The organism is Kitasatospora sp. NPDC101108, from assembly GCF_055584725.1.
Genome location: NZ_JBVJLM010000009.1, coordinates 282,182 through 326,312, shown reverse-complemented (window position 1 = coordinate 326,312; position 44,131 = coordinate 282,182). Strand labels below are relative to the sequence as shown.

At 72.7% G+C, this 44,131-nt stretch carries 29 protein-coding genes and 1 rRNA gene (1 of these 30 only partly in view); 13 read left to right on the top strand and 17 right to left on the bottom strand.

The window, feature by feature from the left end:
* A 16S ribosomal RNA gene (locus ACZ6Z8_RS21750) occupies positions 1-85 on the bottom strand; the annotation flags it as partial.
* A 783-nt stretch (positions 86-868) separates the two neighbouring features.
* Between ACZ6Z8_RS21750 and ACZ6Z8_RS21745 the strand changes: the two genes are divergently transcribed.
* From ACZ6Z8_RS21745 to ACZ6Z8_RS21710, 8 genes are all read left to right on the top strand, one after another.
* Positions 869-1,612, top strand: coding sequence for a G1 family glutamic endopeptidase (locus ACZ6Z8_RS21745; protein ID WP_465611683.1), 744 nt, complete (start codon positions 869-871; stop codon positions 1,610-1,612).
* A gap of 217 nt (positions 1,613-1,829) precedes the next feature.
* Entirely contained in the window at positions 1,830-2,801 is a 972-nt protein-coding gene (locus ACZ6Z8_RS21740; protein WP_465611682.1) for a carbohydrate kinase family protein, read from the top strand.
* A gap of 40 nt (positions 2,802-2,841) precedes the next feature.
* Positions 2,842-5,088, top strand: a complete 2,247-nt coding sequence (locus ACZ6Z8_RS21735) for an HAD-IIB family hydrolase (RefSeq protein ID WP_465611681.1) — start codon at positions 2,842-2,844, stop codon at positions 5,086-5,088.
* 122 nt (positions 5,089-5,210) lie between these two features.
* Complete coding sequence (locus ACZ6Z8_RS21730; protein ID WP_465611680.1) at positions 5,211-6,452, top strand: MFS transporter; 1,242 nt, start codon at positions 5,211-5,213, stop codon at positions 6,450-6,452.
* Entirely contained in the window at positions 6,449-7,591 is a 1,143-nt protein-coding gene (locus tag ACZ6Z8_RS21725) for an aminotransferase class V-fold PLP-dependent enzyme (protein WP_465611679.1), read from the top strand. The genes ACZ6Z8_RS21730 and ACZ6Z8_RS21725 overlap by 4 nt, the downstream gene beginning before the upstream one ends.
* Before the next feature lie 302 nt (positions 7,592-7,893).
* A complete protein-coding gene (locus ACZ6Z8_RS21720) occupies positions 7,894-10,425 on the top strand; it encodes a tetratricopeptide repeat protein (RefSeq protein ID WP_465611678.1) in 2,532 nt (843 codons plus the stop codon).
* The gene (locus ACZ6Z8_RS21715) at positions 10,422-11,870 is read left to right on the top strand and encodes a leucyl aminopeptidase (RefSeq protein ID WP_465611677.1); all 1,449 of its coding nucleotides are present in this window, start codon (positions 10,422-10,424) and stop codon (positions 11,868-11,870) included. The genes ACZ6Z8_RS21720 and ACZ6Z8_RS21715 overlap by 4 nt, the downstream gene beginning before the upstream one ends.
* Before the next feature lie 148 nt (positions 11,871-12,018).
* Positions 12,019-13,146 carry an NADH:flavin oxidoreductase gene (locus ACZ6Z8_RS21710; protein WP_465611676.1) on the top strand — a complete coding sequence of 376 codons (1,128 nt, stop codon included), beginning with the start codon at positions 12,019-12,021 and terminating at the stop codon, positions 13,144-13,146.
* A 75-nt stretch (positions 13,147-13,221) separates the two neighbouring features.
* On the opposite strand, the gene ACZ6Z8_RS21705 is transcribed toward ACZ6Z8_RS21710, so the two are convergent.
* From ACZ6Z8_RS21705 to ACZ6Z8_RS21660, 10 genes are all read right to left on the bottom strand, one after another.
* Complete coding sequence (locus ACZ6Z8_RS21705) at positions 13,222-15,816, bottom strand: SpoIIE family protein phosphatase (RefSeq protein WP_465611697.1); 2,595 nt, start codon at positions 15,814-15,816, stop codon at positions 13,222-13,224.
* A gap of 238 nt (positions 15,817-16,054) precedes the next feature.
* Positions 16,055-17,281 (bottom strand): TIGR02679 family protein, encoded by a 1,227-nt coding sequence (locus ACZ6Z8_RS21700; RefSeq protein ID WP_465611675.1) that lies wholly within the window; start codon positions 17,279-17,281, stop codon positions 16,055-16,057.
* Positions 17,278-21,381 carry a TIGR02680 family protein gene (locus tag ACZ6Z8_RS21695; RefSeq protein ID WP_465611674.1) on the bottom strand — a complete coding sequence of 1,368 codons (4,104 nt, stop codon included), beginning with the start codon at positions 21,379-21,381 and terminating at the stop codon, positions 17,278-17,280. Before ACZ6Z8_RS21695 ends, ACZ6Z8_RS21700 begins: the two co-directional genes overlap by 4 nt.
* Positions 21,382-21,418: 37 nt before the next feature.
* Complete coding sequence (locus tag ACZ6Z8_RS21690) at positions 21,419-22,636, bottom strand: TIGR02678 family protein (protein ID WP_465611673.1); 1,218 nt, start codon at positions 22,634-22,636, stop codon at positions 21,419-21,421.
* Positions 22,633-24,147: a TIGR02677 family protein gene (locus ACZ6Z8_RS21685; RefSeq protein ID WP_465611696.1), complete on the bottom strand. Its 1,515-nt coding sequence runs from the start codon at positions 24,145-24,147 to the stop codon at positions 22,633-22,635. Before ACZ6Z8_RS21685 ends, ACZ6Z8_RS21690 begins: the two co-directional genes overlap by 4 nt.
* A gap of 262 nt (positions 24,148-24,409) precedes the next feature.
* Complete coding sequence (locus tag ACZ6Z8_RS21680; RefSeq protein ID WP_465611672.1) at positions 24,410-25,642, bottom strand: ROK family protein; 1,233 nt, start codon at positions 25,640-25,642, stop codon at positions 24,410-24,412.
* 29 nt (positions 25,643-25,671) lie between these two features.
* Positions 25,672-26,949, bottom strand: coding sequence for a sugar ABC transporter permease (locus ACZ6Z8_RS21675; RefSeq protein WP_465611671.1), 1,278 nt, complete (start codon positions 26,947-26,949; stop codon positions 25,672-25,674).
* Positions 26,946-27,725 (bottom strand): ATP-binding cassette domain-containing protein, encoded by a 780-nt coding sequence (locus ACZ6Z8_RS21670; protein ID WP_465611670.1) that lies wholly within the window; start codon positions 27,723-27,725, stop codon positions 26,946-26,948. Before ACZ6Z8_RS21670 ends, ACZ6Z8_RS21675 begins: the two co-directional genes overlap by 4 nt.
* Positions 27,726-27,822: 97 nt before the next feature.
* The gene (locus tag ACZ6Z8_RS21665) at positions 27,823-28,917 is read right to left on the bottom strand and encodes a sugar ABC transporter substrate-binding protein (protein ID WP_465611669.1); all 1,095 of its coding nucleotides are present in this window, start codon (positions 28,915-28,917) and stop codon (positions 27,823-27,825) included.
* 320 nt (positions 28,918-29,237) lie between these two features.
* A complete protein-coding gene (locus ACZ6Z8_RS21660) occupies positions 29,238-30,878 on the bottom strand; it encodes a glycoside hydrolase family 27 protein (protein WP_465611668.1) in 1,641 nt (546 codons plus the stop codon).
* Positions 30,879-31,528: 650 nt separating this feature from the next.
* Between ACZ6Z8_RS21660 and ACZ6Z8_RS21655 the strand changes: the two genes are divergently transcribed.
* From ACZ6Z8_RS21655 to ACZ6Z8_RS21635, 5 genes are all read left to right on the top strand, one after another.
* The gene (locus tag ACZ6Z8_RS21655) at positions 31,529-32,296 is read left to right on the top strand and encodes a glycoside hydrolase family 12 protein (protein WP_465611667.1); all 768 of its coding nucleotides are present in this window, start codon (positions 31,529-31,531) and stop codon (positions 32,294-32,296) included.
* A gap of 380 nt (positions 32,297-32,676) precedes the next feature.
* Positions 32,677-33,312: a hypothetical protein gene (locus ACZ6Z8_RS21650; protein ID WP_465611666.1), complete on the top strand. Its 636-nt coding sequence runs from the start codon at positions 32,677-32,679 to the stop codon at positions 33,310-33,312.
* 72 nt (positions 33,313-33,384) lie between these two features.
* Positions 33,385-34,395: a DUF1996 domain-containing protein gene (locus ACZ6Z8_RS21645; RefSeq protein WP_465611665.1), complete on the top strand. Its 1,011-nt coding sequence runs from the start codon at positions 33,385-33,387 to the stop codon at positions 34,393-34,395.
* 57 nt (positions 34,396-34,452) lie between these two features.
* Positions 34,453-35,013: a sigma-70 family RNA polymerase sigma factor gene (locus ACZ6Z8_RS21640; protein ID WP_465611664.1), complete on the top strand. Its 561-nt coding sequence runs from the start codon at positions 34,453-34,455 to the stop codon at positions 35,011-35,013.
* 41 nt (positions 35,014-35,054) lie between these two features.
* Positions 35,055-35,831 (top strand): anti-sigma factor family protein, encoded by a 777-nt coding sequence (locus ACZ6Z8_RS21635; protein WP_465611663.1) that lies wholly within the window; start codon positions 35,055-35,057, stop codon positions 35,829-35,831.
* 114 nt (positions 35,832-35,945) lie between these two features.
* On the opposite strand, the gene ACZ6Z8_RS21630 is transcribed toward ACZ6Z8_RS21635, so the two are convergent.
* From ACZ6Z8_RS21630 to ACZ6Z8_RS21605, 6 genes are all read right to left on the bottom strand, one after another.
* Positions 35,946-37,289 (bottom strand): GH1 family beta-glucosidase, encoded by a 1,344-nt coding sequence (locus tag ACZ6Z8_RS21630; protein ID WP_465611662.1) that lies wholly within the window; start codon positions 37,287-37,289, stop codon positions 35,946-35,948.
* A gap of 86 nt (positions 37,290-37,375) precedes the next feature.
* Positions 37,376-39,556, bottom strand: coding sequence for a 3-hydroxyacyl-CoA dehydrogenase NAD-binding domain-containing protein (locus ACZ6Z8_RS21625; protein WP_465611661.1), 2,181 nt, complete (start codon positions 39,554-39,556; stop codon positions 37,376-37,378).
* A gap of 89 nt (positions 39,557-39,645) precedes the next feature.
* Positions 39,646-40,851, bottom strand: coding sequence for an acyl-CoA dehydrogenase family protein (locus ACZ6Z8_RS21620; RefSeq protein ID WP_465611660.1), 1,206 nt, complete (start codon positions 40,849-40,851; stop codon positions 39,646-39,648).
* A 50-nt stretch (positions 40,852-40,901) separates the two neighbouring features.
* Positions 40,902-42,116, bottom strand: coding sequence for a cytochrome P450 (locus ACZ6Z8_RS21615; RefSeq protein WP_465611659.1), 1,215 nt, complete (start codon positions 42,114-42,116; stop codon positions 40,902-40,904).
* An 88-nt stretch (positions 42,117-42,204) separates the two neighbouring features.
* The gene (locus tag ACZ6Z8_RS21610) at positions 42,205-43,680 is read right to left on the bottom strand and encodes an MFS transporter (protein WP_465611658.1); all 1,476 of its coding nucleotides are present in this window, start codon (positions 43,678-43,680) and stop codon (positions 42,205-42,207) included.
* A gap of 21 nt (positions 43,681-43,701) precedes the next feature.
* Positions 43,702-44,131 carry the 3' portion of a thioesterase family protein gene (locus ACZ6Z8_RS21605; protein ID WP_465611657.1) on the bottom strand. It continues 422 nt past the right edge of the window, so only the last 430 of its 852 coding nucleotides appear in the window; its start codon lies beyond the right edge, outside the window — the gene reads right to left on this strand; it ends in the stop codon at positions 43,702-43,704.

Sequence of the window (44,131 nt, the reverse complement as noted above, 5' to 3'; positions counted from 1 at the left end):
ACCCCGAAGGGCTTCACCGTTCGACTTGCATGTGTTAAGCACGCCGCCAGCGTTCGTCCTGAGCCAGGATCAAACTCTCCGTGAATGTTTACCCGTTGATCGGGTCGACACCCGCGTTGAGCGGCACGGCAACCACCGGAATAGGGCGGCCCCGCGCACTGCGTCCTCGCTAGTGTTATTTCAAAAGGAATCTCCAACCCCAGAAAACATCTGAGGCCGGGGATGTCAACATATCTGGCGTTGACTTTTGGCACGCTGTTGAGTTCTCAAGGAACGGACGCTTCCTTCGGACCGCCTTCCAGCGGGCCCTCCGGGCGCTTCGTTCTTTCGTGTTCCCAGCTTATCAGATGTTCTCGCTCCGTCTTCCGGGGCTTCCTCATCCAACTTACTGATGTCTTCCGGTGCTTGACGCCCCGTCCGACGTTCCAAACTCTAGCCGACCCCCGCTCCGAAAAGCGAATCCAGCCGAATCCAGTCGCAATCCCGATAAACAGGCACGCCAAAGCGACGCCTGGTGTTTCTGGTGGATTGGCCGCCCCGGGACCGTCCGCGCAGATCCTGCGTGTCCGGTGCTCCCTGCCGAGCGACTGGGAGACAGTACCCCTCCCCGACGCCCGAAACAAATCGCTGGAGCAGTCACTCCGGAAACACGGGTGATCCGTCCTCATCCAGGTACAGGCGCACAGGAGGCGCCACTCCCAGCGCTTCACGACCCCGGCCGTCGCCCGCTCCCGGTCGCCGCCCGCTCGCGCTGGGCCGACCAGGGGAATCCCGTCTCCGACGCCGCCATTTTGGCCCGTCAACCCGCGCCGCCGACGCTAGCTTTGTCGACGTTTGGTCAACTCTGCCCTCTCCCAAGGGACTAGCCATGCCCAAGATCCGTCGGCACGCCTTCGTCGCCGCCACCGCCCTGCTGGCACTTCTCGGCAGCGCCTCACCTGCCCTCCCCGCCGCCACCCCCGTCCTGGCCCCGATCGCCGCACACCACCACGGCGAGGGCGTGCTGCACGGCACCAGCTCCAACTGGGCCGGCTACGTGGCCACCGGTGGCAAGTTCACCAGCGTCAGCGCCGACTGGGTCCAGCCGGCCGTCACCTGCACCGACACCGACACCTGGTCCGCCTTCTGGGTCGGCCTCGACGGCGACGGCAGCAAGACCGTCGAGCAGATCGGCACCGAGGCGGACTGCTCCGGCGGTTCCCCCGTGTACTCGGCCTGGTACGAGATGTTCCCCTCCTACCCCGTCGACCTGCGCGACCCCGTGGAGCCGGGCGACCACCTGGCCGCGAGCGTCACCACCGACGGCTCCGGGGTGTTCACGCTCTCCCTCACCGACCTCACCCGGGGCTGGTCCCGCAGCGTCCGCAAGACGCTGAAGAGCGCCACCCTGGCGTCCGCCGAGGTGATCGCCGAAGCCCCGTCCAGCCTCTTCGGTGTCCTCCCGCTGGCCGACTTCCACACCGTCGGGTTCACCGACGCCACCGTCAACGGGCAGAGCCTCGCCGCCGCCAAGGCGTCGAGCATCGACATGGCCGAGGGCGGCGTCACCAAGGCCACCACCGGCGCGCTCGTCAATGACACCGACTTCTCGGTGAACTGGCAGCACAGCTGACGACCTCCCGTCGAGGCCTGGCGGTCTCCGTCAGGCCTCGACGGCCAGTCGGCGGCCCGGTTCCGGGAAATCCACGAGGCCGCCGACCCCCGCCGAGTTCGCGCGTCGTCCGGGCCGCCCCGAACGACGCGTTCCGGCGTCCGTGGAGGCATCGTCTCCCAGAGGACGAACCCGCGCACGGTCTTCCGCCGCCGCCCACGGGCCGTATGCTCACCGGATGGAGACCAACCCAGCGGTGCGGTCGTGCGAAGTCCTCGTCTCCGGGGCGTACTTCGCCGATCTGGTGTTCCACGGTCTGGCCCGGCCGGTGCGGCCCGGGACCGAGGTCTTCGCCGACGGCTTCGGCCTGGTGCCCGGCGGCGCGTACACCCTGGCGATGGCGCTGCACCGGCTGGGGCGACGGGTCCTGTGGAGCGCGGACTTCGGCACCGACCTGTTCAGCGCCCACGTGCTGGCCTGCGCCAGGCAGGAGGGGCTGGCCGAGGACGCCTACCGCCACCACCCCTTCCCGGTCCGGAGCCTGACCGTCGCCCTCGCCTCCGCCGACGACCGGGCGATGGTCAGCTTCCAGGACCCGGTCGGCGGCCAGCCGCTCGCACCCCTGCTCGACCGGCTGCACCCGCGCGTGCTGCTGCTGCCGCAACTCCGGTGGGACAAGACCACGGTGGCGGGTCTACGGGCGGCGCGGCGGCTCGGCACGATGGTCGTCATGGACTGCCACGACACCCCGGCGACGCTCGACGACCCGGCCGTGCGCGAGGCCCTCGCCCTGGTCGACCTCTTCACCCCCAACGACGCGGAGGCCCTCCGCCTGACCGGTGCCGGCGACCTGGACGACGCGATCGCCGCGCTCGCCGCCCTGGTGCCCACCGTCGTGGTCACCCGCGGCGCCCAGGGCGCGCTCGCGGTCCGGGACGGCGAGCGGTTCGACGCCCCACCGGTCCCCGAGGCCGCCGGCATCGACCCGACGGCGGCGGGCGACTGCTTCAACGCCGGTCTGGTGCACGGGCTGCTCGAAGGCTGGAGCCTGCCCGACTGCCTCGCCGCGGCGACGCTCTGCGGAGCCGCGGCGACCACCGGCCCGGGCTCCAGCGCCGCCCTGCACGCCGCCGATCTCACCCGCCACCTCACCCGCCACCCCGACCACCACCCCGACCGGCCGTCCCGGGCAACTACCAACGTGGGGTGAACACTTCACCACCGGACGTGATCGTGTTAGCGTCCCTCGGATGTCGAGGATTCTGGTCACCGATCTGGACGGCACACTGCTCGGCGGCGCCCAGGACGACCGGATCCGATTACGGGACGCCCTGGCCCGTCACCCCGAGGTGACGACGGTCTTCGCCACCGGCCGGGGACCGTCGTCGATCCGCGAGGTCCTCCGCGATCCGCTCGTCCCACGGCCCCGGTGGATCATCGCCGACGTCGGCGCGACCGTCATCGACGGCACCGACCTCACCCCCGTCGACCCGGTCCAGGAGCAGCTGCGGGCTGGCTGGCCGGGCCACGACCGGGTCCGCGCCGCACTGCGCCGCTTCCCCGCGCTCGCGTACCAGCACGGCGTCGTCCAGAACGGCCGTTGCTCCTACCACCTCGCCCCGGACGGGCTGACCGACGAGCTCATCGCGGCCGTCGAAGCGCTCGGCTGCACCTGGGTGTACTCGGCGGACCGCTACTTCGACGTCCTGCCGCCGAGCGCCTCCAAGGGCAACGCCCTCCGCGCCCTGGCCGCGAAGCTGGGCTGGCAGCCCGAGCACATCCTGGTCGCCGGGGACTCCCTCAACGACCTCTCGCTGTTCCGGCTGGGCACCCACGCGGTGGCCGTCGCCGGAGCGGAACCCGCCCTGCTCGCCGCCCTGGCCGAGGACCCCCTGGTCCACCGCGCCGACCGGGCCGGGGCGGGCGGCATCCACGCGGCGCTCCGCGAACTCGGCTGGCTCCCCTCCGATCCCGCCCCCGGCACCCGGAACCGCGACCCCGGCAGCCGGCGCCCCGGCCCCGAGCACGCCGCGGGCCCGCACTCCCTCGTGGTCGCCTACCACCGCCCCCCGCTCCACTGGAACGGCGAGCGCTGGCAGCCGCCCCGCAGCCCCAACGGCATCCTGCCCACCCTGAGCAGTGCCTTCGCCGACGGCCTGCCGGGCGTCTGGGTCACCGCGCTGACCGGCCGCGACCGGCTCGCCCCACACCCGCAGCCCACCACCCTGCCGCTGTCCCCCGTACCGCTGGACACCGCCACCTGGGACGGCTACTTCCACCGCGCGTGCAAGGAGACGCTCTGGCCGGTGCTGATGTCCGAACCGGACCGGTCCGTCCACGACGAACGGGCCTGGGCCGACTACCGCACGGTCAACGCCCGCTTCGCCGAGCACATCAGCGGCCAGGCCGCGCCCGGCGCCACCGTCTGGCTCCACGACTACAACCTGTGGCTGGTCCCCGGTCTGCTGCGCCGCCTGCGCCCCGACCTCAGGACCGGGCTCTTCCACCACACCCCCTTCCCCGCCCCCGAGGTCTTCGCCACCCTCCCGGTGGCCGACGAGCTGCGCCGCTCGCTGGGCTGCCTCGACTGGGCGGGCTTCCACACCGAGGACTTCGCCGAGCACTTCCGCCGGACCCTGGCCGACTGGCCCGACCCGCCGCACACCGCCGTCCACCCGCTCGGGATCGACCGGCCGGCCGTCGAGGAGCTCGCCCGCCGCCGTGCATCCCGCCTGCGTACGCCCCACCCACGCACACCCCACCCCCGCACACCCCACCACCGCCCGGCCACCGGCCGGCGGCTCGTGCTGTCGGTGGAACGCCTCGACTACGCCAAGGCCCCGATCCAGAAGGTCGACGCCATCGACCACCTGCTCGCCCTGCGCCCCGACCTGCGCGGCCGGCTCACCTTCCGGCTGGTCTGCCCGCCTCCGGAACCCGGCATCACCGCCTACGACACCACCCGCCACCACCTCGAACAGCGCGTCGCCGCCGTCAACGCCGCCTGGCGACAGGGTGATTGGCAGCCGGTCGACTACCTCTCCCGCAGTCTGTCCGCCGCCGAGGTGGTCGACCAGTACCTGGCCGCCGACGTCCTCTGGGTGACCTCCCTCCAGGACGGGATGAACCTCACCGCCAAGGAGTTCACCGCCGCCCAGGCCGCCCTGCCCCGCCCCCGCACCGGCCGGGGCCCGGGCGTCCTGGTGCTCTCCCGCCACGCCGGCGCCGCCACCGAACTCGGCGCGGCCGCCCTGCTCACCGATCCCCGCTCCCCCGAGGACCTCAGCACCGTCCTCGCCCGCGCCCTCGACCTCGGCCCCGCCGAACGGCGCGCCCGGATGGACCGGCTCTCCCGGCTCCTCGGCCACGAACGCCCCGCCGACTGGGCCGCCCGCATCGTCCACGGCATCCGCACCTGCACCCCCGCCCCCGAACCTGCCCCCGGCCCCGCGCTCGACGCCGCTGACGCCGACACCGCCACCGCACCGACGGCCTGACTCCGCCGACCCGTGGGCGGCTCACGACCTGATCCGAGCGTTCTCATGAACTACCTCTTGCCCGTGGAGGGTTGGTGAGGGAATCATGACAGCCCTCACACAACCGGGGAGTTGAGAGGTTCATGGGCGCCGTGACGGCCGGCACCGAAGTGGCACGGCAGGCGGCCTCGGCGAGTCGCCGTCAACTGGCGGTCCTGCTGACCGCCAAGACGATATCGGACGTCGGCTACGCGCTCGACTTCATCTGCCTGTCCGTCTTCGTCTGGGAACACAGCCGGTCGACCCTGGAGACCGGGCTGGTCAGCGTGGCGCTGTACGCCGGTGCGATCGGGGGCGGCCGGCTCGGGCACCGCTACGGGGACCGTTGGGACCGCCGCCGGGTGATGATCGGCGCCGACCTCGCCCGGGCGCTGATGCTGGCCCTGCTGGCGCTCCTGCCGACGGGCGCGCAGAACTGGTGGCTGTTCCCGGCGGTGACGGTGATCGGCACCGGGCGCTCGGTGTTCGAGGCCACGCTGTCCGCCGCCACGCCCGTGCTGGCCGGGCCGCGCACCCCGTCCGTGAACAGCGCGCTGGCCGGCCTCAAGGGAGTGGCCTTCATGGTCGGCATGGGCCTCGCCGCCGTCCTGGTCCCCCTGGCCGGGTACCGCTGGGTGTTCGGGCTGGACGCGTCCAGCTACGCGCTCTCCGCGGTGGTGCTGCTCGCACTGCGCCTGCGGATGCGGGAGCCGGACGGCGCGGCGGCCGCGGCCAGGGACCGCTCCGGCGCCTGGCCGCTGCTGGTGGCCGCCGGACTCGCCGGCCTGGTCGTGCTGCGCGGGCTGGACGCGTTCGGCAGTGCCTCCCAGCACGTCGGACTGCCGCTGCTGGGCACCGAGCTGCGCCCGACCGAGCCCGCCGTGGTCTCCGGTGCGGTGTGGGGCAGTTGGGCGGCCGGCCTGCTGCTGGCGAGCTTCGTGCTGCGTCCGCTGGCCAAGCGCCTCGTCGACCGCGCACCGGCTCCGGTGTACTGCGTCGCCACCATGGTGATGTCGCTGGGCTTCATCGGCGTGTTCTGGCTCGACGGCTGGTGGCCGAGGCTGCTGGCGGCCGCCGGGGCCGGTCTGGGCGACGCCCTGAGCGAGATCACCTACAAGCAGTCCCTCCAGCAACTGCCCGACGGGCGGCGGGGAAGGGCCTTCGGGCTCTCCCAGATCACGGTCAACGCGGGCTTCATGTCCGGCCTGCTGGTCACCAGCCTGGTGCTGCAGCCGGCCTGGGTGGCCCAGTGGGTGCTGCTGCTGCACGGCGTGCCGCTGCTGGTGGCCGGCTGGATGGCGGTCGGCGCGGCCCGTGCCGTCCGCACCGTCCGGCCGACCTCATGACCGGGACCCGCCGACACGGTGGCGCCGCCGGTGACGTCTACCTCGACTACGCCGGACTGGGACGGCTCCGGCCCGCCGCCGTCGCCGCGATGCGCACCGCCGTGGACGAGGTGCTTCCGTACGGCAGCGCCAGGGTCGGCCCCCTCTTCGGTGCCCGGAACGCCGCCCGCCAGTCCGTCGCCCGGCTGCTCGGCTGTACGCCCGAGGAGGTCGCCCTCGTCCCGAACACCTCGTCCGCCATCCACCTGGTGGCCGACGGTCTGGACTGGCGCCCGGGCGACCAGGTCGTGCTGTTCGACCGGGACTTCCCGGCCAACGTGCGGCCGTGGCTGCGACTGCGCCGACACGGGGTCGAGCCGGTCTGGGTGCCGATGCGCGACGGCGGTTACCGGATCGAGGACGTGGCGGCGGCCGTCGGGCCGGCCACCCGCCTGGTGGCGGTCAGCCACGTCAACTTCGCCACCGGCTTCCGCTGCGACCTCGACCGGATCTGCGAACTGGCCGCCGGGGTCGGGGCGCTGGTCTGCGTGGACGCCGTGCAGAGCTTCGGCGCGCTGCCGCTGTCGGTGGCCGACACCCCGGTGGACTTCCTGGCCGCCGGCGCGCACAAGTGGCTGTGCGGGCCGCCGGGCACCGGGGTGTTCTACTGCCGCGCCGACCGCCTGGAACTGCTGCGCACCACACCCACCGGCTGGTTCGGCTACCAGGGCGCCGCGGAGGTGTCCAAGGGGCCCGGACACCTGCGCTACGACCTGCCCGAGCGGGCCTCGGCCGCCCGGGTCGAGGGCGGGATGTACGACCTGGTCGGCACGGCCGGGCTCGCCGCCGCCCTGGCCGAGCTGGAGCAGACCGGCATCCCCGCGGTCGCCGAGCGGGTGCGCACCCTGGCCGACCGGTTGCGCACCGGGATCGCCGGGCTCGGGTACCGGCTCGCGCTCCCCCCGGACGGCACCGGGCACTCGGGTGTGGTGAGTTTCGCCGACGGCCGGACGGAGGGGGCGGAGATCGTCCGGCGATTGGCGTCGGCCGGAATACACGTTTCCGTTCCGGACGGCTGGGTCCGCGTCTCACCGCATTTCTGGACAACCGATGGAGAAGTGGCGGAGATTCTCTCGGAGCTTGCCCTGCACAAGCCTTGACGGCGCTGTTCCGGTTCGCGAAGAATAACGCTCAACCGCTTCGCCGGCCCGGATATCCGGATCGGCCCGTGAAAAGAGAGGGGTTGCAAAATGGCTTACGAGACCTGGGAGTCCCTGGAGGACGAGGTCGAGATCAGCACTGGTGCGGCGGACTGCTGGACCTGTCTGATCGACGACGCCGGCGTCTGATCCCGGCGCTCCACCACCACCCCGCGGTGGAATCCGGGCACGCCCGGATTTCACCGCGGGGCATCTTGCCGATCGCCCGGCGCCCGGCCCACGAAATGTAGAGGAATTACCGCGTGAACCGGTGGGAATTCAGTCACGGAATCGTCGGGGTCAACGCGCCGAGTTGGCTCACCTACGAGGTGCACCGCCCGTACTTCGACGGCGCCGAATCACCGGCCACGGTCATTCAGGCACGGTCCGCGGTCCTCGCCGCCAGGCGTTTCGAGAATCCTTCTCCGGGCGCGCTGCGATTCGGCATGTCGATGCCCGCGAGCTACCGCCGGCTGCTGGTGCAGGAGTCCCGGCTGACGGCCTACCGGGCGGTGGTCCCGACCGACCTGCCCGACGAGCTGGCCTCCCCCGCCTGGCGGCGGATGACCGAGGCGTACCGGCGGCACGCCGAGCTGGACCAGTTGGACCGGTCCGGCCTCGCGCACTGGCTGCTCGCGGTCTGCCTCCCCGGCGCGGTGCTCGACGTCGTCCCGGCGGACCTCGACCCGGCGGTCTGCCAGGACCAGGTGACCGCCGCCGTGCAGGCCGCCCGCGCGGCCGCCCTGTTCGGCTCCGAGGGCCTCTCCGAGCGGGCCGCGGCCGCCTACCGGGTGCTGGCCGACCACCCCGCGCCCACGGTCGCCCACGTCCAGGCGGTGGCCGGCTGGGGCTACCTGCTCGCCCGCCACGCCGGGGACGACTCGGCCGCGCCCGTCTTCCTCGGCCGCGCCCGGGAGTTGCTCAAGGACATCGCCGGCGAGCTCACCACCTTCACCCACACCGTGCTGACCGCCCGGCTGGCGCTGCGCGAGGTGATGTACGCCGAGCGGCAGCGGGACTTCGCCGGCGCCCGGGCACTGCTGGCCGACGTCCGGGCGGGCGTCGCCGAGCTGACCGCCCCCGACCAGGACGACGAGCTGGTCCTGCTGGAGACCCGTCGGCGGCTGCTCGACCGGCACCTGGAGATCGCGGTGCGGATGGGCGACGCCGAGGCCGAGCGCGCCGCCGTCGAGGAGGGCCTGGCCCTCGACCCGTCGGACGTGAAGATCCGGATGCAGGCGGCACAGGCCCACGAGCGAGCGGGCGAGCACGAGCAGGCGCTGGCCGGCTACCTGCACGCCGCCCGGCTCGGCCCCTTCGGCACCGGCTTCGCCCTGCTGCGGGCCGCCGACTGCGCCCGCGAGCTCGGGCACACCGAGTTCGCCCGGGTGCTCAACGAACGGGCCTTCCGCGCCGCACCGCGCGCCGGCGCCACCAGGGACGCGCTGCTGGACGCCTGCCGGCGGGACGGCGACCACCCCCTGGCCGAGCTGACCGAACGCGCCGCCACCCGGGACCGGGAACGGCCGTACACCAACAACTGGCACTACCGGATGTACGCCTCGTACTTCAACCTGGGCGAGTCCGAATCCCCCGGCCTGTACGCCCGACTGCCCAGCCTGGCCTACGAGTTCGCCGAGCGCGGGAGCGACCGGGCCGAGGTCAACTGGCAGCGCCTCATGCCGCCGGCCTTCCGGGGCAACCTGGTCCGCGAGTCCGGGCTGACCGAGTTCGCGGTCGAACACCCCGCCGACCTGCCCGAGCACCTGCGCACGCCGCGCTGGAACCGGCTGTGCGAATGGCTGGAGGACTTCGAGGGCTGCGAGCCCGAGCGGCAGCAGCGGATCGCCATGGTGCTGTACCGGCTCGGATTCACCAAGCTGGTCCTGGAGTTGATCCCCGCCGTGCCGGTCGACCGGCTCCGGACCCCGGCCGAGCTGCGGCTGCACCACTGGCGCGACCTGGTGCGCTACGTCGGCTCCATCGGCACCGGGGCGGTGGCCACCCCGGAGACCTCCTTCGCCGTCGCGGAACACCCGGCCTGCCCGACCCACCTCCGGTTCGTCATCGCCGTGGTGGCGGTGGTGTTCCACGCCCGCGAGACCCGCTCGCTGGAGGAGGCGACGCGCTGGCGGGAGATCGGCGCCCGGGCGATGGAGGAGCTGCTGGCGGACCCGGACCGCTCCGAGTTCGAGAAGATGATGGCGGAGAGCCGGTTCTACCGCAGCGTCAGCTTCGTGCCGTTCATGGCCAGGGACCGCGACCTGCTGGCCCGCGACATGGACCGCGCGGAGGAGCTCGCCCGGGCGGTGCCCGCCGAGGGGCCGTACCAGGAGTTCCTCAAGCGGGAGAACCTGCGGGCCTGCGTGGAGAGCCGCTCCAAGGAGTGCTACGCCTTCGGCGAGGACGAGCGGGGCGACCGGCTGGTCGCGGAGGCGCTGGCCCTGGACCCGTACGAGCCCAAGACCCACATCGAGGTCGCGGAGGGCCTGCTGCGGCGCGGCCTCCCCCGGGAGGCGGCCGACAGCTACCTGCGCACCGCCCGGCTCGGCCCGGTCTCCACCGCCTTCGGCTACGCGTCGGCCGCCGAGTGCTTCCGGCGGGCCGGCCAGCCGGTCCTCGCCGAGGACTGCTACCTCCAGGCCCTCCGGCTGGACCCGTACGCCATCTCCGCGGCCCGCGGCTGGGCGGCGGTCGGCGCGGCCAACGGCATGGACGAGCTGGCCCGCACCTACCTGGCCGACCTGGAGGCCTGGGGCGCGGCCCGGCGCGCCGCCCGGCGGGAGCGGGCGTGAGCGTCACCTGGGTGCTGCGCCCGGAGACGGACCCCGGAGCGGAGGCCGGTGCCGGTGCCGGTGCCGGGGCGGGGTCCGGCGCCGAGGCCGTCGTGCGGCCGGTGTGGGCCGGCGAGCCGCCCGCCGGCCTGCCCGCCGCGTACCTGGCCGGCACCGGGTTCGACGGCGAGGTGGGCCAGGTCCTGCAGCTGCCCGGCACTCCGGTGACCGTCCTGCTCGGCGTCGGACCGCGGGACCGGCTGGACCGGGACGCGATCCGGGCCGCGGCGGCCGGGCTGGCCCGGGCCGTCTCCGTCTACCGGCACCTGGCCGTCCATCCGCCGGGGCCGGACCTGCGGCCGCTGGTCGAGGGCTACCTGCTCGGCGGCTACCGGTTCACCCGGTACCGGAGCGGCGCCGGCGCGCCGACCGACCAGCTCGTCGAGGTGCTCGCCCCGCAGACCCCGGACGCCGCCCGCGGCCTGTTCGAGGGCCGCCGGCTGGCCGAAGCCGTCCTCCTGGCACGGGACCTGGTCAACGAACCCGGCGAGGCCCTCACCCCGCCCGCCTTCGCCGAACACGCCGCCGGGATCGCCGCGGAGACCGGGCTGGACTGCGAGGTCTGGGACGGCCCGCGGATCGCCGCCGAGCGGCTGGGCGGACTGCTCGGGGTCAGCCGGGGCTCCCTGGTGCCGCCCCGGCTGGTCAAGCTCGGCTACCGGCCCCGCCACTGGACCGAACGGATCGCCCTGGTCGGCAAGGGCGTCACCTTCGACGCCGGCGGCCTGTCCCTGAAGCCCAACGCGCACCTCGCCGGCATGAAGGCCGACATGGCCGGAGCGGCCGCCGTCCTCGGCGCGATGTCCGTGCTGGGCGCACTGAACTGCCCCGTCGCCGTGGACGCCTGGCTGCCGCTCACCGAGAACATGCCCAACGCCGATCCGATCCGGGTCGGGGACGTCCTGGTGATGCGCGACGGCACCACCGTCGAGATCTGCCACGCGGACGCCGAAGGCCGCCTGATCATGGCCGACGCCCTCGTCCTGGCCGCCGAAACCAAGCCGCAGGCGATCGTCGACATCGCCACCCTCACCGACGCCGCCGCGATCGCCCTGGGCCGCCGGATCGCCGCATTGATGGGCACCGACGACGCCCTGATCGACCGCCTGCGCGCAGCCGGCGCCCGAGCCGGCGAACCGCTCTGGCCGCTACCGCTGCCGGACGCCTACCGGCCCCAACTCCGCTCCCGGATCGCCGACCTGGTCAACTACACCCTCGGCACCCGGCACGGCACCGCCCTGCTGGCCGGCCACTTCCTGCGCGAGTTCGTCCCGCCCCACATCCCCTGGGCCCACCTCGACATCCAGGGCACCGCCCTCTCCGACGCCGACCACGCCGAATGGCCCGCCGGCGCCACCGGCTTCGGCGTCCGCACCCTCGCCGAACTCCTCACCGGCTACGCCTAGGACCTGACCGTCCGGGGCGGGGCGGCGAGGAGTGGCGCGGATCACAGCGGGTCCGGTGCGGCGGGCGAAATGCGGGGGCCGTCGGAGTGGTTGGCACGGGCAACCGTTTCCGTCCCGGCACCATCCACTGCCATCCGCGAGGAATCCCATGACCGTCACTGAGCCCTCTGTCTCCCGCGCGACCGAGATCCTGTCCCGGCCCGTCACGATCAACGGGCTGACCGTGCCCAACCGCATCGTGATGGCGCCGATGACGCGCAAGTTCTCCCCGGGCGGCGTGCCCGGCGAGGACGTGCGCTCGTACTACGCGCGGCGCGCTGCCGCAGGGGTCGGCCTGATCGTCACCGAGGGAACGTACGTCGGCCACGAGTCCGCCGGTCAGAGCGACGACGTCCCGCGCTTCCACGGCGAGGAGCAGCTGGCCGGGTGGGCCCGTGTCGCCGAGGACGTCCACGCGGCGGGCGGCACCATCGTGCCGCAGCTCTGGCACATCGGCATGGTGCGCGACCAGAACGACCCTCCCTTCGCCGGCGCCCCCGCCGTCGGCCCGTCCGGCATCCGGCTGGACGGCACCGAGGGGGCGGGGCGGGCGATGACCCGGGCCGACCTGGACGCCGTCGTCCAGGCGTTCGCCGAGGCCGCCGCGGCCGCCGAGCGGATCGGCTTCGACGGCGTCGAACTGCACGGCGCCCACGGCTACCTGCTCGACCAGTTCCTGTGGGCCGGCACCAACCGGCGCACCGACGCCTACGGCGGCGACCCGGTCGCCCGGACGAAGTTCACGGCCGAGCTCGTCGCCGCGGTGCGCGAGGCCGTCTCGCCCGCGTTCCCGGTGATCTTCCGCTACTCGCAGTGGAAGCTGGGGAACTACGACGCCCGCCTCGCCGAGACCCCCCAGGAGCTGGAGGCGATCCTCACCCCGCTCGCGGAGGCCGGCGTCGACGCCTTCCACGCCTCGACCCGCCGCTACTGGACGCCCGAGTTCGACAGCTCCGACCTCAACCTGGCCGGCTGGACCAGGAAGCTCACCGGCCGCCCCACCATCACCGTCGGCTCCGTCGGCCTCGACGGCGACTTCCTGAGCGCCTTCGCCGGCCAGGGCTCCGCTCTCCAGGGCCTCGACAACCTCCTCGACCGCCTGGAGCGCGACGAGTTCGACCTCGTCGCCGTCGGCCGCGCCCTCCTCCAGGACCCGGAGTGGGCCGCCAAGGTGCTCGGCGGCCGCTTCGCCGACCTCCGTCCCTACGACGCGTCCGCGATCAGCACCCTGAGCTGACCTCCCGCCCCGCCACCTCCCCGGAAGCCCGGCTCCCGGGGAGGTGGCAGCCGCCGTCGCGACCGGGGCGGTCGGCTACAGGTACTGTTCGGCCCAGATGATCTTGCCTTCGGGTGTGTAGCGGACACCCCAGCGTTCGGCGAGCTGGGCGACGAGGAACAGCCCACGGCCTCCCTCGTCCTCGGCGGCCGCGTAGCGCAGGTGGGGGGCGGTGCTGCCGGTGTCGGAGACCTCGCAGATCAGTGTGCGGTCGTAGAGCAGGCGCACCTTGATCGGCCCGCTCGCGTAGCGGATGGCGTTGGTCACCAGCTCGCTGAGCACGAGTTCGGTGACGAAGCCGGCCTCGTCCAGGCCCCACTCGGCGAGCTGTCGGGCCGCGTCGGCGCGGGCCCGGGCCACGGCCGCGGGCGTGGCGCTCACCTCCCACTCGGCGATCCGGTCGGGCTCCAGCACGCGGGTCCGGGCGACGAGGAGGACGATGTCGTCGGACTGCCGGGCGGGCAGCAGGGCCGACAGCACGGCGTCGCAGACCTCCTGCGGCGACCGGTCGGGGTGGGCCAGGGTGGTGCTGAGGACGTCCAGGCCGACGCCGATGTCGCGGGTGCGGTCCTCGACGAGGCCGTCGGTGTAGAGCACCAGGCTGCTGCCCGGCGGCAGGCGCACCTCCGTGGCGCCGAAGGGCATCCCGCCCAGGCCGAGCGGCGGGCCGGCGGGGAGGACGAGGACCTCCACGGTGCCGTCCGGGTGGACGAGGGCCGGCGGGGGGTGACCCGCCCGGGCCAGGACACAGGTCGCTGTGGTGGGGTCGTAGACGGCGTAGAGGCAGGTGGCGCCGGTGATCGAGAGCTGTCCCTCGGCCGCGGCCGTCTCCTGGTCGATGTGGGCGACCAGTTCGTCCAGGTGCCCGAGGAGCTCGTCCGGCGGCAGGTCCAGGGTGGAGAAGTTCTGGACGGCGGTGCGCAGGCGGCCCATGGTCGCGGCCGCGTGCAGTCCGTGGCCGACCACGTCGCCGACGACGAGGGCGACCCGGGTTCCCGACAGCGGGATGACGTCGAACCAGTCGCCGCCGACCCCTGCTTGGGCGGGCAGATAGCGGTAGTCGAGGTCGAGCGCGCTCTGCTCGGGCAGCGCGCGCGGCAGCAGGCTGTGCTGCAGGGTGACCGCCATCGTGTGCTCGCGCGTGAAGCGGCGGGCGTTGTCGACGGCCACGGCGGCCCGGGCGGCCAGCTCCTCGGCCACGGACAGGTCGTCCTCGTCGAACGGGCCCCTGTCCCGGCTGCGCCAGAAGCAGGCCACGCCCGTCAGCACACCCCGCGCCGTCAGGGGCACGGCGACCATCGACGCCAGGCCGAACTCCAGCACCGCCTGTGTGCGCTCGGCGTCCTGCCTGCGCCACCCGGAGTCGGTCGCCAGCTCGGGGACCAGCGCGGAGCGCCCGCTGACGACGCCCGCCGCCTGCGGGGTGCCCCCGGCCCACGTGACCAGCTCCCCCTGGGGGTACAGCGGCGAATCGTCCCGGACGCCCGTGACGGCCACCCGTCGCAGTACCACCGGGGCCCCGACCGTCAGGGTCCGCGGCTCGTCGCCGCGCAGGACCTCTTCGGCGAGGTCGACGGTCGCGTAGTCGCAGAATTCCCGGGTGGCCGTCCGGGCGAGTTCCTCCGCGGTGCGCCGGACGTCCAGGGTGGTTCCGATGGCCACGCTCGCGTCGTACAGGAGCCTGAGCCGGCTACGGGCGACCTCGGCCTTACCCGCGAGGGCGAGCAGCTCGGTGGAGTCGCGCAGGGTGGTGACGCTCCCGGGCGGGCCTCCCCCGGTGTCGGTCGGGCGGTTGTTGACCGCCAGCAGTCGGTCGCCGACGGGGATGACCTCGTCGGTGACGGCACGGCCCGAGGTCAGCAGTTCGGTCGTACGGGGGGCGAGGCCGAGGTCGGCGACGGCGTGTCCCTCCACGTCGGCGGGCAGGTCGAGCAGCCGCCGCGCTTCGTCGTTGGCGAGCAGGACCCGGCCGTCACCGCCGACGATGGCCACGCCCTCGCGCACCGCGTGCAGGACCGCGTCGTGGTGCTCGTACATCCGGGTCATCTCCTCCGGCCCCAAGCCGCGGGTCTGCCGCAGGAGACGCCTGCCCACCAGCGCGGTTCCGGTCGTGGCCAGGCCGAGCGCGACGGCACCGGCGGCCAGGACGACCGGCAGCTGGCGGTCGATCGCGCTGCTCACGTTGGCGACCTTCATCCCGGACGACACGATGCCCACGACCGCGCCCCGGGCGTCCTCCACCGGAACCACCACCTGGAACTCCTGGCCGAGCGGGCCGTGCACCTGCTCGACGGTGATCCCGCCCTGCAGCGACGGCCCGATGGTGCCGACGAACTTCTTGCCGATCTGCTCCGGCTGGGGGTGGGTGAAGCGGATGCCATTCCGGTCGGTCACCACGATGAAGTCGACCTGGGCGGCCTTGCGGGCCTCTTCGGTCAACGGCTGGAGCACCGCGCTGGGATCAGGGCCCTCGATCGCCGCCACCAGGCCGGGGCTGTGGGCGAACGCCTCGGCCGCCGCCAGCGAGCGGTCACGCGCTGCGGCGAACCGGTCACTGCGGGACTCGACCAGCAGCGCGACGACCGCCGCCACCACGAGCAGCAGCACGATCAACACCTGCAGGACGAACATCTGACCGGCGACGCTGCGGATGCCCATCACCGACCGCAGCCGCCGCACCGACGGCTCCGGCGGGACAGGGCGTGGCCGCCGCCTCCGGCGGACGCCCGATCGGTCCGGAGGCCGGGGAGAGGAGCCCGTGTCCTTCGCCATACACCCATGGTCCCGCCAGGAGCACGAGCGGGCTCTGGCAACGGGCAGCGCGCCTCCCATCTCCCACCGTCGGAGTCCGTCGAACGGGCTGCCGCTCCTATCCGTGTCGGTGGCCCGCGAGATCGTCCAGGAGGAGGTCGGCGACCACCTCCTGGACCACCGCGGTGCGCATTTCGACCATGGCGGCGACGAGCGCCCGGTCCCACGGTGCGGGCGTGAGGCGCCCCGGATCGGGCCCCCCGGGAACCCGGGCCACGGCCGCCCGGTAGTCGTCGGCTGCCATGCGCCAGGGCGTGGCTCCGGTCTTGGCCAGGACGTGCGCCGCGATCCGGATGCCCTCGCCGTCGAAGTCCCCGTGGTAACGCAGGGGTGCGCCGCCCTCGGCGAGTCGGCGCAGCAGGTGGATCACGGCGGTGTTGGGCCAGCCGGAGGTACAGACCAGCGGTGGGCAGTGGCGGCCGAAGCGCCGTAGGGCCAGGGCGAGCACGCTGGGGTTCTCGGTGATGTGCACCGGTCCTGCGGGGCAGGTGAGTTCGCCGGGCGTGCGGAGTTGGGCGAGAGTGAGGCTCACGGGGTGGCCGACCTCGGCGCAGATGCGGGAGATCCGGGCGGCCGGGCCTTGTCTCCCGAGACGGAGCCCGGCGGCGAGGACGGTGGCGGAGAGTTCGTCGTCGGCCACTCCGGCCCGGCTCCAGAGGGCGCGTCGCCCCTCGGCGGCGTCCGGCATGTCGGTCCCGTACAGCACCGCCAGTGCGCGCAGGACGACGGAGGACAGCCGGGTCCCGTCGTCGAGGGCGTGGGAGTCACCGTCGAGGAGGCGGGCGGCGAGGACCGGAAGCGGCTCGCCGTCGGCCGGCAGGGCGGCGAGAACGGCGAGCGCGGCGGTCAGCAGGCCCCGGGTCCGGTCGGGTGAGCCGTTGACGAGGCCGTTGGTCCGCAGATGGCCGACCCACTCCAGCAGGACGGGCTGGGCGGTGACCACCTCGTGTCCGGCCAGCCACTCCCACAGGGCGTCGCGCCGGGCGGTCCTGTGCTCACGCTCGGCGGCCCGGTCGTGGATCGGACCGAGGATGGCGGCGACCACGTCCCGGACAGGTCTGCCGCAGGCATCCAGCACGGCACCGTCGAGTCCGGCGAGGGGGATCGTCGGTCGGGCGCCGGGAAGCCGGTCGAGTCCGAGCAGGTCGGCCAGTGCCTCCCGACCGGCGTCGTCGAGCGGACCGGACCGCACCCGGCTCACGGGACGGCCGCTCGACAGCCGGTCGTGGACGGCCGACCAGAGCGGTCGGAGTTCGGGGAGGTCGAGGGGGTGGCCGTCGGTCACGTCGGCTCCCCCGTGTCGGCTTCGTCGGGCAGCAGTTCGGTGCCCGTCCAGGTGAAGCGGGCGCTGGTGACGGCGTCGTCGCCGTCACCGCCGGTGATCAGCTGGTGGACAGCGATGCCGGAGAGCTCCCGGTAGGTACACCACTCGTGGTCGGACGTGAGTACCAGGTCGAGGTCGAGTGCCGCGAGGAGACCGAAGACCTGCCCGCGGTTGACGGTGTCGACGCCGACGAACACCTCGTCGAGCAGGATCAGCCGCGGGGACTGCGGCACCGCCTCGTAGTGGGCGGCCACAGCGGCGAACAGCGGCAGGTGGAGGGCGATGGCCTTCTCACCTCCTGAGAGCGCGCCGTGGAGCTTCTTGGTGAGCAGTTGCCACCCGGTGCCGTTGGCGCGGTCCAGCTTGACGACGAACTGGTGCCAGGCCGTGTAGTCGAGGACCTCGGCGAGCTGCTCCTCCCACGTCGCCGCCGTGTTGCGGGTCTTGGCCTCCTCGATGCGGCCCCGGAAGAAGGCGTGCAGGGCCTCGCGGTCGGCTTCGGTGATCCGCGCCGGGTCCTTGAGCAGCAGCTCACGGGCCGTCCGGGTGCCCGCGGGCAGGTCGGGGTGGATCTGCCACACCAGCCGGACGGCCACCCTGGAGGCGGTGCGGACCCGTTCGAGGTGGCCGTTCATCCGCTCGACGAGTTCACCGGCCTGGCGGATCCGGGAGGCGAGGTGGCGGCGGGTGTCGCCGGTGAGGGTCCGGTCGAAGAGGCCGCGTTCGGCGGCGGTGATGTCGTCCTGGCTGCGGTCACGGTCGCCGGTGAGGATGGCGAGCAGACCGGTCGCGCCGACCCGGATGCCGTCGACCGTCGCGGTGAGGACGTGGATGTCCTCCTCCGCTTCGAGTTCCAGGTCGGCACGGCTGCTGAGGCTCTGGCGGGCTCGGTGTACGGCCTCCGAGAGCCGGTTCAGGGAGTCGCCGAGGTTCCTCGTACCGTGCGGCAGGTTGGGCCACGCGGCGGCGGTCTCGCGCGCCGCTTCGAGGGTGGCGCGGGTGCCGTCCACGGAGGTGAGGGTGAGGCCGAGGCCCGCGTCGTCAGGGAATCCGAGGACGCAGAGACGGCGGAATCCGTGGGCGGCCTCGTTGCGGGCCGCCACGGCGTCATCGCGCCGGGCCGCGTCCTGGGCCATGGTGGCGCTCAGCGAGCCGATCCGGCCTTCGAGAGCGATGAGTGCCCGGGTGCCGGATTCGATCTCCCGGCGGATCCGGTCGAGCTCCGCGCGCAAGTCGCTGATCCGGCCGGCCACTTGGCGGTAGTCCTCGCCGACGGTGCTCTCGACGGCCAGGAGCGTGGCTCGGAGGCCGCGGGCGGCGGCCTCGGCGGCCTCGGCCTCCGCCAGGCTCTCGGCTGCCGCCCCGTGGGACGCCTCGGCATGGCTGCGCGCGGTGTCCCAGGCCTGCTGGGCGGCCGCCCAGGCGAGGTGGGCGTCGAGCCAGGCGTCGGCCTGTTCGCGCAGCGCATCGACCGCCGTGGCGGTTGCGTCCAGTGCGGCGCGTTCGGTCGGCAGGGCGTGCTCTGCCGAGGCGACGGCGACGGCGCGCAGGGCGACCGCGACGGCGTCCTCCTGCCGCGCCAGCCGTTCGACGGCCTCGCGCACGGCGTCCTCGCGGGCGCCCACCTCGGACTCCGACCGTTCCCAGGCGCGCTTGGCCTGCTCCACCTCCCGGTGGTGCGGCCGGGAGCGGAGCTCGGCACCGAGGCGCGTCCGGCGGTCGACGAGTGCGCGCAGCCGTATCTCGAAAGCGGTGACGGCGGTGTCGGCCTCGGCCAGTTCGGCGGTGAGGTCGGCGATGCGCCGCTGCCTGGCACGTTCCCGGGCCGCGGCCCCGATGTGACTGGACTCCTCCTTGGACCAGGAGCCGACCGCCGTCGCCAGCCGCCAGCTCCCGTCGGAAGCCACGGCGGCCGGATGGCCCGTCGGGAGCGAGGAGCCGTAGGCGATGCCGGCCAGCAGCCGCTCCACCCGGCCGACCGGCACCGGACCGTCGGGTTCGGGAGCCAGGACGTCGAGCAGCGAGGGGCCCGGCGCGGGCACGGCCGATGCCGGGTCGGCCAGGGTGTCGTGGCCGGCGACGGCGAGGCCGCCGTCGGGGGTCATCCAGGCGTCCAGCAGGCCGGAGGCCTCCAGGGCCGCCTCGATCCCCGCCTGGTCGGCGGACGGCACGTCCGGCCGGAACGCCAGCAGGCGCCAGAGCGGCGCGCCCGGCTGGGCCGACCGGTCGGCGGTGCGGGTCCGCGGCGGCACCGGCGGCAGATCGGTCGCGGCCGCAGTGCGTTCCAGCTCCTCGGCGAACCGGTCGCGCCGGGCCCGGGCCTCGCCCCAGCCGGCCCGGGTGGTCGTCTCCTCAGCGGTGACGGCGCTCTCCGCCGCGCGGGCGGCAGCCTCGACCAGCGCGAGGACGTCGGTCTCGACGGCGGCGCGGGAGGCGAGCTCCTCCACGTCGTCGATGTGCAGCTCGGTGCAGTCCGCCGTCGCCCACCGGCGCAGCAGTTCGGCGTGCTCGTCGACGGCGTTCTCATAGGCGCGGACGTTCCCGTCGCGCCGCGCGGTCGCCTCGGCGAGGCGCTCGCGCGCCGTGTCGAGGTGGTGCTCCGCCGTCGTCCGGTCCGCGACGGAGCGCTCGTGCTGTTCAACGGCGGCGCGGACCCGGGTGATCTGGCCGTGCCGTGCGGCGACCGCGCCACGCAGCAGGCGACGTGCCGTGCGCCCTTGCTCGCCCGTGTCCCCGGGCGTGCCCGGTGAAGTGTCGAGCACCGTCTGCACCTCGGTGCAGAGGGACTCCATGGCCGCTCGCCGCGCCGCGCCGCGGGTGTCCTCCCGGGCGGCGCGGGTGTGCTCGGCCCGCTGGTGGGAGCGCTGCCGGGCGTCGTCGGCGCGTGCGGCGTCCTCGGCGGCCGTGCGGGCCTTGCGATCGGCGGCGGCGCGGAGACGGTCGGCCGTACCGGCGGCCTGGTCGGCCCTGCGGCGGAGCTGATCGATTTCCTGGCCCTGCCGGTAGACCTCGGAGTCGAGCAGCCCCTCGATGGCGCCGTCGACTTCCTGCCGCCGATGTTCGAGCTCCTCCTGCGCTTCCCTGACCTCGTCGCGCCGGCGCAGGGCTTGGGTGTGCTCCTCCTCGCTCTCCCGGGCGATGCGGGTGAGGTTGTCCATCTCCGTCGTCGCCGAGATGAGCGCGGCCGCCCCGGCGCGCAGGACGCGCTGGGCGTAGCCGCGCTGCTGCTGTGCGACCGCGGTGGCCGCGGCCACCTCGTCGTCCAGGGTCCTCAGGTGTTCGCGCTGGCGGTCGAGGCGTTCGAAGCCCTCGGCGAGTTCGGTGATCTCGCCCTGGCCGAGCGGGGGCAGCGCCCGCGAGAGCAGGGAGGACAGGAGCGAGGGATCCAGGCGCTCGGAGAGCTTGGGGGTGCGGAGCTGGAGCAGTGCGGTGATCAGGGCGTCGTAGCGCTGCTCGTTCAGCCCGGGGAAGAGTGTGCTCCGGACCGAGTTGCGGTAGTCGGCCGGCGACCCGTGCAGCTCGCCCCGGTCGCGCAGGGCTTCGGCGAGGGCTGCGCGGGTGAGCGGTTGGCCCGCGTCGTTGACCAGGGAGAGACCGCCGGGACGGTCGATCCGCGCACCGGTCGTGAAGTAGTCGACGGTGACGCCGGTGGTGTGCACGCTGGCCTGGAGTCTGGCGCCGCAGGTGAACCAGGCGGGACCGCCGTCGTCTGCTCGGTCGTCGCGGACGAACTCCAGCCACACGTAGCCGACTCGGGTCTTGCCCGAGGTGCCTTCGCCCATCAGGTTCCAGTGCATGGTGCGCTCGGAGCCGCCGAAGGTGGACAGCCGGTTGGGGCGCAGGCTGGCGTCGAGCAGGAACGGCAGGAGCACCTCCAGGGCCTTGGACTTGCCGGTTCCGTTCTGCCCCCGCAGGAGCAGTCGGCCCTGGTGGAAGGTGAAGGTCTCGTCGTAGTAGCGCCAGACGTTGAGGATGCCGGCCCTGGCAGGCTGCCATCGTGCGGTCGCTTCGGCCTGCTTCGGGAACGCGGAGCCGCCCCGCGGGAGCTGTGTCACGGTCATCGGAAGTCTTCTCCGGTCAGGTTGCGGGGCCGTCTGGTCAGGTTGCCGGACCGGCGGGCCCGGTGGCCCGGTACCGGTACGCCGCGGGCCGGGGAACGGTGCGGTCGCCGATCCGGCGGGCCAGGCCGAAGTCGCCGAGGACGCGAACGGCGTCGGTCGTGAGGCGCTGGGCGCCGTCCTCCGACTGGTAGCTCTTCGCCCACTGCGGGAAACGCCGCAGGAGTTCGTTCGCCTCGACGGTGAGCTGTTCCGGGGTCAGCCCGTCCGGCGCGGCCGTCAGCGGTTCCAGCAGGAGCAGTGCGGCGACGCGGGCCGTCGCGGAGTCGTCCGGGAAGCGGCTGTCGGTGGCGATCCCGTCCGGGTCGACGAGCAGCAGGCCGTCCGCCCGTTCCTCCAGCACGAAGCCGCCCTGCTCGGCGGCGCGGCGGACGATCTGGCGCCCGGTCGGCGAGGTGAGGTAGGCCAGTTCGTCGGCGCCGAGTTCGTCGTGGTGGAGGACGGGATCGTCGAGGAGCCGGCGCAGCACCGAGTGCCGTAGCCGGAGGTTGCGCTGTGCGTCGGAGGCGTCGGCGCCGCCGTACCTGCTCTCCCGCACCGTGCCCCGCAGGAGTTCCTCGAAGCGCAGCGGTACCTCCTCCGCCGGCACGGCGAGTCGCGACGGGCCGACGGGCGCGGCGAGCAGACGCATCAGGACCGTGGCGTCCACCCGGTAGAGGACCTTGGCCTTCGCCGAGTCCACGAAGCTCTCCGTGACGCCGTCCACGGTGAGGAGTGCGCCGTAGGACTCCAGGAGTTTGAGGACGTCAACGAAGGCCATGCGCTCGGATTTGCTCGCCGTGTCGAACGGAGGTAGCGCCTCATCGGTGGCACAGGCCTGGACGACCCGGTCGGCGAGCAGGCCGACCGTCGTCACCGGCACCGGGAGCAGCTCGGCCGCGACGACGCACAGCAGCGTGTAGCGGCGGCGGTCGAACGGAGCCCTGCCGGACCGCAGCCGGCGGGCGGGGCGCGAGGCGTCGTGGGCGACGGCCCGGATCTTGAGCAGGCGCGCGTACCCCAGGCGCGGTTCCACCACCAGCTGCCAGCCGCAGTTGTAGTCGAACCACTTCGTCAACGGATCCTGGCGGCGGCGGATCAGCTCGAACGCGGGCTGATCGCCGCGTTCGGTGATCAGCGGTCGGCCGAGGAGAAGTCTGATGCCTCGGGCGACGTCCTGTCGCTCGGCCAGGACCAGTTGGTTCGCGAGAAAGCTCATTCCGCCGTCCCTCCGACGGGCTGCCGCGCGCTGCCCGGGCTGCGGACCTCCACCAGGTAGTCAGGCGCCTCCAGTCTCCCCCGGGAGGTCAGCAGGACAGCTCGCCCGCTGTCGGCGGGCAGCCGGAGCACGATCTCGATACGGCCGTCCGAGGTCACCGCCCGGCGCGCGCCGCTGCCGTCCGGCCGCACAGCCAGCGCCCGGCCGAGGAGGTCGAGCAGGCGCTCGAAGACGGTGTGATCGAGCACGTCGAAGCCCGAGAGCCGCACCGGGCCGCCGGTGCCCAGGAGGTCCCAGGCCGCTTCGAGTTCGGCCCGCTCCTTGCGGGCCCGCTCGGCCCTGGCCGCCTTGATCGCGCCGATGTCGCGCACCTTGCCGGTGCGGGTGAACCTCTCGGTGCGGCCGCTGGTGCGCAGCAGCGCCGACACCTCCACCGGCGGGGCCTCCGCCCAGCTGCCGGACGAGGGCACCAACTCCGGGTCCGGGTGGGCGAGATGGGCATGGCGGGCCGGCCCGATCCCGAAGGCGGCCGACCACAGCCGGTGCAGGTCGTCCTCGCTGGGCGCCGCGGCGAACCAGCGCGCCAGCTCCCGGAAGTCCTGGACGGCGCTGGAGGAACGGCGCCGGGATTCGGTGATCCGGTCGAGGACCTGCAGGAGCGTCACGATCGCCCGCCGGGCCACGTCGTGCAGCTGCTCCACGCGCGGTCGCGCCCCGTACATCGGCCGGAACCAGGCCTGCAGCCCCTCCCAGCGCGCCCGGCGCCGCTCCAACCAGGCCGGGGCGGGATCGCCGTCGGCAACCGGCGGCAGTTCGGCGCCCCGCAGCGCCCGCTCGTGCAACAGGCTCACCCCGCGCTCCTCGACCCGTTCCACGGCGGAGGCCACCGCCTGTCCCCGCTGGTCGAGGTTGACGAGGAACTCCTGAAGGTAGGCCACCGTCGCGGCCTTCACCTCGCGGAAGGTCGCCAGGTCCGCGCCTTCGGCCCGCAGCAGGCGCTGCAACTCCCCGTTGAACGCCTTGGTGTTGGTCAGCAGCGCCTCCAGGTGGCCCTCCAGCTCCTGCAGCGTGGTGAACACCCGACGGTCCGAGGACGTGGGGTCGCCCAGCAGGACGTACAGCTCGTCGAGCCGGTCCGTGATCGCCTCCAGCACCGCGGTCTGCAGCGCGCCCGTCGAGTCGAGCACGGACAGAGCGTGCTCGACTCCGGCGAACGCCGCCTCTCCTCGCCGGGTCAGCGAGTACTGGAGGTTGCGGCGTTCGTACTCCTCGGCGGTGCGGTAGTTCTCCGCGTGGTTCTGGACGACGTCCAGCAGCTGCCACTCCCTGAGCTTCCCCAGCGCGTCCTGGAGATCGTCGTCGTGGACCGCGTCGAGCCAACCGACCGTCCGCAGCCGGGTGCGGACCTCGTCCAGCCCGAGCGCGGTCTCCAACCGCTCGTTGGCCGCGCCGAAGGCCCGGAGGATCGCGCCGTAGAGCTCGGCCTTGTCCCCCGTCGTGAACCGGAACATCTCCGGCGGCACCCTGCGCAACGGCTCTCCTCCCCCTCTGCCCGGCACTACAGTACGCGGACGCACCGACACTCGACCTGAACAGCCCGTAGCCCTATCTGAGCACCAGCGACCGGGTGGACGCGCCGCTCCGGTCCGCAGTGACCGGCGCTAACTACCGCCGGCGGTAGGCACGGTGGGCGGCGATCAGGTCGCGGTGCCAGGGCTTGTGGCCGAATCGGACTGTGGGCGGTTGCCCACGGCGCCGAGGTGGCCCGCCGGTTTACTCAGGTTCGGGGGGTGTCAGTTGCTTCGAGGTGCGGGTGAGCGTCTCCAGCGGTCGGGTGAGCACCTCGGAGAACGCGAGTTCGGCGGCGCCGATCAGGACGGTGTCAGCACCGAGTTCGCTGGTCCGCAGCCGCAGGTTCTCCCGCACTGCGGCAAGGGCAAGGGTGTTGATCTGGCTGCGCACCTGTGCGGCGGATCCGAGGAAGACGTCCCGGAGGGTGCCGCCGAGGATGACCAGGTCCGGGTCGAGGAGGTTGGCGACGTTCGCGATGCCGATGCCGAGCCAGTCTCCGACGCGGTGCAGAGCCTCCCGCGCGGTGACGTCTCCGCGGTCGGCGGCGGTGACGACCGACCGAACGGCGTCGGCCCCGGTGACGCGGCCGTCCCGGCCGGCGGCTTCCAGGAGGGCACGCTCACCTGCCTCGGCTTCCAGGCAGCCGCGGGCGCCGCAGCCGCACGGCCGTCCCCGGTGCGGGTTGACGGTCATGTGGCCGACCTCGCCGGCATATCCGCGTTCGCCGCGCAGGAGTTCACCGTCGATGATCACTCCGGCGCCGATGCCGATCTCGCCATGGAGGTAGACGAGGTTCTGGCTTCCGCGGCCGATGCCGCGCCGGTGCTCGGCGAGCGCACCGAGATTGGCCTCGTTCGCGACGAGGACCGGCAGGTCCAGGCGCAGCCGGTCGGCGAACGCGCCGGCGAAGTCGACGCCCTTCCAGCCCATGTTGGGGGTGAGGCTGACCAGCCCGTCGGGATGGCGGACGATGCCGCGTACCGCCACGCCGACGCCGACGCACGAGCTGCCGGCCGGTGTGCCGGCCAGCATCTCGTGGGCGAATCCCGCGAGGACAGCGGCCACGCGTGCGGGGTCCTGCGGCTGCCCGTCGGGCCAGGGACACTCGCGCCTGTCCAGGAACACGCCGCCGAGTCCGATGAGGGCTGCGGCCAGGCGCTCCACGCCCAGGTCCACCGCCAGGACGTGCACCCGCTCGGACTCCGGCCGGACGACCAGCGAGGGCCTCCCGGCCCGGCCGGTCTCCTGCGGCAGTTCCTCGCGGACCAGGCCCGCCGCCGTCAGATCGCCGACCAGGCCCAGGATGGTGCTGCGGTTGAGGCCGAGCCGGGTGGCCAGGACGGCCCGCGAGGTCGGCCCGTCGAAGTGGACCAGACGCAGCAGAGCGCCCAGGTTCTGCTGGCGGACCTCTTCCTGGGAAGGACCGGCTTTCATGGCGGGCCACCCTCACCGTGGGAATGGGCTCATCGTCGGGCTGTGCGGCGGCGGGACATGGCATCCACACCGGCGGCCACCAGCAGAACCGATCCCGTGACAGCGTACTTGACGCCCGAGCTGTACCCCATCAGGCCCATGCCGTTCTGGATCACCGCGACGACCAGGCCGCCCAGGACGGCGTCGACGACGCGGCCGCGACCGCCGAACAGGCTGGTGCCGCCGATGACGGCGCTGCCGACGGCGAGCAGCAGAACGTTGCTCCCGCCGGTGTTGGGGTCCACGGAGTTCCCCCGGGAGGCGGCGATGATGCCGCCGACGGCCGCCAGGCAGGAGCAGATGACGAAAGCGGCGGTGCGGATGAAGGCGACGTTGATCCCGGCCCGGCGGGCGGCTTCGGCGCTGCCACCGACGGCGTAGATGTGCAGGCCGAAGGCGGTCCGCCGCAGGGTGAACGTCCCGAGCAGGACGAGGGCCACGATCACGGGCACGACGATGGGCACGCCGGTGAGGGAGCCGATGACGATGTTGCGGCTGCGCTCCTGGTTGAGCAGGTACACGGCCGCGCCGCCGAGCACGACGACGGCGCCGGTCCGGATGGCGAGGAGTGCCGCCGGGGTGCCGGCGAGGCCCCGGCCGCGCCGGTCGCGGCTGTGGCGCAGTTGCAGGGCGGCGTACCCGGCGGCGCAGCAGGCCAGCAGGACCCAGCCGAGGGCGGGGCTGAGGTTGTCGTTCGCGATGGCCAGGATGGTGGGGTCCTTGATGGAGACGTTCGTGCCTTCCTTGAGCAGGATCAGGACGACGCCCTGGAAACCGAGGAACGCGGCCAGCGTCACCACGAAGGAGGGGATGCCGACCTTGGCGACGAGCGTGCCGATGAGCAGGCCGATGACCGCGCCGGTCAGCACGGCGGCGGCCACCGCGGCGTACCAGGGCCAGCCGTGGTTGGTCAGCAGGATGGCCAGGACCGCGGCGCAGACGCCGCTGGCGTATCCGGCGGACAGGTCGATCTCGCCGAGGAGCAGGACGAAGACCAGCCCCGTGGCGATGGCGATGCTGCCCGCGCTCTGGGTGAGCAGGTTGGCGAAGTTCAGGTTGGACAGGAAGACCGGGCGCAGGAGGGAGAAGAACACGCAAAGGACGACCAGGCCGGCGATGGCGGGAAGGGCGCCGAGCTCGCCCGCGCGCACCTGCTCGACGTAGCGGCGGCCGATGTCGCCCAGGCCGGCGGTCGGGGGCCGGTCTTCCGCGGGGTCGGTGGGGCGGTTCGGCCGCTCGGGCTTCTGGGAGGCGAGGGCGGAGGTCACGCGGCGGCTCCGTTGGGGGTGGTCCGAGGGCCCAGGTCGCCGCTGCGGCCCGAGGTGATCAGTTCGACGACCTGAGCATGGGTCACGTCGGAGGCCTTGACCTGAGCGGCCATCCGGCCGAGATAGAGGGCGGCTATCCGGTCGGAGACCGCGAAGACGTCGTTCATGTTGTGCGAGATGAGGACGACTGCCAGCCCGTTGTCGGCCAGCCGCCGCACGAGTTCCAGCACCTGCGCGGTCTGGGCGACGCCCAGCGCCGCGGTGGGCTCGTCGAGGACCACGAGCTTGCTGTTCCACAGCACCGCCTTGGCGATGGCCACGGTCTGGCGCTGGCCGCCCGAGAGGCTGGAGACCTTCTGGCGGAGGGACTTGACGGTGCGCACCGACAGCCCCTTGAGGGTCGCGGCGGCCATCTCCTCCATGGTCGAGTCGTCGAGCACGATGCCGCGCCGCTTCTCCCGGCCCAGGAACATGTTCTGCACGATGTCGAGGTTGTCGCACAGCGCGAGGTCCTGGTAGACGATCTCCACGCCGAGCGCGGCGGCGTCGCGCGGACTGTGCACCTGGACCGGCCGGCCTTCGAAGAGGTAGTCCCCGGCGTCGATGGGGTGGATCCCGCCGATGCACTTGACGAGCGTCGACTTGCCCGCTCCGTTGTCGCCGACGAGGGCCGTGACCTCTCCCGCGTAGGCGGTGAGCGCGACGTCGTGCAGGACCTGGACGGGGCCGAAGCTCCTGTTGATCCCGCGCAGTTCGAGGGTCGGTGTTTCTGTCATGGGTGAGGCTCCTGGGGATTGGCGGAGTGGGCCCCGTCCACCGGCGGCCGGGACCCACCGGTACGGCCGGGACCCACCGGTACGGCCGGCGCTCGCGCTACTTGATGCCGGCCTTCGTGCACAGCGCCTCGTAGTCGCCGGTGCACAGCTGCGCCTTGGTGACGTAGCCGTCGGTGACGACGTCCTGGATGTTGTCCTTGAAGACGGCCTCGGGAGCCAGCAGCACCGCCGGCACGTCACGCTTGCCCGTCGGGTCGTTGACGGTGGCCTTGGTCTGGCTCTTCTTGCCGCCCGCCAGCTCCACCGCGAGGGCGGACGCCGCGTCGGCCTCCTTCTTCACGGCCTTGTAGACGGTCATGCACTGGTCGCCCGCCAGGATGTTCTGCAGGCCCTGCACAGTGGCGTCCTGACCGGTGATCGGCACCTGCCCGTTGCGGTGGTTCTTGCGCAGCACGGCGATGGCCGCGTTCGCCAGCCCGTCGTTGGCCGCGAGCACTCCGGCGACGTCCGGCCGGCTGGTGTACATCTGCTCGAAGATGGTCTGGGCCTGGGCGTCGTCCCAGTCGGGCACCGACTGGTTGGGGCCCTTGGTGTATTCCCCGGAGGCGTACTTCGGGTCCAGCACGCTGTTGTAGCCGTCGGCGAACAGGGTGGCGTTGTTGTCCGTCGGGGAGCCGTTGAGTTCGGCGACGACGGGGTTCTTGGCGCCCGCCTCGGTCAGGCACTTCGTCAGGCCCTGGCCCTGGAGCTTGCCGACCTGGGTGTTGTCGAAGCTGACGTAGTACTGGGCGGAGCCGCCGAGGGTGAGCCGGTCGTAGTCGATGGTGGCCACGCCCTGTGCTTTGGCCTTGTCGAGGACGGCCTTGCCGGTGCCGCTGTCCAGGTTGACGATGACCAGCACGTTCACGCCGCTGGTGATCATCTGGTCGGCGATGGTCTGGAACGCCTGCTTGTCGCCCTCGGCGTTCTGGATGTCGTAGTCCACACCGGCAGCCTTGAAGGCCGCGGCGAGGTAGGGCCGGTCCGCGGTCTCCCAGCGGACGGACGACTTGCTGTCCGGCAGGATCACGCCGATCTTCGGCTTCTTGGCGCCCGCCGGGCCGGCACCGGAGCCCGAGGAACTGCAGGCGGTGACCGTGGAGAGCAGGGCCGCTGACACGGCAGCGGTGGCGAACAGGAATCCCTTGCGCATCGGCAGGGTCCTTTCGAGGCGTGTCCGAACAGCGCCGGACGTGCGGCTGACGAAGGGTGGGGGAAGGGCACGGGCACGCAGCGGGCAAGCAACCGGCCCTTTTGTTGCCTGCGACAACATACGGCCTGCGGTGAGGCCCGCCAACCCCTCGTGCCGACCCTTCGTACGCAACGCCCTCGGGGGGCCACGGATCGACTACGCACCCGGGCCCGACCCCGGCACCGCCCTGGGGGCGAGCCGGTGCCGGGCCCGGACGAGGCTTCGAGCGGGGCTTCGAGCTGGGCTTCGAGCGGGGCTTCGAGCGGGGCTTCGAGCGGTGGTCAGCCGAGCTTCCACTGCTGGTTGCTCTGCCCGTTGCAGGCCCACAGCTGGACCAGCGCGCCGTTCGCCGTCGACGCTCCGCTGACGTCCAGACAGAGTCCCGACTGGACGCCGGTGACGGTGCCGTCGGCGTTTCGGGTCCACTGCTGGTTGGGCTGTCCGTTGCAGGTCCAGATCTCGACCTTGGTACCGGGCGAGGTCTGGCCGTTGTACGCGTCCAGGCACATCTGGGTGCCGCCCGAGGAGACCGTCAGCTGGCCGGAGGCGGTGCGGGTCCAGGTCTGGTTCGGCTGGTTGTTGCAGTCCCAGATCTGCACCTGGGTGCCGGGGGTGGTGGTCGAGTTCGGCACGTCCAGGCACTTGCCCGCACCGACCGCGTGCACCGGGCCGGTCTGGTCCGTCCCGCCGCCGGCGCCGCCCGTGACGCGGAACATGGTGGTGCCGTGCGCCGGCACCGAGGCGCTGATGGGGCCGGTGGTGGTCGAAGTCGCCCCGGACCAGAGGTCGGTGAGGCCGTAGCCGGCAGCGCCGGTCTTCCCGATCGCGGCGGCGGAGGTGCTGATGGTCGCGGTCGATCCGGTCTCGTTGAACAGGGCCACCGAGACGTCGCCGTTCGCCAGCGGCTTGGCCAGCACGTCGAGACCGCCGACGGAGGACACCAGGGTGCCCTGCTTGCCGAGCGAGTCCTGGTCCACCGCGATCACCCGGGCGTTGGTGAGCGTGGCCAGGGTGGCCGGGCTCGCGGAGGCGACGTTGGTGCCGGCGATCAGCGGAGCCGCCATCTCCGCCCACAGGCTGAACTCCGAGCGGCTCTCGGTGTCGGTGAGCGGGCCGTTGCCGACCTCCAGCATGTCCGGGTCGTTCCAGTGACCGGGCCCGGCGTAGGCGGCCAGGTTCACGTTGCTGTGGAAGATCGACAACATGCTGTTGTAACTGGCGTTGATGTCGCCGGTGGTGCGCCAGCTGTTGCCGACGCCGGCGCCCCAGGTCCACACGCCGTCCTCGCCCCAGCTGCACAGGCTGAACAGGATGGGCCGGCCGGTCGCGGCCAGCGCGTCGCGCATCGTGGTGTACCGGGTCTGGGCGGGCACCTTGGTGCCGTTGGGGCAGGAGTTCAGCGAACAGCCCGGCCCCGCATAGCAGTTGTCGTACTTCAGGTAGTCCACGCCCCAGGCGGCGAAGGTCTGCGCGTCCGTGGTCTCGTGGTCCAGGCTGCCCGGGAAGCCGCCGCAGGTCTGCAGTCCGCCGTCCTCGTAGATGCCCAGCTTCAGCCCCAGCGAGTGGACGTAGTCGGCGGTGCCCTTGATCCCGTCCGGGAACTTGTTCGGATCAGGTACCAGGCGCCCGTCGGAGCCCCGGGCGTGGGTCATCCAGCAGTCGTCGATGTTGACGTACTGGTACCCGGCGCTCTGCATGCCGTTGTTGTGCATGGCCAGCGCCGTGCTCTTGATCAGCGGCTCGGAGACGTTGCAGCCGTAGGCGTTCCAGTCGTTGAAACCCATCGGCGGCGTGAGCGCCAGATTGTTGCCCAGCGCCGCAGCCGGCGACGCCGCGGCCAGCGAGAGCAGCGGAAGCGCCAAGGACAGTAGCAACGCCGAGAGGACGCAGGCGAGCGTCCTGCGCAGGTTCGCTTGGAGCATGGTGGTCGCCTCCTGGTGGATGGGGTGATGGGAGGAGGGGAATCTTCGTGGGCATGACAATGCGGCTCCTGGACGGCCCCACCGTTGCGGGAGGTGGGGACTCCGGACAGGGGCAGTGCACGCCGGTTTCCGGTGCGGCTCCGGATTGTTAGCGCTAACAATCAGTCACGAAAAAACCACCGGGGTGAATGTCCCCGGCGTCGGCCAATGGGAGCTTCCAGCACCCCGCACACAGTGTCAACCCTTCCTGCAGCACTGCGCGCCGCCCGGTGGACACCCCCTGGCGCGATCACCGGGTCACATGCGTCGTCAGATGAGCTGTTGGGTCGACTGGCCCCGCTCGTTCCCAACTCCCCTGTTTCAGGCGGTTTTTCACCTGTCACGCCGTCAATTGTCCCAGCATTCACCGCATCCACCAGGACGGGGAGCTGTCCCGCGAAGGCCATGGCGGGCGTCGATGCCATTCGACGCGCTTTCGACAGTGATGCCATGAAGGAAAGGTGTCTTCCTGCACAGAGCCTTGCTGAGCAGGCGCCCCGTCATTACCGTCCAGCCAAGCGCTTCGACACTGCGCACCTGCATCCGGCGAGCCCGGTCCCACCACCAGGCCGGGGGCCGTGACCCATCCATCGCCGTCCTTGGAGGGACACATGAGATGGCAAACCCTTGAATCCATCGGCAGGAAGTCGGCCCGGTTCGGTCGGCCGGCCCTGATCGCCGCCGTGATCGCCGGGTTCCTGAGCTTCGCGACTCCGGCGCAGGCCCAGGTGTACTCCACCTGCGACCAGTGGGGTCAGTACACCCAGGGCACCTGGACGGTCTACAACGACATCTGGGGACAGAACCACGGCCCGCAGTGCCTGACCGTGAACAGCATCAAGTCCTGGTACGTCGATGCCAACCACTCCGGCGGCGGGGTCAAGTCCTACCCGAACACCGGGGTCCGGCCCCAGACGCCGCTGTCGCAGTTGAACTCGGCGGGCTTCTGGTACAACACCTCGTCGGCTCCCGTCGCCGGCGGTGACTGGTGGGACTGGACGAGCGACCTCTGGTCGACCAGCAACCAGGACGAGATCATGGTCTTCACCAGCTGGTCCGGCACGGCAGCCGGCGGCTGGGGGACGCGGATCGCGTCCAACGTGACCATCGGTGGCGTCCTGTACGCCTCGGTCTGGCAGGCCAGTCCCGGCTGGAACGTCCTGCAGCTCATCCCCGCCCAGCAGAGCACCACCGGTACCGTCGACGCCTCGGCGGTCTGGCGCTGGGCCGCGTCGCAGAACCTCCTGCACAACACCACCTTCGACACCATGCAGTTCGGCATCGAGATCACCTCGACCAGCGGCGTGCAGAAGCGGTATTCGCTGAACGCCTACAGCGCCTGGTGGAGCAACACCTCCGGCGGCGGATCAACCATCTGAGGGCTGTCCCGCAGGAACAGGCGGGTTGGGCCCGCTCGATGCCGCACAGTGCGTGGGCGGCGGCGCTCCGGAGGAGGTGGCCCGCTTGGGATGGCGGCGAAGCGCGCGAACCACCTCTCAGGACGGTGTCGACGATGTGGTCGGTGGCGTTGGCGGTCTGCACGTTGCCGCACAGCACATTCGCGCTGGTGTCGACGGTGAAGTCGGGCGCGGTGCGGGGCCGGTCCCCCGGGAAACAACAGGCCGCGACCCGGCCGGCACGGAGGCGGAAAAAAATTTCCCGCCGACGTTGAACCGTTCCTCGGCGGGACTCGTGTGGAAGGTGCCCGGGCGAACACCGCCCGGACCGCCAAAGGTCCACGCTCCAGGGGGAGTTCACCATGCCGAAGTTCGCCACGCCCAGGTTCGCCGCGCCCCGGTTCACCGCGCGCCGGATGCTCGCCGCCACCGGCGTCGCCGTGCTCGCGCTCGCCGCCAGCGCCTGCGGACCGGACAAGGCCGACGGCTCCGGCGGGAGCGCGGCCACGTCCGCCGCCGTCCCTCCGGCCGCGGCCGCCACGTCGTCAGCCCCGGCCACCGGCGGCACCGGCGGCACCGGCGGGGTCCGGCTCGTGGCCGTGAAGTCGGCCGCGCTCGGGCCGGTCGTCACCGACGCCGCCGGCCGGACCCTGTACCGCTTCGACAAGGACACCGCCAAGCCGTCCGCGAGCACCTGCGTCGACGCCTGCGCCGCGAAGTGGCCGCCGCTCACCGCCCAGGACGCGGTCCAGGTCACCGGAGTGGACTCCGCCCTGGTCGGTAGTGTGGCCCGGCCGGACGGCACGAAGCAGGTGACCCTCAACGGCTGGCCGCTCTACCGCTTCGCCGGGGACACCGCGGCGGGGCAGACCAACGGGCAGGGCGTCGGCGGCACGTGGTTCGCGAGCACGCCCGAGGGGAAGAAGGCGCCGGGCACCACCGGGCAGGCCGCGTCGCCGACCGCCGCGCAGAGCGGCGGCTACTCCGGAGGCTACTGACCGGCCGTGCACGGCGGCGAGGCGGCCGGCGCCGCCTTGCCCGTGCGGGGACCCGTCGCCCAGACTGTCGCGGTGCACCGGAACCGCGATCACCACTGGTCCGGGGGCGTCGCCCTCCCGGTCGGCGTCCTGCTCTGCCTCGTCCTGGGGCTGTCGCTGTTGGCGCTCCGGTTCCGGCCGAGCGGGCCGGAACCGGCGTCCGCGTTCGTCGACATCACCGCGGTGGCGGCCACCGCGCCCGCGCCGTCGGCCGTCGGCCCGGACGCCTCCGGCGGCTCGTACGCGCAGGACTGCGGACGCAACCAGGAGGGCCACCGCAACGCGGACAACGTGGTGGTCTCCCCCGGGACGGTGGGCGGCGCCCATCACGTGCACGACTACGTCGGCAACCTCTCCACGGACGCGGACTCCACCGACGACAGCCTCGCCGCGGCCCCGACCAGCTGCACCGACGGCGACCGCTCGACGCTCTACTGGCCGGTGCTGCGCCGCACCGACCGCGTCGCCCCGGCGCCGAGCACCGCCGTGGCGGCCTCCGACGACCCGCACGACGCCCCCGGCGAGGTCCTCGCTCCCGAGCGGGTCTCCATCGAGTACCTCGGCAATCCGTGGTCGAAGGTCGTGCCGATGCCGCGCTTCCTCCGGCTCCTGGAAGGCGACCCGGCCGCCGCCACCGACGGCGGCGCCGAGGCCGGCGCCCGCTGGGGCTGTACGGGATTCGCCGACCGCACGACCACCGACCGCTACCCGCTCTGCCCCGCCGGCAGCCTGCTCACCCGCACCCTGGACTTCCCCAGCTGCTGGGACGGACGCGGCACGGACAGCCCCGGCCACCGCTCCCACGTGCGGTTCCCGTCCGCCGGCGGCCTCTGCCCGCACGGTACCTTCGCGATCCCGCACCTGCGGGTGACCGTCGGCTACCGCCCGCCCCCGCCCCGGGCCTTCGCCCTGGACGCCTTCCCCGAGCAGCGGCACAGCCCGCTCACCGACCACGCCGTGTACATCGGCCTGATGACCGACCGGCAGATGGCCTCCGTGGTGGCCTGCCTGAACGAGAACCGCACCTGTCGGGAATCCGGTTGAACCGGACGGCCGCCGCGCACGTGCTGGACGTGGTACCCGACGACGGAGGCATGGCGGATGGCGAGGACACGACCGGGCGGGCGGCAGGACGCCGCCGACGAGGCACTGATCCGAACGCTCTACGAGCAGCACGGCGGCGCACTGCTCGCCTACGCCGTCCGGCTCACCGGTGACCGCGCGGCGGCCGAGGACGCCGTGCAGGAGACGCTGATCCGGGCCTGGCGCAATCCCGAGGCGCTGACCGAGGCCCGGGGATCGGTGCGCGGCTGGCTGCTGACCGTGGAGCGCAACCTGATCACCGACCGGTTCCGGGCCCGGGCCGCACGGCCGGCCGAGGTGGCGGAGGTCTCCGAGGCGACGGCCACCGTGCCGGTCGAACGCGACCACGCCGAGGGCGTGGTGGAGACGCTGGTGATGTCGCAGGCGCTGGACCGCCTCTCGCCCGAACACCGCGACGTGCTGCGCTCGATCTACTTCCAGCGGCTGTCGGTCACCGAGGCCGCGGAGCAGCTGGGGATACCCGCCGGGACGGTCAAGTCCCGCGCGCACTACGCGCTCCGGGCGCTCCGGCGCTCGTACACCGACAGGACGGGGACGTGGCAGGAGGTGTCGGTGTGACCAGGGACGACGCGGGTACGGGCGGCAGGGGCACGGAAGACGTGAACACGAACGGTACGGTCGCGGACGGCACGGGCGCCGAGGGTACGGGCCCGGTGCCGCACGAGCGGATCGCCGAACTCGTCGGCGCCCACGTGCTGGGTGTGCTCGATCCGGACGAGTCGGCGGCGGTCGAACGGCACCTGGCCGACTGCCCCGCTTGCCGACAGGAGGTGGCCGAGTTGCGGGAGCTGGAGACCGTCCTGGGCGAGGTGCCGCCCGAGCTGCTGGTGGACGGCCCGCCCACGGACGGTGACCTGCTGCTGCAGCGCACCCTGCGGCAGGCACGGGCGGAACGCGGAGCGTCGCTGGTCCGGCGCCGGACCCGGATCGGCGTGGTCGCGGCCGTCGCGGCGGCGGCGGCGCTGGTCGTGGGGATCGCGGTGGGCCGCGGCACGGTCACCGCACCGCCGGTGGCCGCCGGCCCGGCCCCGACCGCGGCGCCGACCGCGACCGTCACCCCGCCGCCGGCCGGGACCAGGACCGGCTCCGTGACGGATCCGGCCACCGGTGCCCGCATGACGCTGACGATGACCCCGGCGATGGGCTGGGTGCGGGTGAACGCGGCGGTCACCGGAATCCCGGCCGGCCAGCGCTGCCACCTGGTGGTCAACGCCAGGGGCGGGGCGACGGCGGACGCGGGCAGCTGGCTGGTCTCCGCTGTCGGCGCCAAGTCCGGTACCACGCTGGACGGTTCGGCGATCGTCGCGCCGGACGACGTGGTCTCGGTGTCGGTCGTCAACGAGTCCGGGCAGACCTTCGTGACGGTCCCGGTGTAGGGCTCCGCCGCCCGCCGGACCCGAGGTCCGGCGGGCGGGGCAGGCCCCGACGCCACCCCCGACGCCCCGCCGCCTCCCCGCTCAAGTCCCGCCGCCTCCCCGCTGAAGTCCCGCCTACGTCGCGGACTGCTTTCGATGGGCCGCGATCAGGTCCCGGTACCAGGTGTAGGAGGCCCTCGGCGTGCGCCTCTGCGTCTCGAAGTCGACGTGGACGAGACCGAACCTCTGACGGAACAATCCCTCTGCCCATTCGAAGTTGTCGAGGAGGGACCAGGTGTAGTAGCCGCTGACGTCGACGCCTTCGGCGATGGCGGCGGCGAGGGCGTCGAGGTGGGTGGCGAGGTAGTCGATGCGGGGCTGGTCGGGGGTGGTGGACTCCTCGACGGAGCAGCCGTTCTCGGTGATGGTGATGGGCGGGAGGGCGGCACCGTACAACTCCTTCAACCCGACGAGGAGTTGGCGGAGTCCGTCGGAGACGACGGGCCAGCTGAAGGTGGTGTGGGGAACGTCGGGGATGTCGAGGAGGTCGAACGGCAGGCCCTGGTCGGTGGGGGCGGCGACGCGGGTGGGGTTGTAGTAGTTGACGCCGAGGGCGTCGAGGCCGGGGGTGTGGATGAGCTCGGTGTCGCCGGGGCGGACGGAGCCGTAGATGTCGTCGGGGACGCCGAGGGCCGAGAGGTCGGGGTAGCGCCCGAGGAGGACGGGGTCGGTGAACAGGCGGTTGTGCAGGGCGTCGTAGGCCGCGGCGGCGGCCAGGTCGGCGGGGTCGGTGGTGGCCGGTTCGACCGGGGTGAGGTTGTTGGAGAGCATCACCGACAGGCCGCGCTCGTGGAGCCGGGTGGCTGCCAGGCCGTGACCGAGGAGTTGGTGGTGGGCGGCGGGCAGGGCCTCGAACATGAGGGCGCGGCCGGGGGCATGGATGCCCATCGCGTACCCGAAGACGGTGTGGACGAAGGGCTCGTTGAGGGTGATCCACGTCGGGATGCGGTCGCCCAGGCGGTCGGCGGTGACGGCGGCGTAGTCGGCGAAGCGGTACGCGGTGTCGCGGTTGAGCCAGCCGCCAAGGTCTTCGAGTGCCTGCGGAAGGTCCCAGTGGAAGAGGGTGGGCAGCGGGGTGATGCCGGCCGCCAGCAGCGTGTCGACCAGGCGGTCGTAGAAGGCGAGGCCGGCGGGGTTCACGGGACCGGCGCCCGACGGCAGGACGCGGGGCCAGGCAATGGAGAAGCGGTAGCCGTCGAGTCCGAGGTCCTTCATCAGGGCGATGTCCTCGGGGTACCGGTGGTAGTGGTCGCAGGCCACCGCACCGGTGTGGCCGTCGCGGACGGCGCCGGGGCGGGCGCAGAAGGTGTCCCAGACGGACGGGCCGCGGCCGTCCTCCCCCACCGCCCCTTCGATCTGGTAGGCGGCGGTGGCGGCGCCCCAGCGGAACCCCGCCGGCAGGTCGTAGCGATCCGGCATGGCAGCCTCCCGAAAGAGAACATGAGAAGTACTCATGTTACCGGCGTCACGTCGACGCGCCAGAGGCCGCGCCCGAAGAGCGAGGGTCAGTTGTCGCTGAACCGTTCGCCCTTCTCCGCCTTCCCGACCAGCAGCGCGGGCGGCGTGAACCGCTCGCCGTAGGTGGCGGCGAGCGCGCGCGCCCGTGCCACGAAGCCCGGCAGGCCGCCCTCGTAGCCGTTGATGTACTGCAGGACGCCACCCGTCCACGCGGGGAAGCCGATCCCCATGACGGAGCCGATGTTGGCGTCCGCGACGGAGGTGAGCACGCCCTCCTCCAGCAGGCGCACGGTTTCGAGGGCTTCGGAGAAGAGCATCCGCTCCTGCATGTCCTCGAACGGGGTGATGCGGGACGGGCCGTCCTCCCCCGGCCTGCCGAAGTGCTCGCGCAGGCCCGGCCACAGACGGACCCGCCGGCCGTCCTCCCCGTACTCGTAGAAGCCCGCTCCCGCGTTGCGGCCCGTCCGCCCGAACTCGTCGATCATCCGGTCGATCACCGCGTCGGCGGGGTGGCCCGGCCAGCGCCCGCCCGCCTCCGCCGCGGCCTGCTCGGTCTCGTGGCGGATCCGGCGCAGGAGGGTGAGGGTCAGCTCGTCCACCAGGGAGAGCACCTTGGCCGGGTAGCCCGCCTGGGCGGCGGCCTGCTCGACGGAGGCGGGCTCGATGCCCTCGCCGACCATCGCGACGCCCTCCTGGATGAAGTTCGCGAAGACGCGCGAGGTGAAGAAGCCGCGCGAGTCGTTGACCACGATCGGCGTCTTCCCGATCTGCCGCACCAGGTCGAAGGCCCGCGCGACGGCCTCGTCCCCGGTCCGCTCGCCCCTGACGATCTCGACCAGCGGCATCTTGTCGACGGGCGAGAAGAAGTGCAGGCCGATGAAGTCCCCGGGCCGGGGGACGCCCTCGGCGAGCCCGGTGATCGGCAGGGTCGAGGTGTTGGAGCAGAGCAGGGCGTCCGGGGACAGCAGGTCGTGGACCTCCTGGAAGACCTTGTGCTTGAGGGCCGAGTCCTCGAAGACGGCCTCGATCACCGCGTCGCAGCCCGCGACGGCCTGCGGATCGGCGGCCGGCGTGATGCGGGCGAGCAGCGTGTCGGCCTCCCCCCGGGTCGTGCGCCCCTGGGAGACGGCCTTGGCGCAGAGCTTCTCGGAGTACGCCTTGCCCTTGACCGCGACCTCGGCCGAGACGTCCTTCAGAACGACCTCGATGCCGGCCCGCGCGCAGGCGTAAGCGATGCCCGCCCCCATCATTCCGGCGCCGAGGACGGCGACCTTGCGGACACTGCGCGGCTCGATGCCCTGGGGGCGGTTCGCCCCGGCGTTCACGGCCTGGAGGTCGAAGAAGAACGCCTGGATCATGTTCGTGGAGATCGGGCCGCAGGCCAGCTCGGTGAAGTAGCGGGCCTCGATGACCTGCGCGGTGGCGAAGTCCACCTGGGAGCCCTCGACCGCGGCGGCCAGGATGTTGCGGGGGGCCGGGTACGGGGCGCCCGCCGTCTGCTTGCGCAGATTGGCCGGGAACGCCGGGAGGACCGCGGCGAACTCCGGGTCGGCGGGCGTACCGCCGGGGATCCGGTAGCCCGGTGCGTCCCAGGGCTGCTGCGACTCGGGGTGCGCGTCGACGAAGGCCCGGGCCCGGGCGAGCAACTCCTCGCGGGTGGCCACGACTTCGTCGACCAGGCCGTTCTCCAGCGCCCGCCGCGGGCTGTACCGGGTGCCCTTGAGCAGCAGCTTCAGGAGCGCGTCGGCGATGCCGAGGAGACGGACCGCACGGGTCACCCCACCGCCGCCGGGCAGCAGACCGAGGGTCACCTCGGGCAGTCCGATCCTGGCACCGGGCGCATCCAGGGCGATCCGGTGGTGGCAGGCGAGGGCGATCTCGTAACCGCCGCCCAGCGCCGCTCCGTTGACGGCGGCGACCACCGGGACGCCGAGGGTCTCGATGCGGCGCAGATCCGTCTTGACCGCCATCGTCGCCTGGAAGACGCGCTGGGCGTCCTCGGGCCGGGCCCTGATCAGTTCCCGCAGGTCGCCACCGGCGAAGAAGGTCTCCTTGGCGGAGGTGAGGATCACGCCGCGGACCGAGTCGCGCTCGGCCACCAGGCGGTCGGTGACGGCGGACAGCGAGGCCTGGAACGCCGCGTTCATGGTGTTGGCGGACTGCCCGGGGTCGTCGAGGACGAGGGTGACGAGGCCGGTCTCGTCCTGCTCCCAGCGGATGGTCGACATGATGGTCTGCTCCGTGTCTGCGGCGGGGGACGGAAGGAGGAGGGAAGAAGGGGGGGAAGGAGCACGGAACGAGGGGCGGGAACGAGGAGTCAGCCGATCGCCAGCCCCGTCACGGCGCGCCCGATGACGAGCCGCTGGATCTCCGAGGTGCCCTCGAAGATGGTGAAGATCTTCGAGTCCCGGTGGAAGCGTTCCACCGGGTGGTCACGGGTGTAGCCCGCGCCGCCGAGGATCTGGATGGCCTGCTCCGTCACCCACACCGCGGTCTCCCCCGCGACCAGCTTCGACATCGAACCCTCGGCGTTCTCGAAGGCCTTGCCGTTCCGGGCCATCCAGGCGGCCCGCCAGGTGAGGAGCCGTGCCGCGTCGACCCGGGTCGCCATGTCCGCCAGCAGGAAGGCGATGGCCTGGTTCGCGCCGATCCTCCGGCCGAACTGCTCGCGTTCGCAGGCGTAGTCGCGGGCGTACTCGTACGCCGCCCGCGCGATGCCCACGGCCATGGACGCCACCGTGGGGCGCGAGGCCTCGAAGGTCCTGAACGCGGCCTGGCTGCCGGACGGCCTGCCCTCCCGGGCCGCGGCCAGCCGGGCGTCCAGCCGTTCCTTCCCGCCCAGCAGGCAGGATCCCGGCACCCGTACGTCGTCCAGGAACACCTCGGCGGTGTGCGACGCCCGTATCCCGTGCTTGCCGAACTTGCGTCCCTGCGACAGGCCCGGTGTGCCCGGAGGCACCACGAAGGTCGCCTGCCCGCGGCTGCCCAGCGCGGCGTCCACCGAGGCGACGACGACGTGCACCGCGGCGATCCCGCCGTTGGTGATCCAGGTCTTGCCGCCGTTGATGACCCACTCGTCCTTCGCCCCGTCGTAGCGGGCCGTGGTGCGGATCGCCCCGACATCGCTGCCCGCGCCGGGTTCCGAGGCACAGAACGCGCCGAGCCGCACGTCGTCGACCGTGCCGAACATCGGCGGGATCCACTCGGCCTGCTGCTCCGGGGTGCCGTTGGCCAGGACGGCCACGGCGGCCAGGCCGGTGCCCGCGAAGGCCGTGGAGATCCCGGCATCGCCCCAGAAGAGCTCCTCGAACACCACCGGCAGGGCGAGGCCGGTCGGCTCCAGTGACTGGGTGAAGAAGAAGTCCAGCGAGTACAGGCCGATCTTCGCGGCCTCCTGGATGACGGGCCAGGCGACCTCCTCCCGTTCGTCCCATTCCGCTGCCGCGGGTCTGAGCACGTTCCGGGCGAATCCACGGGCCCAGGTCCGCATCTCGACCAGGTCCGCGTCCAGTTCCATGTCCATGGGCTCTCCAGATGAGCGTCGTTCAGCGGGAATCGTCGGACGGACGGACCTCACTTCGCCCCGGAGTGCCCGATCACCAGCCGGTTGGGACCGCGGACGTTCACGTGCTCGCGGTACGCGACGTCGATCAGGCGGGGGTCCTTCACCCGCTCCGCGAACGAGCGCAGCAGGAGGGCCGCTTCGAGGCGCGCCAGGGGTGCGCCGAGGCAGAAGTGGATGCCGGCCGAGAAGGCCAGGTGGGGCGCCCTCTCCCGGACGGTACGGGTGATGTCGAAGTCGTCGGGGTTCTCGAAGTGCGCCGGGTCCCGGTTGGCCGCGGCGAGCAGGATGAGCACCACGGCCCTGGCGGGCAGGTCGTACCCGGCGATGCGGGACGGCTCGCTCACCGTGCGGGCGGTGATCTGTACCGGGGGGTCCCAGCGGAGCGTCTCCTCGACCGCCCCCTCGATGAGGGAGGGGTCGTCCCTGAGTGCCTGGAACTGGTCCGGGTGGCGCAGCAGTGCCAGCAGCGCGTTCGAGGTCAGGGAGGCGGTGGTCTCGTGTCCGGCCACCAGCAGCAGACCGCAGGTGGACATCACCTCGAACTCGTTGAGGGTGTCGCCGCGTTCCTCGATCTGCACCAGCCGGGTGAGGAGGTCGTCCCGGGGGTCGGCGCGCCGCTCGGCTATCTTCTGCGCGAAGTAGACGGCGAACTCGTCCCTGGCGTCCCTGATCGACCGGAGCTGGCCGTCGTCGGCCTGGCGGAAGGTGATGACCGGGTCCAGGACCATGGTGAAGGCCTTCGACCAGCGTTCCACCTTCGGCATGTCCTCGGGCGGGACGCCGAGCATGCCGCTGATGATCGTGAGCGGGAGGGTGTAGGCGATGTCGGCGGCGAAGTCGAACTCCGGTTCGGCGAGCGCCTCGGTCAGCAGGTCGTCGATCACCGCCTGGATGTCGGGGGCGAGGGCCGCCACGCTCTTCGGGGTGAAGGCCTTCGAGACCAGGCCGCGCAGCCGCGTGTGGTCCGGCGGGTTCATGGAGAGGAAGGTGGGGGGCCGCAGCCGGTCGCGCCCGGTGGTCTCGCCCGCGACCGGCGAACGGTCCGTGCCGAGCCGCGGGTCCCGCAGCAGTCGGGCGCAGGTCTCGTAGTCGCCCACCACCACGCCGTCCCTGGCCCGCATCGGGATCGGCTGCTTCCGCAGTTGGGCGTAGAGCGGGTAGGGGTCGTGTCTGCTGCCGGCGTCGAGCAGCTCCATCAGCAGCGGGTGTTCATGGGTTGTCACGTGGCCTCTCCTTCGGGTCGTTGCCGCACCGGACCGCGCAGGACGCGCCGATCCCGCGGGACGCGCCGATCGCGCAGGACGCGCCGGGTCATGCCTTCTCGCCCGCAGGCTCGCCCGCCACCGGCAGGTCGGCCCCGACTCCGCCGGAGCGCACCGCGGGCATGACCAGCCCCAACAGCGCGACCAGCACGGCGATGACGCCGGCGGTCAGGAGCGCGTGGTCGAAGTCGGAGATCCGGACCAGCCGGTCGCCGGGCAGGATCAGCGCGACCAGGGCCACCCCGAACGCGGTGCCCAACTGCCGTGCGGCGGTGTTCGTTCCGATCGCGCCCGCCAGCCGCTCGGGCGTGCTGGAGAGCAGGACGCTGCAGGCCGTCCCGGTCACCACGGCGCCCATCCCGATGCCGACGAGCACTCCGCACGGCAGCCAGAAGCCCAGGAAGTCGGGCTCCGCCGCGAGCACCAGCCAGGTCCAGACGCTCGCCGCCGCCATGGCCAGCGCCCCGAGGGCGATGGCGGCCTTCGGCATCCGCGGCGAGGGGATCCGGCCGACCAGCAGCGCGGTGAGTCCGGCGGCCAGGGCGCAGGGCGTCATGGCGAAGCCCGTCCTCAGCACGGAGTACTGCCACGCCTGATTGAGGATCAGCACGCCGGTCAGCAGCCACATGCACATGACGATGCCGTACAGCGTGGAGGCCCCGACGGAGAAGGAGAAGGTGCTGTTCCGCCACAGGGTGGTTTCGAGGGCGGGGACGGGATGGCCCACCGAGCGCCGGATCGCCGCCGCCACGGTGACGCCGCCGCCGATGACCAGGGCGACCGTCTTGGCGTCGCCCCAGCCCCAGTACTGGGCGTTGCTCAGGGCGAGGACGACCGCTCCGAGGCCGATGCCCAGCAGGACGGCGCCGATCCAGTCCGGCATCCGGGCGCGCACGCCGGCGGGCTCGGGCGGCTCGGACCGCCGCAGCCTGACCGCCAGGAGCAGGAGCAGCCCTCCCAGCGGGAGGTTGATGTAGAAGATCGCCCGCCAGTCGAGGGAACTGACCAGGGCCCCTCCGACGCTGGGCCCGACGGCCGCCGCCAGCGCGGTGGCGGCGCTCCAGATGCCGATCGACCTGGTCCACCGCTCCACCGGGATCCCGTGGAGCAGCAGCACGAGCGAGGCCGGGATCATGACCGCGGAGCCGATGCCCTGCAGGCAGCGGCTGACCAGCAGCACGGGCAGGTCGGGCGCGGCCCCGCAGAGCGCGGAGGCCACCACGAAGATCCCCACCCCGGCCAGGTACAGGCGCCACCGCCCCACGACGTCGGCGAGCCGCCCGGCCGGGGCGAGCAGCGCCGCCAGGGGTACCGCGTAGATCGTGATGACCCACATGACGTCGGTCAGCGACTCCGACGGGAAGCCGGAGCGCAGTTCGGGGATCGCGAGGTTCACGACGGTCGCGTCGAGCATCGCCAGGAACGTCGCCCCGGCCGCGAGGATCGTGACGGCGCCGCGTCCCGGGCCGGGTCCCGCGCCCGCTGCTGGTGCTGACCCCGGTAAGGCTGACGGCTCTGCGGTCATGGTCCGTGCTCCCTTCGGGGGTCAGCCGCTGAACGGCACGACGTAGATGAGGTGGCGGGCCTGGAGGGCGAGGCGGTCCTTGCTGTCCCAGATCTCCACGTCCTGCTCCAGGAAGCCCCCGGCGTAGTTGCTGGTGCGCTGGGAGAGGCGGAGCCAGCCCGGGGCGGGCTTCGCCCGGACGTGCACGGACATGTGCACGGTCAGGGGGAGCCCGGCGGCGCCCAGGTCGAAGGTGACCGGCGGGAGGACGTCGGAGGCGAGGAGCAGGGCGAGCGGGTCGGGTTCCCGGCCGTCGCGGAACCGCATCCAGCCGCGCGCGGCGCCCTCGCCGGACGGTCCCTCCTCGTTCGACCACCCCGTCGTGCGGGGGTCGAGCCTCAGGTCGAGGTGTTGGTGCAGTTGGGACCGGGAGAGGATCTCGTTGGAGGCCGTCTCGGTGCTGACGCATTCC

Excerpts from the sequence above, each read along its gene's own strand:
- ACZ6Z8_RS21655 (WP_465611667.1), top strand. The coding sequence starts at position 31,529 with ATGAGATGGCAAACCCTTGAATCCATCGGCAGGAAGTCGGCCCGGTTC.
- ACZ6Z8_RS21680 (WP_465611672.1), bottom strand. The coding sequence starts at position 25,642 with ATGAAAGCCGGTCCTTCCCAGGAAGAGGTCCGCCAGCAGAACCTGGGC.
- ACZ6Z8_RS21735 (WP_465611681.1), top strand. The coding sequence starts at position 2,842 with ATGTCGAGGATTCTGGTCACCGATCTGGACGGCACACTGCTCGGCGGC.
- ACZ6Z8_RS21710 (WP_465611676.1), top strand. The coding sequence starts at position 12,019 with ATGACCGTCACTGAGCCCTCTGTCTCCCGCGCGACCGAGATCCTGTCC.
- ACZ6Z8_RS21630 (WP_465611662.1), bottom strand. The coding sequence starts at position 37,289 with ATGCCGGATCGCTACGACCTGCCGGCGGGGTTCCGCTGGGGCGCCGCC.
- ACZ6Z8_RS21685 (WP_465611696.1), bottom strand. The coding sequence starts at position 24,147 with ATGTTCCGGTTCACGACGGGGGACAAGGCCGAGCTCTACGGCGCGATC.
- ACZ6Z8_RS21625 (WP_465611661.1), bottom strand. The coding sequence starts at position 39,556 with ATGTCGACCATCCGCTGGGAGCAGGACGAGACCGGCCTCGTCACCCTC.
- ACZ6Z8_RS21745 (WP_465611683.1), top strand. The coding sequence starts at position 869 with ATGCCCAAGATCCGTCGGCACGCCTTCGTCGCCGCCACCGCCCTGCTG.
- ACZ6Z8_RS21640 (WP_465611664.1), top strand. The coding sequence starts at position 34,453 with ATGGCGAGGACACGACCGGGCGGGCGGCAGGACGCCGCCGACGAGGCA.
- ACZ6Z8_RS21690 (WP_465611673.1), bottom strand. The coding sequence starts at position 22,636 with ATGAGCTTTCTCGCGAACCAACTGGTCCTGGCCGAGCGACAGGACGTC.
- ACZ6Z8_RS21665 (WP_465611669.1), bottom strand. The coding sequence starts at position 28,917 with ATGCGCAAGGGATTCCTGTTCGCCACCGCTGCCGTGTCAGCGGCCCTG.
- ACZ6Z8_RS21725 (WP_465611679.1), top strand. The coding sequence starts at position 6,449 with ATGACCGGGACCCGCCGACACGGTGGCGCCGCCGGTGACGTCTACCTC.
- ACZ6Z8_RS21730 (WP_465611680.1), top strand. The coding sequence starts at position 5,211 with ATGGGCGCCGTGACGGCCGGCACCGAAGTGGCACGGCAGGCGGCCTCG.
- ACZ6Z8_RS21660 (WP_465611668.1), bottom strand. The coding sequence starts at position 30,878 with ATGCTCCAAGCGAACCTGCGCAGGACGCTCGCCTGCGTCCTCTCGGCG.
- ACZ6Z8_RS21650 (WP_465611666.1), top strand. The coding sequence starts at position 32,677 with ATGCCGAAGTTCGCCACGCCCAGGTTCGCCGCGCCCCGGTTCACCGCG.
- ACZ6Z8_RS21695 (WP_465611674.1), bottom strand. The coding sequence starts at position 21,381 with ATGACCGTGACACAGCTCCCGCGGGGCGGCTCCGCGTTCCCGAAGCAG.
- ACZ6Z8_RS21670 (WP_465611670.1), bottom strand. The coding sequence starts at position 27,725 with ATGACAGAAACACCGACCCTCGAACTGCGCGGGATCAACAGGAGCTTC.
- ACZ6Z8_RS21740 (WP_465611682.1), top strand. The coding sequence starts at position 1,830 with ATGGAGACCAACCCAGCGGTGCGGTCGTGCGAAGTCCTCGTCTCCGGG.
- ACZ6Z8_RS21620 (WP_465611660.1), bottom strand. The coding sequence starts at position 40,851 with ATGGACATGGAACTGGACGCGGACCTGGTCGAGATGCGGACCTGGGCC.
- ACZ6Z8_RS21705 (WP_465611697.1), bottom strand. The coding sequence starts at position 15,816 with ATGTTCGTCCTGCAGGTGTTGATCGTGCTGCTGCTCGTGGTGGCGGCG.
- ACZ6Z8_RS21610 (WP_465611658.1), bottom strand. The coding sequence starts at position 43,680 with ATGACCGCAGAGCCGTCAGCCTTACCGGGGTCAGCACCAGCAGCGGGC.